Origin of the sequence: Hydrocarboniphaga effusa AP103 (assembly GCF_000271305.1) — a bacterium.
Lineage (GTDB): Bacteria > Pseudomonadota > Gammaproteobacteria > Nevskiales > Nevskiaceae > Hydrocarboniphaga > Hydrocarboniphaga effusa.
The window spans coordinates 112,848-169,851 of the sequence record NZ_AKGD01000002.1; the positions used below are offsets into that span (position 1 = coordinate 112,848).

47 protein-coding genes (2 of these 47 only partly in view) are annotated in these 57,004 nt (G+C 66.7%); 25 read left to right on the forward strand and 22 right to left on the reverse strand.

All coding sequences use genetic code 11. From position 1 onward, the window contains the following. The 7 genes from WQQ_RS11985 to WQQ_RS12015 all read left to right on the forward strand — a co-directional run. A protein-coding gene (locus WQQ_RS11985; protein WP_007185443.1) for an adenylate/guanylate cyclase domain-containing protein crosses the window boundary here: on the forward strand, positions 1–195 show its final stretch. It extends 1,089 nt beyond the left edge of the window; the window shows 195 of its 1,284 coding nt (coding positions 1,090–1,284); its start codon lies beyond the left edge, outside the window; its stop codon occupies positions 193–195. Positions 196–266: 71 nt separating this feature from the next. Continuing rightward, positions 267–2,438, forward strand: a complete 2,172-nt coding sequence (locus WQQ_RS11990; protein ID WP_007185444.1) for a RelA/SpoT family protein — start codon at positions 267–269, stop codon at positions 2,436–2,438. A gap of 61 nt (positions 2,439–2,499) precedes the next feature. Next, positions 2,500–4,296 carry an ABCB family ABC transporter ATP-binding protein/permease gene (locus tag WQQ_RS11995; RefSeq protein ID WP_040454074.1) on the forward strand — a complete coding sequence of 599 codons (1,797 nt, stop codon included), beginning with the start codon at positions 2,500–2,502 and terminating at the stop codon, positions 4,294–4,296. A 73-nt stretch (positions 4,297–4,369) separates the two neighbouring features. Continuing rightward, the gene (locus tag WQQ_RS12000) at positions 4,370–5,221 is read left to right on the forward strand and encodes a lysophospholipid acyltransferase family protein (RefSeq protein ID WP_007185446.1); all 852 of its coding nucleotides are present in this window, start codon (positions 4,370–4,372) and stop codon (positions 5,219–5,221) included. Positions 5,222–5,223: 2 nt separating this feature from the next. Next, positions 5,224–6,270 (forward strand): SDR family oxidoreductase, encoded by a 1,047-nt coding sequence (locus tag WQQ_RS12005; RefSeq protein ID WP_007185447.1) that lies wholly within the window; start codon positions 5,224–5,226, stop codon positions 6,268–6,270. A 125-nt stretch (positions 6,271–6,395) separates the two neighbouring features. Then, positions 6,396–6,917 carry a Dps family protein gene (locus WQQ_RS12010; RefSeq protein WP_007185448.1) on the forward strand — a complete coding sequence of 174 codons (522 nt, stop codon included), beginning with the start codon at positions 6,396–6,398 and terminating at the stop codon, positions 6,915–6,917. A gap of 154 nt (positions 6,918–7,071) precedes the next feature. Further along, positions 7,072–8,085 carry an ABC transporter ATP-binding protein gene (locus WQQ_RS12015; protein WP_007185450.1) on the forward strand — a complete coding sequence of 338 codons (1,014 nt, stop codon included), beginning with the start codon at positions 7,072–7,074 and terminating at the stop codon, positions 8,083–8,085. Positions 8,086–8,113: 28 nt separating this feature from the next. Here WQQ_RS12015 and WQQ_RS12020 read toward each other — a convergent pair whose 3' ends face one another. Both WQQ_RS12020 and pdxH read right to left on the reverse strand, forming a co-directional pair. Continuing rightward, a complete protein-coding gene (locus WQQ_RS12020; protein ID WP_007185451.1) occupies positions 8,114–8,902 on the reverse strand; it encodes a M48 family metallopeptidase in 789 nt (262 codons plus the stop codon). Positions 8,903–8,956: 54 nt separating this feature from the next. Then, complete coding sequence (gene pdxH, locus WQQ_RS12025) at positions 8,957–9,595, reverse strand: pyridoxamine 5'-phosphate oxidase (RefSeq protein ID WP_007185452.1); 639 nt, start codon at positions 9,593–9,595, stop codon at positions 8,957–8,959. 284 nt (positions 9,596–9,879) lie between these two features. Between pdxH and WQQ_RS12030 the strand changes: the two genes are divergently transcribed. Further along, positions 9,880–12,093 (forward strand): TonB-dependent receptor, encoded by a 2,214-nt coding sequence (locus tag WQQ_RS12030; protein ID WP_007185453.1) that lies wholly within the window; start codon positions 9,880–9,882, stop codon positions 12,091–12,093. A gap of 4 nt (positions 12,094–12,097) precedes the next feature. Here the strand turns inward: WQQ_RS12030 and WQQ_RS12035 are convergent, their stop codons facing one another. Together WQQ_RS12035 and WQQ_RS12040 are read right to left on the reverse strand one after the other, a co-directional pair. After that, positions 12,098–12,787 (reverse strand): response regulator, encoded by a 690-nt coding sequence (locus WQQ_RS12035; RefSeq protein WP_007185454.1) that lies wholly within the window; start codon positions 12,785–12,787, stop codon positions 12,098–12,100. Next, the gene (locus tag WQQ_RS12040; protein WP_007185455.1) at positions 12,780–15,470 is read right to left on the reverse strand and encodes a DUF4118 domain-containing protein; all 2,691 of its coding nucleotides are present in this window, start codon (positions 15,468–15,470) and stop codon (positions 12,780–12,782) included. Before WQQ_RS12040 ends, WQQ_RS12035 begins: the two co-directional genes overlap by 8 nt. A 295-nt stretch (positions 15,471–15,765) precedes the next feature. Between WQQ_RS12040 and WQQ_RS12045 the strand changes: the two genes are divergently transcribed. Beyond that, positions 15,766–17,241 (forward strand): alpha-amylase, encoded by a 1,476-nt coding sequence (locus WQQ_RS12045; RefSeq protein WP_007185456.1) that lies wholly within the window; start codon positions 15,766–15,768, stop codon positions 17,239–17,241. Between the two features lie 7 nt (positions 17,242–17,248). On the opposite strand, the gene kdpC is transcribed toward WQQ_RS12045, so the two are convergent. The 4 genes from kdpC to kdpF all read right to left on the reverse strand — a co-directional run bounded on the left by kdpC (position 17,249) and on the right by kdpF (position 21,930). After that, positions 17,249–17,809, reverse strand: coding sequence for a potassium-transporting ATPase subunit KdpC (gene kdpC, locus WQQ_RS12050; RefSeq protein WP_007185458.1), 561 nt, complete (start codon positions 17,807–17,809; stop codon positions 17,249–17,251). Positions 17,810–17,983: 174 nt separating this feature from the next. Then, positions 17,984–20,008, reverse strand: a complete 2,025-nt coding sequence (gene kdpB, locus WQQ_RS12055) for a potassium-transporting ATPase subunit KdpB (protein ID WP_007185459.1) — start codon at positions 20,006–20,008, stop codon at positions 17,984–17,986. 129 nt (positions 20,009–20,137) lie between these two features. Next, positions 20,138–21,841 carry a potassium-transporting ATPase subunit KdpA gene (gene kdpA / locus WQQ_RS12060; RefSeq protein WP_007185461.1) on the reverse strand — a complete coding sequence of 568 codons (1,704 nt, stop codon included), beginning with the start codon at positions 21,839–21,841 and terminating at the stop codon, positions 20,138–20,140. Further along, a complete protein-coding gene (gene kdpF / locus WQQ_RS23735; RefSeq protein WP_083844530.1) occupies positions 21,841–21,930 on the reverse strand; it encodes a K(+)-transporting ATPase subunit F in 90 nt (29 codons plus the stop codon). The genes kdpA and kdpF overlap by 1 nt, the downstream gene beginning before the upstream one ends. Positions 21,931–22,121: 191 nt before the next feature. On the opposite strand from kdpF, the gene WQQ_RS12065 reads away from it, so the two are divergent. The 3 genes from WQQ_RS12065 to WQQ_RS12075 all read left to right on the forward strand — a co-directional run bounded on the left by WQQ_RS12065 (position 22,122) and on the right by WQQ_RS12075 (position 24,033). Continuing rightward, positions 22,122–22,439 (forward strand): EF-hand domain-containing protein, encoded by a 318-nt coding sequence (locus WQQ_RS12065; protein WP_007185462.1) that lies wholly within the window; start codon positions 22,122–22,124, stop codon positions 22,437–22,439. 72 nt (positions 22,440–22,511) lie between these two features. After that, the gene (locus WQQ_RS12070; RefSeq protein ID WP_007185463.1) at positions 22,512–23,579 is read left to right on the forward strand and encodes a hypothetical protein; all 1,068 of its coding nucleotides are present in this window, start codon (positions 22,512–22,514) and stop codon (positions 23,577–23,579) included. Between the two features lie 130 nt (positions 23,580–23,709). Next, the gene (locus tag WQQ_RS12075) at positions 23,710–24,033 is read left to right on the forward strand and encodes a YajG family lipoprotein (protein WP_007185464.1); all 324 of its coding nucleotides are present in this window, start codon (positions 23,710–23,712) and stop codon (positions 24,031–24,033) included. A gap of 37 nt (positions 24,034–24,070) precedes the next feature. Here the strand turns inward: WQQ_RS12075 and WQQ_RS12080 are convergent, their stop codons facing one another. Both WQQ_RS12080 and pip read right to left on the reverse strand, forming a co-directional pair. Beyond that, positions 24,071–25,483: an FAD/NAD(P)-binding protein gene (locus WQQ_RS12080; RefSeq protein WP_007185465.1), complete on the reverse strand. Its 1,413-nt coding sequence runs from the start codon at positions 25,481–25,483 to the stop codon at positions 24,071–24,073. Positions 25,484–25,722: 239 nt separating this feature from the next. Continuing rightward, positions 25,723–26,670, reverse strand: coding sequence for a prolyl aminopeptidase (pip, locus tag WQQ_RS12085; RefSeq protein WP_007185466.1), 948 nt, complete (start codon positions 26,668–26,670; stop codon positions 25,723–25,725). Positions 26,671–26,943: 273 nt separating this feature from the next. Between pip and WQQ_RS12090 the strand changes: the two genes are divergently transcribed. Further along, on the forward strand, positions 26,944–28,830 hold the full coding sequence (locus tag WQQ_RS12090) for a lytic transglycosylase domain-containing protein (protein ID WP_007185467.1): 1,887 nt from the start codon (positions 26,944–26,946) through the stop codon (positions 28,828–28,830). Positions 28,831–29,128: 298 nt separating this feature from the next. After that, positions 29,129–29,824, forward strand: coding sequence for a hemerythrin domain-containing protein (locus WQQ_RS12095; RefSeq protein ID WP_007185468.1), 696 nt, complete (start codon positions 29,129–29,131; stop codon positions 29,822–29,824). 36 nt (positions 29,825–29,860) lie between these two features. On the opposite strand, the gene WQQ_RS12100 is transcribed toward WQQ_RS12095, so the two are convergent. Then, entirely contained in the window at positions 29,861–32,152 is a 2,292-nt protein-coding gene (locus WQQ_RS12100; protein WP_007185469.1) for a S41 family peptidase, read from the reverse strand. 170 nt (positions 32,153–32,322) lie between these two features. On the opposite strand from WQQ_RS12100, the gene WQQ_RS12105 reads away from it, so the two are divergent. Then, a complete protein-coding gene (locus WQQ_RS12105; RefSeq protein ID WP_007185470.1) occupies positions 32,323–33,942 on the forward strand; it encodes an alkaline phosphatase D family protein in 1,620 nt (539 codons plus the stop codon). 76 nt (positions 33,943–34,018) lie between these two features. Here WQQ_RS12105 and WQQ_RS12110 read toward each other — a convergent pair whose 3' ends face one another. The 3 genes from WQQ_RS12110 to WQQ_RS12120 form a co-directional block, all read right to left on the reverse strand. Further along, complete coding sequence (locus WQQ_RS12110) at positions 34,019–34,558, reverse strand: DNA-deoxyinosine glycosylase (RefSeq protein ID WP_007185472.1); 540 nt, start codon at positions 34,556–34,558, stop codon at positions 34,019–34,021. Positions 34,559–34,654: 96 nt separating this feature from the next. After that, positions 34,655–36,106: a TolC family outer membrane protein gene (locus WQQ_RS12115; protein ID WP_007185473.1), complete on the reverse strand. Its 1,452-nt coding sequence runs from the start codon at positions 36,104–36,106 to the stop codon at positions 34,655–34,657. 59 nt (positions 36,107–36,165) lie between these two features. Continuing rightward, positions 36,166–36,483 (reverse strand): rhodanese-like domain-containing protein, encoded by a 318-nt coding sequence (locus WQQ_RS12120; protein ID WP_007185474.1) that lies wholly within the window; start codon positions 36,481–36,483, stop codon positions 36,166–36,168. Between the two features lie 175 nt (positions 36,484–36,658). Here WQQ_RS12120 and WQQ_RS12125 point away from each other — a divergent pair, with 175 nt between their 5' ends. From WQQ_RS12125 to WQQ_RS23035, 4 genes are all read left to right on the forward strand, one after another. After that, positions 36,659–37,312 (forward strand): Maf family protein, encoded by a 654-nt coding sequence (locus WQQ_RS12125; protein ID WP_007185475.1) that lies wholly within the window; start codon positions 36,659–36,661, stop codon positions 37,310–37,312. Next, positions 37,309–38,775 carry a ribonuclease G gene (gene rng / locus WQQ_RS12130; protein ID WP_007185476.1) on the forward strand — a complete coding sequence of 489 codons (1,467 nt, stop codon included), beginning with the start codon at positions 37,309–37,311 and terminating at the stop codon, positions 38,773–38,775. The genes WQQ_RS12125 and rng overlap by 4 nt, the downstream gene beginning before the upstream one ends. 99 nt (positions 38,776–38,874) lie before the next feature. After that, the gene (locus tag WQQ_RS12135) at positions 38,875–42,756 is read left to right on the forward strand and encodes a YhdP family protein (protein ID WP_007185477.1); all 3,882 of its coding nucleotides are present in this window, start codon (positions 38,875–38,877) and stop codon (positions 42,754–42,756) included. Between the two features lie 85 nt (positions 42,757–42,841). Further along, complete coding sequence (locus WQQ_RS23035) at positions 42,842–43,447, forward strand: phosphatase PAP2 family protein (protein ID WP_007185478.1); 606 nt, start codon at positions 42,842–42,844, stop codon at positions 43,445–43,447. 5 nt (positions 43,448–43,452) lie between these two features. Here WQQ_RS23035 and WQQ_RS12145 read toward each other — a convergent pair whose 3' ends face one another. Beyond that, positions 43,453–45,561: a site-specific recombinase gene (locus tag WQQ_RS12145; RefSeq protein ID WP_007185479.1), complete on the reverse strand. Its 2,109-nt coding sequence runs from the start codon at positions 45,559–45,561 to the stop codon at positions 43,453–43,455. A gap of 90 nt (positions 45,562–45,651) precedes the next feature. Between WQQ_RS12145 and WQQ_RS12150 the strand changes: the two genes are divergently transcribed. The 4 genes from WQQ_RS12150 to WQQ_RS12165 all read left to right on the forward strand — a co-directional run bounded on the left by WQQ_RS12150 (position 45,652) and on the right by WQQ_RS12165 (position 49,007). After that, positions 45,652–46,476, forward strand: coding sequence for a carbon-nitrogen hydrolase family protein (locus WQQ_RS12150; protein WP_007185480.1), 825 nt, complete (start codon positions 45,652–45,654; stop codon positions 46,474–46,476). Then, positions 46,476–46,904: a hypothetical protein gene (locus WQQ_RS12155; protein ID WP_007185481.1), complete on the forward strand. Its 429-nt coding sequence runs from the start codon at positions 46,476–46,478 to the stop codon at positions 46,902–46,904. The genes WQQ_RS12150 and WQQ_RS12155 overlap by 1 nt, the downstream gene beginning before the upstream one ends. A 33-nt stretch (positions 46,905–46,937) precedes the next feature. Further along, a complete protein-coding gene (tldD, locus tag WQQ_RS12160; protein ID WP_007185482.1) occupies positions 46,938–48,380 on the forward strand; it encodes a metalloprotease TldD in 1,443 nt (480 codons plus the stop codon). Positions 48,381–48,647: 267 nt separating this feature from the next. After that, positions 48,648–49,007, forward strand: coding sequence for a Spx/MgsR family RNA polymerase-binding regulatory protein (locus tag WQQ_RS12165; RefSeq protein ID WP_007185484.1), 360 nt, complete (start codon positions 48,648–48,650; stop codon positions 49,005–49,007). An 87-nt stretch (positions 49,008–49,094) separates the two neighbouring features. Here the strand turns inward: WQQ_RS12165 and WQQ_RS12170 are convergent, their stop codons facing one another. After that, complete coding sequence (locus WQQ_RS12170) at positions 49,095–50,612, reverse strand: CoA-acylating methylmalonate-semialdehyde dehydrogenase (RefSeq protein WP_007185485.1); 1,518 nt, start codon at positions 50,610–50,612, stop codon at positions 49,095–49,097. A 136-nt stretch (positions 50,613–50,748) separates the two neighbouring features. On the opposite strand from WQQ_RS12170, the gene WQQ_RS12175 reads away from it, so the two are divergent. After that, positions 50,749–51,681 (forward strand): LysR family transcriptional regulator, encoded by a 933-nt coding sequence (locus tag WQQ_RS12175; RefSeq protein ID WP_007185486.1) that lies wholly within the window; start codon positions 50,749–50,751, stop codon positions 51,679–51,681. A gap of 24 nt (positions 51,682–51,705) precedes the next feature. On the opposite strand, the gene WQQ_RS12180 is transcribed toward WQQ_RS12175, so the two are convergent. Together WQQ_RS12180 and WQQ_RS24330 are read right to left on the reverse strand one after the other, a co-directional pair. After that, positions 51,706–52,668, reverse strand: coding sequence for a flavin reductase family protein (locus WQQ_RS12180; RefSeq protein WP_007185487.1), 963 nt, complete (start codon positions 52,666–52,668; stop codon positions 51,706–51,708). Positions 52,669–52,721: 53 nt separating this feature from the next. Continuing rightward, positions 52,722–53,066 (reverse strand): hypothetical protein, encoded by a 345-nt coding sequence (locus WQQ_RS24330; RefSeq protein WP_157534669.1) that lies wholly within the window; start codon positions 53,064–53,066, stop codon positions 52,722–52,724. Between the two features lie 41 nt (positions 53,067–53,107). Here WQQ_RS24330 and WQQ_RS24335 point away from each other — a divergent pair, with 41 nt between their 5' ends. Next, on the forward strand, positions 53,108–53,275 hold the full coding sequence (locus WQQ_RS24335) for a hypothetical protein (protein ID WP_007185489.1): 168 nt from the start codon (positions 53,108–53,110) through the stop codon (positions 53,273–53,275). 37 nt (positions 53,276–53,312) lie between these two features. Here the strand turns inward: WQQ_RS24335 and WQQ_RS12190 are convergent, their stop codons facing one another. The 4 genes in view from WQQ_RS12190 to WQQ_RS12205 are tightly spaced (at most 18 nt apart) and all read right to left on the reverse strand, a layout consistent with a single transcriptional unit that may run on beyond the window. After that, positions 53,313–54,083, reverse strand: coding sequence for an enoyl-CoA hydratase/isomerase family protein (locus WQQ_RS12190; RefSeq protein WP_007185490.1), 771 nt, complete (start codon positions 54,081–54,083; stop codon positions 53,313–53,315). Positions 54,084–54,101: 18 nt separating this feature from the next. Beyond that, on the reverse strand, positions 54,102–54,881 hold the full coding sequence (locus WQQ_RS12195) for an enoyl-CoA hydratase-related protein (RefSeq protein ID WP_007185491.1): 780 nt from the start codon (positions 54,879–54,881) through the stop codon (positions 54,102–54,104). Next, positions 54,882–56,153, reverse strand: coding sequence for an acetyl-CoA hydrolase/transferase family protein (locus WQQ_RS12200; RefSeq protein WP_007185492.1), 1,272 nt, complete (start codon positions 56,151–56,153; stop codon positions 54,882–54,884). Next, positions 56,150–57,004, reverse strand: the 3' portion of a protein-coding gene (locus tag WQQ_RS12205) for an HpcH/HpaI aldolase/citrate lyase family protein (RefSeq protein ID WP_007185493.1). 39 nt of this gene lie beyond the right edge of the window; only the last 855 of its 894 coding nucleotides appear in the window; its start codon lies beyond the right edge, outside the window; its stop codon occupies positions 56,150–56,152. The genes WQQ_RS12200 and WQQ_RS12205 overlap by 4 nt, the downstream gene beginning before the upstream one ends.

Genomic DNA, 57,004 nt, shown 5'->3' on the forward strand with positions numbered 1-57,004 from the left:
GGCGGCAGCGCGCGGCTCGAATACACCGCGGTCGGCGCGGCCGTGAACCTCGCGAGCCGGCTTTGCGAGCAAGCCGGAGACGGCGAAATCCTGATCGACCGGCAGACCATCCAGCTCGCCGGAGCCGAGGCGCAGGAGCGCGCGCCGATCCGCTTCAAGGGCTTCGACGAGCCGGTGGCGCACTTTGGCGTCTGAGGCCGGTTCGGCGATATCGTCGATTGTTGCGAAGCGGTCGTGACGGCGGCTTGCGCTGCTAGACTCGGAGCATGGAACTGCCCGTCATCCATCGTCTGACCACCGCGCTGCACAAGCGCCAGGTGGCGCGCGAATTCGGTATCGATTCGCTGGTCAAGGTGCTCGAGGACTACATGCCCGAGGACCAGATCGCCGACGTGCGTCGGGCCTACGAATTCGGCGCCAAGCACCACGCCGGCCAGAGCCGCAAGTCCGGCGAGGCCTACATCTTCCACCCGCTCGCGGTCGCCCGGATTCTCGCCGACCTGCGCATGGACGCGACCACGCTGATCGGCGCGATCCTGCACGACGTCATCGAGGACACCGAGGTCTCCAAGGAGCGCGTCGCCACCGTGTTCGGCCAGGACGTGGCCGATCTGGTCGAAGGCGTGACCAAGATCGGCAAGGTCGAAGGGCTGTCGCGCGCCGAGTTGCAGGCCGAGAGCTTCCGCAAGCTGCTGCTGGCGATGACGCAGGATCTGCGCGTGATCCTGGTCAAGCTCGCCGACCGCCTGCACAACATGCGCACGCTCGAAGCCAAGGAGCCCGCCAAGCGCCGGCGCATCGCCGAGGAGACGCTGTCGATCTACGCGCCGATCGCGCAGCGCCTGGGCATCCACACGATCCGCACCGAACTCGAAGACCTGTCGTTCGCCAACATGCATCCCGAGCGCGCCCGCGTGCTCGAGAAGGCGATCGACGAGCAGATCGGCGATTCGAAGAACCTGATCCGCGACGTCGAGAGCAAGATCGCCAAGGCGCTGCGCGAGGAAGGCATCGGCGCGACCGTGGTCGGGCGCGAGAAGAACGTCTACAGCATCTACCAGAAGATGCGGCGCAAGAAGATGCGCCTGCTGCAGGTGATGGACCTGCTCGGCTTTCGCGTGATCGTCGCCAAGCTCGACGACTGCTACCGCGCGCTCGGCGTGGTGCACCACGTCTACCGCCCGGTGCCGGGCGGTTTCGACGACTACATCGCCAATTCCAAGTCCAACGGCTACCAGAGCCTGCACACCACCTGCATCGGGCCGGGCGGGCACAAGATCGAGGTGCAGATCCGCACGCGCGAGATGCACCACATCGCCGAGAGCGGCATCGCCGCGCACTGGCAGTACAAGCTCGGCGGCAAGGACGGCGGCTCGGCGCCGCAGGCGCGCGCCACCGAATGGCTGCGCAGCCTGTTCGACACCGTCGGCACCGCCGGCTCGCTCGATTTCATCGAAGGCGTGAAGGTGGACCTGTTCCCCGACGAGGTCTACGTGTTCACGCCCAAGGGCCTGATCCGCCGGCTGCCGAAGGGCGCGACCTCGGTGGACTTCGCCTATTCGGTGCATTCCGAGCTCGGCGACCGCTGCGTCGCCGCGCGCATCGACGGCAGCCTCGAGCCGCTCAATACGCCGCTGCGCAGCGGCCAGACCGTCGAGATCATCACCGCGCGGCATGCGCGGCCCAACGCGGCCTGGCTCAACTTCGTCAAGACCGCCAAGGCGCGCAGCCACATCCGCAATTTCCTGCGCAACCAGCGCGAGGACGAGGCCGTGCGCCTCGGTCGCCGGCTGCTCGAGATCGCCATGCGCGATCTCGGCGTGCCGCTCGCCAAGCTGCGCGAGGAGGCCGCCGAGCCGGTGCTCAAGGCCTACAACCTCAAGGACATGGAAGAGCTCTACGCCACCATCGGCACCGGCGAGCGGCTCGCCCCGCTGGTGGCGCGGCACTTCCTGCCCGAGCACAAGGGCGGCGTGGCGACCGGCGACGGCGAGGCCTCGAGCGCCGCGCCGCTGGCGATCGAAGGCACCGAAGGCCTGGTCATCGACTACGCGCGCTGCTGCCGCCCGATTCCGGGCGATGACATCCGCGGCAACGTCTCGGTGGGCCGCGGCATCGTGATCCACCGCATCGACTGCAAGCACGCCAAGGCGCGTCCGCAGGACTGGGTGCCGCTGATCTGGTCGGAGAAGGTGCAGGGCGATTTTTTGTCCGAGATCCACGTGCTCGCGCAGAACCAGCGCGGCCTGCTCGCCAAGGTCACCGCCGAGATCACGCGTGCCGAGGCCAGCATCGAGAACGTGCAGATGCCGGACCGTGCCGGTAGCGACACCATCGAGATGCGCTTCATCATCGCGGTGAAGTCGCGCGTGCACCTGGCTCAGGTCGTGCGCCGCCTGCACCGGCTCAATGGCGTGACCAAGGTGGCACGCGCCTGAGGGCTCTATCTCCGATCAGCCGCGCCGGCGGAAATCGGGCGCGCGCTGTCACAATGGCCCGATGCCACGCCCGAACCGATTGCCCGAGTCGCCTGCCGGCGACGACCCCCACGCCGACTGGCGGCTGATCTACCAGCTGCTGCCGCACCTGAAGGATTTTCCGGGGCGCATCCTGCTCGCGCTCGGTTGCCTGATCGTCGCCAAGCTGTCGGGCGTGGCCCTGCCGATGCTGCTCAAGCACATCGTCGACGGGCTCGATCAGAGCAAGCACACGATCGTGATCGTGCCGCTGTCGCTGCTGCTGGCCTACGGCTTCGCGCGCTTCGTCAACGTGCTCATGAGCGAGCTACGCGACGTGGTGTTCGGGCGCGTGGCCGAGCGCGCGATGCGGCGCGGGGCCCTGCAGGTGTTCCGCCACCTGCATGCGCTCGATCTCGACTTTCACCTCTCGCGGCGCACCGGCGGGCTGTCGCGCGACATCGAGCGCGGCGTTGCCGGCATCAGCTTCCTGCTGCGCTTTTCGCTGTTCAACATCATTCCGACCGTGCTCGAACTGGCGCTGGTGGCCGCGATCCTGCTCGTCGAATACGGCTGGGTGTTCGCCGTCATCACCGCGGTGGCGGTGCTGCTCTACGTGGCGTTCTCGATCACCGTGACCGAGTGGCGCACGCAGTTCGTGCGCAAGGCCAACCAGCTCGATTCCAAGGCCAATACGCGCGCGATCGACTCGCTGCTCAACTACGAGACCGTGAAGTATTTCGGCAACGAAGCCCACGAGGCCGCCGAATACGATCGCTTCCTGTCCGATTGGGAGCAGGCCCAGCAGCAGAACCGCCTGTCGCTCGGGGCGCTCAACGTCGGCCAGTCGCTGATCGTCGCGGGTAGTCTGACCGCGATGATGGTGATCGCCGCGCAGGGCGTGGCGCGCGGCGGCATGACGCTCGGCGATTTCGTCGCGATCAACGCCTATGTCGTACAGCTGTTCATTCCGCTCAATTTTCTCGGCTTCGTCTATCGCGAAATTCGCCGTGCGCTGACCGACATGGGGCGCATGTTCGGCCTGCTCGACGTGCAGCCGAAGGTGCGCGATCAGGCGCAGGCGAAAACCTTGCGCCCGGGTTCCGCCCAGGTGCGCTTCGAGCACGTGGGCTTCGGCTATTCGCCGCAGCGGCCGATCCTGAAGGACGTCAGTTTCGAGATCCCGGCCGGCCAGACCGTGGCCGTGGTCGGGGCGAGCGGAGCCGGCAAGAGCACGCTCGCCAGGCTGCTGTTCCGCTTCTACGATCCGGGCCAGGGCCGCGTGACGATCGATGGCCAGGACTTGCGCGAAGTGACCCAGCAGAGCCTGCGGTCGGCGATCGCGGTGGTGCCGCAGGACACCGTGCTGTTCAACGACACGCTGCTCTACAACCTGCAGTACGGCCGTCCCGAGGCGACGCGCGAAGAGGTCGAGCAGGCGGTCCGGCTCGCGCATCTCGATGGCTTCATCCGCCAGCTGCCCGACGGCTACGCGACCCTGGTCGGCGAACGCGGGCTCAAGCTTTCGGGCGGCGAGAAGCAGCGCGTCGCCATCGCGCGGGCCCTGCTCAAGAACCCGGCGATCCTGATCTTCGACGAGGCGACGTCCTCGCTCGATTCGGCGTCCGAGCGCGCGATTCTCGCGGCGATCGAGGAAGTGGCGGCCCAGCGCACCACGCTGGTGATCGCGCATCGGCTGTCGACCATCGTGCATGCCGACCAGATCGTCGTGCTCGAACAGGGCCGCGTGATCGAGCGTGGCCGGCACGACGATCTGCTCGCCGCCAACGGGGCCTACGCGGCGCTCTGGCGTTTGCAGCAGCGCCAGCAGCTTGCTTGAGCGCGGCCTTCACGCGCTCCCGCTTTTGGCATAACGTCGAGCCGCGTCGCACAGAAGCGCCAATAAAAACCTCATGAACCTGCTCGACTCGATCAAGAATCTCGCTGCAGAAGGCCCCAAGTCCGCACTGCTGGGCGCGCTCGTGACGCCCGAAATCGAACACTGGATGGAGCGCATGCCCAAGCCGGTCGGCAGCTTCGGCTACGACCCCTGGGGCTATCACGAGAACCAGGCCAAGGTCGGCCTGGCGATCGCCAAGCTGCTGTACGACCATTATTTCCGCGTCACCGCGACCGGGCTCGAGAACGTGCCGGCGCGCGGGCGGGCGCTGCTGATCGCCAACCATTCGGGCCAGCTGCCGATGGACGGTATGATGATCTCGGTGGCGGTGGCGACCAATCCGCATGGGCCGCGCGCGCCGCGCTCGATGATCGAGCGCTTCTTTCCGACCGTTCCGTTCGTCGGCAATACGCTGCAGGCCTGGGGCTCGGTGATCGGCGATCCGGTCAACGCGGCCAAGATGCTCGAATCCGACGAGCTGCTGATCGTGTTTCCCGAAGGCGTGCGCGGCTCGGGCAAGCCGTATTCGAAGCGCTACCAGCTGCAGCGCTTCGGCAATGGCTTCCTGCACCTGGCGATCGCGCACAAGGTGCCGATCATTCCGGTGGGCGTGGTGGGCTGCGAAGAAACCATGCCCTCGCTGTTCAACCTGTCTCCGGTCGCCAAGATGCTCGGCATTCCGTACTTCCCGGTGGGGCCGCTGATGCCGCTGCCGGCCCGCGTCTACCTGAACTTCGGCGAGCCCTTGCGCTTCAGTGGGCTCGTCACCCGCGAGGACGAGGTACAGGCCAAGGTCGAGCAGGTGAAGGACGCCATTCGAGGGCTGATCGACCGCGGGCTGCAACAACGCCGGAGCGTGTTCTGATCATGGCCACCAGGACCAAAGCCAAAACCAAGTCCGGAACCGATGCCGGCTCCGCCGGTGCGCCGCAGGCAGAAGCTACGCAGCCCACGCGCCGCAAGTCGCAGGCGCGCAAGACCGTGCTCGTGACCGGCGCCGCCGGCTCGCTGGCCAAGCGCGTGATCCATCGGCTCAGTTCGAGCTGCAAGGTCATCGCGGTGGATTTCCGCCACAAGGTCGAGCTCGAAGCCGGCGTGCGCTCGTACAAGGTGCAGATCCACAAGCGCGATTTCGAGGATGTGTTCCGCCAGCACAAGATCGACGCGATCATCCATATCGGCCGCATCTTTCCGCACGAATCCGACCGCCACCGGCGCTACAACGCCAACGTGCTCGGCATGAAGAAGCTGCTCGAGCTCGCCAAGCGCTACGGCGTGGGCCAGGTCATCGTGCATTCGACGTATTTCGTCTACGGCGCCTCGGCCTACAACCCGGCCTTGCTCGACGAGGACCATCCGCTCAAGGCGGCCGAGGTGACGCAGGAGCTGGTCGATTCGGTGGAGCTCGAATCGCTCGCCCACATCTACCTGTGGAAGCATCCCGAGCTCAACATCACCATCCTGCGGCCCTGCAACGTGCTCGGCCCGGGCGTGCGCAACACCATGAGCCTGCTGTTCTCACGCAAGATCGTGCCGGTGCTCATGGGCTTTTCGCCGCTCATGCAGTTCCTGCACGTCGACGACATGGCCGACGCCATCGTGCTCGCGTTCCAGAAGAACAAACCCGGCATCTACAACGTCGCGCCGGATGATTGGGTCGCGTACCAGGAGGCGGCCGAGCAGTGCGGCTGCCAGCGTCTGCCGCTGCCTTCGGTGCCGCCCGCGGTGCCCAGGCTGTTGAGCAACCTGCTCAACTGGAACGCGTTCTTCCCGGCTTATCTGATCAGCTACTTCAAGTATCCGGTGGTGCTCGACGGGCGTCTGTTCCGCGAGACCTTCGGCTGGAAGCCCAAGCGCACACCCAACGACATCTTCAGCTATTACCGCAAGCAGAAGGCGATACTGTCGCTTTGACACCAATCAACATTTCTTCAACGTCCCTCCGATAGAGTGACGCAATCGAGACATCAAGCAAGTTCAATTTCATCCATCGGGGCCGGCGGCGTAAGCTGGCTCGACTTCAAACAAGGAGATGTGAGATGAGCAAGAAGGGCAAGGTGGCCAAGGCGGAACTGAAGATCGACTCCAAGGCCCCGAAGATCGAGATCGGCATCAGCAAGGATCATCGCGCCGAGATCGCCGCCGGCCTGTCGCGCCTGCTCGCCGACGAATACACGCTGTACCTGAAGACCCACAACTTCCACTGGAACGTGACGGGTCCGATGTTCAACACGCTGCACCTGATGTTCGAAACCCATTACACCGAAGCCGCGCTGGCCGTCGACCTCGTCGCCGAGCGCATCCGCGCGCTGGGCTTCCATGCGCCGGGTTCGTACAGCCAGTACGCCGCGCTGGCCTCGGTCAAGGAAGCGACCAACGTGCCGGAGGCGATGGAGATGGTGCGCCAGCTCGTCGCCGATCACGAGACGGTGTCGCGTACCGCGCGCAGCCTGTTCCCGGCCGCCGACGAGGCGCACGATGAACCGACCGCCGATCTGCTGACCCAGCGCATGCAGCTGCACGAGAAGACCGCGTGGATGCTGCGCAGTCTGCTCGAGTGATCGGGTCGGAGGGCATCGAAGATTGAATGTTTCGGCCGGCGATCGCCGGCCGAAGCGTTTTGGCAGGCGCGCTCCGTTCGACGATGCAATAAATCTTCTGCGATGTATCGACGACAGCGAGAGCGGCCTCGCTCGACGCTAAAATACGCGCCGAATGAACGCTCCCGCTCCGCTGTTGGCCGTCCGCCGCCTCAAGGTCCATTACCCGTTGCGGAGCTGGATTCCCTGGCGCAGCGGGGGTGTCGTCCGCGCGGTCGACGGGGTCGACCTGAACCTTTATCCGGGCGAGACGCTGGCCGTCGTCGGCGAATCGGGTAGCGGCAAATCGAGCCTCGCCAGGGTACTCGCCGGCCTGCAGCCGGTTACCTCGGGCGCGATCGAATACCGTAGCGCCGACGGCACGCTGCACGACCTCGCCAGGCTCGACAGGAAGGCCTGGCGCCCGCATCGGCGCGAGATCCAGCTGATCTTCCAGGACCCGCAGGCGAGCCTGAATCCGCGCATGAAAGTGGGCAAGGCGGTGGCCGAGCCGCTCAAGGCCTTGTATCCGGAGCTGTCGAAGGCCGAGCGCGAAAGCCGCGCGTTGGCGATGCTCGAACGCGTCGGCATTTCGGCTGACTTAGCCCAGCGCCTGCCGCATGAGCTGTCGGGCGGGCAGTGCCAGCGCGTCGGCATCGCGCGGGCGCTGGTGGTTCGGCCGCGCGTGCTGATCTGCGACGAGCCGGTGTCGGCGCTCGACGTCTCGGTGCAGGCGCAGATCATCAACCTGCTGATGGAGCTGCAGGCCGAATACGGCCTGGCGATGATCTTCATCGCGCACGATCTGGCGGTGGTCCGGCACCTGTCGCAGCGCCTGCTCGTGATGTACCTCGGGCGGATCATGGAGCAGGCCGAGACGCCGATGCTGTTCCGCCACGCCGTGCATCCGTACACGCGCGCCCTGCTCGCGGCGATGCCGGCCGACGATCTGGCGCAGGAGATCGATCGCAGCGCCACGCTGCTCGACGGCGAAGTGCCGAGCCCGCAAAGCCCGCCGCCGGGCTGCGTGTTCGTGACGCGTTGCCCGATGGCCGATCAGGCCTGCAACCGCTCGGTGCCGACCTTGCGCCGGGTTTCACATGGCGGCCACGCGGCCTGCCATTTCGTCGGGCTCGCGACTCCGGTCTAGCCCGGCTGAAACCCGCGATGCACCCGGACTACCGGCAGTTGGGGCGCACGCCCGAAGCGCGCGCCTGCTGGTAAACCGGCTCGTCCTGCGGCAGGCGCTTGCTGAGGTCGTGGATGCGGGTTTCGTTCGACGGGTGAGTCGACATGATCTGCGCGGGCTTCTGGCCGCCGAGCTTGGACATGTTCTGCCAGAGCGCGATCGAAGCCGACGGATCGAAGCCGGCCTTGGCCATCAGATCCATGCCGAGCAGGTCGGCTTCGGATTCGTGCGAGCGCGAGTAGGGCAGCAGGAACAAGGTCTGGGTCACGCCGCTGAGCGTCTTCGCGTCGATGCCCGAGTAGGCCGAAGCCACCGCGGTGCCGAGCGAGCCGACCGCATTCGACGATACGCGTTCGGCCGAGTGGCCGGCGAGCACGTGGCTGACTTCGTGGCCGATGACGGCCGCGAGCTGATCCTGCGTGGTCGCCACCTTGAGCAGGCCGGTGTAGACGCCGATCTTGCCGCCCGGCAGCGCGAAGGCGTTGACGTCGTCGCTCTGGAAGGTCACCACCTCCCAGCTCGCGGGTACCGGCACCTGCCAGTTCATCGACGGAATCACCCGCGTGATCGCGTTCGAAACGCATTGCACGTAGGCGGAAGTCGCGGTGTCCTTGGTCGCCGGCGTCTTCTGCTTGAGCTCCGCGAACGACTGGATGCCCATTTTCGAGACTTCCGAATCGGACACCAGCTTGAGCTGGTGCCGGCCCAGCGGTGAAGTCGCGCAGGCGACCAGGGAGGCGGCGACAGCGAGCGAAATGGCGAGTTGGGTGCGGGTCATGGGTGCTTTGATCGGGTGCGGCGGGGACGGATTCGAGTGTGCCAGGGCCCGGGGTCAGGGCTCCAGCCGTTCGATCTTCCAGCGGTCGCCGATGGCGAGGTAGCGCAGGCGATCGTGCAGCCGGCCGCCGCGGCCTTGCCAGAATTCGACCGATTCGGGCTGCAGCCGGTAGCCGCCCCAGCAATCGGGCATCGGCACTTCCTTGCCTTCGAGCGCCTTTGCGTTGGCTTCGAAGCGGGCATCGAGTTCCGCGCGCGTGGCGACCACTTCGGACTGGCGCGAGGTGACCGCCCCGATCTGCGAATCGCGGAAGCGGCTCTGGAAGTAGCGCTGCGCGTCCTCGCGCGCGAGCTTCTCGACGCGGCCTTCGATGCGCACCTGGCGTTCGAGCTTGTCCCACCAGAACACCAGCGCGGCCTGCGGGTTTTCGGCGAGCTCGCGGCCCTTGTGGCTTTCGTAGTTCGTGTAGAAGCAGACGCCGCCCTCCTTGTAGCCCTTGAACAGCACGATGCGCGCCGACGGCCGGCCCTGCGCATCGGCGGTCGCCAGCGTCATCGCGCCGGGTTCGATCATGCCGGCGGCGCGCGCGGCCTCGATCCAGCTGTCGAGCTGGGCGAGCGGATCGGCCAGCAGGTCGGCCTCCTCGAGTGGCGGATTGCGCGTGTACTGCGGGGGAGTCGAGGGCTGGGACATGAGTCGGAGCAACTGGAGGCGGGCTCGGGGCGCCAAGCCTAGCGAAAAACGTCGGCGAGCAAGATGAATATGCAAACGGCGACGACGCTGCACCGTCGCTGCCCGCAGATTCGCCGAGTCCGCCACTGCGCCGTGCGCCTTTTTTTAGCGCTCTGGGCCGGCCAGCGGCCGGCGTCGGCTTGCCGGGCAATGCCAATGATTTGATAATCATTATCAACAAGGCGGCGGCCATGACCCCCGGCCCAGTCGATCGCCAGACCTTCCAACCCTAGAGATTCTCCTTCATGCGCAAGACTTTATTGGCCGCCGCAGCCGCTCGCCTTGGTTTTCCGCTGCTGTTGGGCACCCTGGTGAGCACGGCGGCTTCGGCTCAGCAGGTGGCGCAAAAAGCCGCCGAGCCGACCGCATCGGCCAGCGAGCCCGCCGCGGACCCGGCCGAAGTCATCGTCATCGCGAGCGGCTCGCAGGTCGACCTGACCAAGCCCTATGCGGGCGGCCAGGTGGCGCAGGGCGGCCGCGTGGGCCTGTTCGGCAACGTCGACCTGATGGATTCGCCGTTCAACAGCACCGCCTACACGGCCGACCTGATCCGCAACCAGCAGGCGCGCAGTGTCGCCGACGTGGTCCAGAACGATCCGTCCGTGCGCCTCGCGCGCGGCTTCGGCAACTTCCAGGAGGTCTACATCATCCGTGGCTTCGAAGTCAGCTCGGACGACATCGGCTACAACGGCGTCTACGGCCTGCTGCCGCGCCAGTACGTGGCGGCCGAACTGCTCGAGCGCACCGAAGTCTTCCGCGGCGCCAACAGTTTCCTGAACGGCGCCGCGCCCGGTGGAAGCGGCATCGGCGGCACCATCAACCTGGTGCCCAAGCGCGCGCCGGACGATGACCTCACGCGCCTCAGCGTCGGCTATGAAAGCGATGCGATGGGCTACGCGGCGGCCGACGTCGCGCGTCGATTCGGTGACGACAAGCGTTGGGGTGTTCGCGGCAACCTGGTCGGCCGCAAGGGCGACACCTCGATCGACGACGAAGCGCGCGAACTCGGCGTGCTCGCGCTGGGCCTGGACTATCGCGGCGACAAGCTGCGCCTGTCGGCCGACCTCGGCTATCAGGACCATCGCATCGACGCGCCGCGTCCGAGCGTGACGCCGACGACGGGCATTCCCGATGCGCCGAAGTCCGATTCCAATTTCGCGCAGGACTGGAGCTTCTCGGAGGAGAAGGACTTGTTCGGCGTGGCGCGTGGCGAATACGACTTCACCCAGCACATCACGGCCTGGGCCGCGGTCGGCGTGCGCGACAGCGAGGAGCACAACGTGCTGGCCAACCCGTCGGCCGACGCGGACGGCAATTACACGGTGGGCCGCTTCGACAACTATCGCGAAGACAGCGTGCTCACGGGCGATGCCGGCGTGCGCTTCGAATTCAAGACGGGCTCGGTGGGCCATCGCGCAGTGCTGTCGGCCTCGGCTTTCGAGCTCGATTCGAAGAACGCCTATGCGATGTCGATGTCGAGCATCAGCGGCAACCTCTACGACTTCTCGTCGTCGCCGCAGCCGGCGGCCGACTGGTTCACGGGCGGCGACATGAACGACCCGCTGACCACGTTCAAGACCAAGACCAGCAGCTACGCGATCGCGGACACGCTCGCGCTGCTCGACAAGCGCGTGCTGCTGACGTTCGGTGCGCGCTACCAGGTTCTTCAGCAGTACAGCTACGACTACAACACCGGCGACGGCGGCAAGACCTACGACGACAACACCTGGTCGCCGATGGCGGGCCTGGTGTTCAAGACCAGCGACAAGGTTTCGCTGTACGCGAACTACATCGAAGGCCTGATCCCGGGTGATGCGGTGCCGCAGCAGATCAACAACGTTCCGGTCGAGAACGGTGGCGACGCGCTGTCGCCGTTCAAGTCCAGGCAGACCGAAGTCGGTGCCAAGTACGACGGCGGCAACCTGGGCCTGGGCTTCGCGCTGTTCGAGATCAACAAGCCGAGCAGCTTCTTCGACGGCACGCGCGTGACGCAGGACGGCGAGCAGCGCAACCGCGGTGCGGAACTGACCTGGTTCGGCGAGCCGATCGACGGTTATCGCGTGCTCGGCGGCATCACGGTGCTCGATGCCAAGTTCACCAAGTCCGATGGTGCGGACGATGGCCAGGAGCCGATCGGCGTCGCCGACCTGCAGGCGAACCTGACGGTCGAATACGACCTGCGCGCAGTGCCGGGCCTGAGCTTCGAAGCGCGCGGCAACTACACCGCCTCGCAGAAGGCCAGCACGACCAACGACCTGAGCATTCCGTCGTGGACGCGCCTGGATCTCGGCACGCGCTACGCGTTCGAAGTGGCCGGGCGCGCGGTCACCTTGCGTGCGCGCGTCGACAACGTCACGGGCCGCGATTACTGGGCGTCGACGGGCGGTACCTTCGGGGCCAACTATCTCGTGCTCGGCAACCCGCGCACCTTCACGCTGTCGGCCTCGGTGGACTTGTGAAGCCTCACGGCATCTTCAAGCGATAGCCCACGCCCGGCTCGGTGACGACGTAGCGCGGAGCCGCGGCGTCGTCACCGAGCTTGTGTCTCAGCTGGCCGATGTAGACGCGCAGGTATTGCGTGTCGTCCTCGTGCACCTTGCCCCAGACTTCGCGCAGCAGCTGCGGCTGCGTGATCACGCGGCCCGCATGCCGGGCGAGCACGGCGAGAATCGCGTACTCCTTGCGCGACAGGCGCAGCTCGATGCCATCGAGCGTCACGCGGCGCAGTGTCAGGTCGATGCGCAGCGCGCCGGTTTCGATCACCGGTTGCGAGCCGCTGGCCTGCAGCCGATGGCGCAGCGCTGCGCGAATGCGCGCGAGCAGTTCGGCGATGCCGAAGGGCTTGGTCAGGTAGTCGTCCGCGCCCGCATCGAGTGCGCGCACCTTGCCGCCTTCGTCGTCGCGCACCGACAGCACGATGATCGGCACGCTCGAAATTTCGCGGATGCGCGGAATCAGATCGAGCCCGTCGGCGTCGGGCAAACCGAGATCGAGGATCATCACGTCGGGCTTGTCCTGCTTGAGCGCGGCGAGGCCGGCTTCGGCGTTGGCGGCTTCGATCACCTGCAGCGATTCGGCGCCGAGGCTCACGCGCAGCAGCTTGCGGATCTGTGGCTCGTCGTCGACGACCAGGACACGGATCGTTTCAGTCATCGCGCACCTGGGGCGGCGTCTTGCGCGGCAGGCGCATCTCGATCACTGCGCCGCGGCCTTCTGCAGGTGCGAGCGCGCGCACCTGTCCGTCCTGCGCCGCAAGCAGGCCACGGCAGATCGCCAGCCCCAGGCCGGTGCCCGGCGCGGTGTGATCCTGCGATTGCACGCGATGGAACATGTCGAAGATCTTCTCGCGATCGGCCGCCGGCACGCCAGGGCCGTGATCGCGCACGCGCAATAGCAACCACTGCGACTGCGTGCCCAGCGCGATCTCGATCGGTGAGCCGGCCGGCGAATACTTGGCCGCGTTGTCGATCACGTTGACGAGCGCCTGCTCGAGCAGCAGTGGATCGCACCAGGCCAGCGGCAGATCACCGGCGCTGTCGATCGGCACGTCCCGCCCCGAAAGTTCGCGACGCAGCCGGTTGCGCGCGCGTCCCGCGATCTCGCGCAGATCGCACCATTCGCGGCGCGCTTCGATGCGGCCATAGCCGAGCCTGGTCATGTCGAGCAGGTTCTGCACGAAGCGATTGAGGCGCTCGGATTCCTCGACGATGGTGTCGAGCAGGGCACTGCGATCGTCGGCGGAGAGCCGCTCGTTCTGCGTCTGCAGGCTCGTCGCCGCGCCGAGGATCGAGGCGAGCGGCGTGCGCAGATCGTGCGAGACCGAAGACAGCAAGGCGGCGCGCAGTTCCTCGCCCTGGCTGTTCACGCGCTGGTCTCCGATCTCGGCGGAGAGCATCACGCGTTCGAGCGCGACCGCGGCCTGGTCGGCGAGCGCATCGAGCAGGCGCCGCTGTCCGGCAGAAGGAGGCCGCCTGCGCTCGTGCAGATGCAGGCCGAGCAGGCCGACCACGCGCTGCGCGGTCGCCATCGGCACGAACAGCCATTGCGAAGTCGGCAAGGTCTGTGTCGAATAGCCGGCCGGCTGTCGGTGATCCCAGCACCAGTGCGCGGCCGCGCGATCGGTTTCGCGAAACTGGTAGTCGGGGCCGATGCCGCGCCGCGCCGCCGGACGCAGCGCTTCGGCGGGACGCTCGATGACGGCCACGCAAGGCAGGTCGAGCGTCGCCTGCACGTGCTCGGCGATGATGCGCGCGACTTCGTCCCGACCGAGCGCACCGGCGACGCGTCGCGCGAAATCGCTCAGGTTGGCGTTGCGCCGCGCGGTCTTGCGCAAGGCTTGCATCTGGCTGCGCAACTGCCCGCCGAGCCGGCCCATGAGCACGGCCACGATCAGGAACACCGCGAGCGTGAGCACGTCTTCGTGACGCTGCAGATTGAGCGTGTAGCGCGGTTCGGTGAAGAAGAAATCGAGGCTGCAGGCCGCGACGACGCTGGTGACGATGGCCGGCAGCGGGCCGGCGCGCACCGCGCTCACGAGCACCGCGACGAGGTAGAGCAGGGCCAGGTTTTCGAGCCCGATCCAGCGATCGACGAACAGGCCGACGAGGGTTGCGAGGGTGACGAGCGCCAGGCCGGTGATGTGGTCCTGCCAGCGCCAGCGCTCGGCCGCGATCGGATCACGCGTGTTCGACGCATCGCACGCGTCGTTCCGCGTCGGCACCACGGTGATGTCGAACGGCGCGCCCGATCGCAGCAACGCGTGTGCGAGCGAGCGTCGCCGTCGCCAGCCGGCGCGCACCGGGTTCGATTGCCCGACCACGATCTGGGTGACGTTGCGCGAGCGCGCATAGCCGAGCACTTCGGCGGCGACGTTCTCGCCCGGAATCGTCACCGCCTCGCCACCGAGCGCCTCGGCCATGCGCAGGGTTTCGGCGATGCGGTCCTTGGCCTCGTTCGGCAGGCGATGGGCACGCGAATCGATCACGTGCACCGCGATCCAGGCGATGCCGCGCGTGTCCGCGAGCCGGGCCGCGTTGCGGATCAGGCTGCGATCGATCGCCTTGCCGCCGACGCAGACGAGCAGGCGCTCGCGCGCCGGCCAGGGTTCGCTGACCGCGTGGCGCTGTCGATACGCGAGCATCTGCTGATCGATGCGCTCGGCCGCCGCGCGCATCGCCAGTTCGCGTAGTGCAGTGAGGTTGCCGCGCGAGAAGAAGCCTTCGCGCGCCCGCTGCGCCTGCTCGCCGAGATAGACCTTGCCTTCGTCGAGCCGGCGCAGCAGCTCTTCGGGCGGCAGGTCCACCAGCTCGATCTCGTCGGCGCGTTCGAGCACGGTATCGGGCAGGGTTTCACGAACGCGCACGCCGGTGATGCGCAGCACCACGTCGTTGAGGCTTTCGAGATGCTGCACATTGAGCGTGGCGAGCACGTCGATGCCCGCCGCGAGCACGTCCTCGACATCCTGCCAGCGTTTCACGTGCCGGCTGCCCGGCACGTTGGAATGCGCGAGTTCGTCGATCAGCGCGAGCTTCGGCTTGCGCGCGATCAGCGCATCGGTATCGAGTTCGCCGAGCGTGCGACCGCGATAGTCGAGCGTGCGCCGGGGCAGCACTTCGAGCCCGTCGAGCAGGGCTTGGGTCTCGCGCCGACCATGCGTCTCGACGATGCCGACGACGACGTCGACGCCGCTGGCCTTGGCCGCCTGCGCGGCGCGCAGCATGTCGTAGGTCTTGCCGACGCCCGGCGAAGCACCCAGAAAAACCTTGAGCCGGCCACGGCCTTCGCGCTGCGCTTCGAGCAGCAGCGTGTCGGGCGAGGGGCGGGCGGGGTCGGTCATGCGGAATTCTAGGGCCCGGTCGATGTCATGGGATGAGCTTGTCCCCTCTCCCACTTGTGGGAGAGGGTGATCCGAAGGACCGGGAGAGGGTCGGCTTGGAAAGTGAGCGCAGCTTTCGGGCGCACCCTCTCTCCCCTGCTGCGCAGGGACTCTCTCCCGCGAGCGGGAGAGAGGACAGGCAAGGCGATCTTCGATGTTGCTCTCTCAGTCCGTTCAGCCGCGCTTGCGCCAGTGCTTCGCAGATTAGCGTCCTGCGCGCCAGGACAAGCGCGAAGCAGACTGGAAAGGGAGCGGCATGAGTCAGATCAACGGCGTGATGATGCAGTACTTCCACTGGTATCTCGACGCCAAGGACGAGCTCTGGCAGCGTGCCGCCGCCGATGCGCCCAAGCTCAAGGAACTCGGCGTGACCTCGGTCTGGCTGCCGCCGGCCTACAAGGCCACGCGCGGTGCCGAGGATGTCGGCTACGGCGTGTACGATCTGTTCGACCTCGGCGAATTCGATCAGAAGGGCAGCGTGCGCACCAAGTACGGCACGCGCGACGAGTATCAGAAAGCCATCTGGGCGCTCAAGGAAAACGGCATCCGCGTCTACGCCGACGTGGTGTTCAACCACCGCATGGGTGCCGACGAAACCGAGACCGTGCGCGCCTATCGCGTGGAGATGGGTGACCGTACGAAGGTGTCCGCCGAAGCCGAAGCAGTCGAGGCCTGGACGCGCTTCACGTTCCCGGGGCGCGGTGGCGCGCATTCGGACATGCGCTGGTCGGCCGAGCACTTCACCGCCTTCGATCTGAATACCGACCAGGGGCCGGCGATCTTCCTCGTCGAAAACAAAGCGTTCTCGCAGGACGTCGACCAGGAGAACGGCAACTACGATTTTCTGATGGGTGCCGACGTCGACACCGACCATCCGCAGGTGCGCGAGGAGCTCAAGCGTTGGGGCCTGTGGTATCTCGACGCCACGGGCGTGGATGGCTTTCGCTTCGACGCGGTCAAGCATGTCGACGCCGAATTCTTCCTGTCCTGGCTGCACGAGCTGCGCGTGGAGACTTCGCGTGATCTGTTCGCGGTCGGCGAATACTGGTCCTACGACGTCGAGGCCCTGCATCACTTCATCGAGAAAACCAACGGGCAGATTTCGCTGTTCGACGCGCCGCTGCATTACAACTTCCACCTCGCTTCCAAGGCCGGCCAGGACTACGACCTGCGCACGATCTTCGACAACTCGCTCGTGGCCCAGCAGCCCGCGCTCGCGGTGACGCTCGTCGATAATCACGATTCGCAGCCGCTGCAATCGCTCGAATCGGTCGTGGAGCCCTGGTTCAAGCCGCTCGCCTACGCGCTGATCCTGCTGCGCCGCGACGGCTATCCCTGCCTGTTCTTCCCGGACTACTACGGCGCGCATTACCAGGACACCGGCCCCGACGGCAACGAGCACGAGGTCTGGATGGACAGCCATCAGTTCCTGATCGATCGCTATCTTCAGGCGCGTCATGCTTACGCTTACGGCGATCAGTACGACTATTTCGACGAAGCCGGCTGCATCGGCTGGACGCGCCTGGGTGACGCCGAACATCCGGGCGGCATGGCCGTGGTGCTCAGCAATGGCGACGGCGGCGTGCGGCGCATGGAGATCGGCCAGGCCCATCGTCGCTATGTCGACATCACCGGACACATCGAAACACCCGTCGAAACCGGCGAGGACGGATGGGGCGAGTTTGCCTGCCCGGCCGGATCGGTTTCGGTCTGGGTTCCGGCCGAGCAATAGCCACTCATCACGGCAGTGCGTCGAGCGCCAGATTCAGCGCGAGCACGTTGACGCGCGGTTCTCCGAGAAAGCCCAGCTGCCGCCCTTCGGTGTGCTGTTTCACGAGTGCTTCGACGCGTTCACGCGGCAGCTTGCGTGCATTCGCAACGCGGTCGATTTGATACGCGGCAGCGCTCGGCGACAGATGCGGATCGAGCCCGCTGCCGGATGCCATCGCGAGATCGGCCGGAACCGGCCGATCATCGTGACGCAGCGCTGCCACGCGTTGCGCGATGGCCTCGTTGAGCGACTTCGTCGCCACGCCGAGATTCGATCCGCTCGACGCCGCCGCGTCGTAGCCGTCCTTGCCGGCCGATGATGGACGCGGGTGGAAATAGCCTTCGCCGCTGAAGTTCTGGCCGATCAGCGCGGAGCCAACGACCTTGCCTTCGCGTTCGATCAGGCTGCCGTTGGCAGTGTGCTTGAACAGCAGCTGCGCGGTGCCCGTGACGACGGCAGGGTAAAGCACGCCGGTGATGAGCGTCATGAGCAGAAGGAAGCCGCCGACTTGGCGCAATGAATTGAGCATGGAATGACTCCGTTGGATGCAGGGCTCTGAGGCCTGTAGTGGTGAGGGCGCGCCAGTCCCGTATGGCGTGTCATTTTCCAAGCGGCGTTCCCTCACCCACCGCTGTCACGGCACCCTCTCCCGCACGCGGGAGAGGGAAGACGAACACCGCGTTGTCGACATCCGAAATCAGGTTCAAACCAGACCCAGCGCATTGATCGCCAGATCCACGAGCTTGATGCCGATGAACGGCGCGACGAGGCCGCCGAGGCCGTAGATGCCGAGGTTGCGTGCGAGCAGTTGCGAGGCGCTCGCGGGCTTGTACGGCGTGCCGCGCAGCGCGAGCGGAATCAGCGCGACGATGATCAGCGCGTTGAAGATCACCGCCGACAGCACCGCGCTCGCAGGCGATCGCAGCTGCATCACGTTGAGCGCCTGCAGGGCCGGATAAACGCCCGTGAACAACGCGGGAACGATCGCGAAATACTTGGCGACGTCGTTGGCGATCGAGAACGTGGTCAGCGAGCCGCGCGAGATCAGCATCTGCTTGCCGACCAGCACGACGTCGAGGAGCTTGGTCGGATCGCTGTCGAGATCGATCAGGTTGGCGGCTTCGCGTGCGGCCGGCGTTCCGCTGTTCATCGCCACGCCGACGTCGGCCTGCGCGAGCGCGGGCGCATCGTTGCTGCCGTCGCCGCACATCGCCACGAGCCGGCCTTCGGCCTGCGCGCTGCGGATCAGTTCGAGCTTCTTCTCGGGCGTGGCTTCGGCGAGATAGTCGTCGACGCCGGCTTCGGCCGCGATCGCGGCGGCGGTCAGCGGATTGTCCCCCGTGATCATCACCGTGCGAATGCCCATGCGGCGCAACTCGTCGAAGCGAGCCTTGATGCCGGGCTTGACGACGTCGCTCAGCGCGATGATGCCGAGCAGCTTGTGGTTGCGCGACACTGCGAGTGGTGTTGCGCCGCCGCGCGCGATCTTCTCGACGATCCTGAGCATCTCGGCATCGGCGCCGACATTGGATTGCTTGAGCACGGCCTGCACCGCGCCCTTGCGCAACTGCGTTCCATCGCGCAGATCGGCGCCGGACAAGCGTGTCGAGGCCGAGAACTCGATGCTGTTCGCGATGGCGCTCGCATCGGCTTCGGCGAGCTTCTGCTCGCGGATGAGCTCGACGATGGATTTGCCTTCGGGCGTGGTATCGGCGAGTGAGGCGTAGAGCGAGGCTTCGGCCAGCTGCTCGCGCGAAGCATCGCCGACCGGAACCAGGTGCGTCGCGCGCCGATTGCCGAAGGTGATCGTGCCGGTCTTGTCGATCAGCAGCGTATCGACGTCACCGGCCGCTTCGACCGCCCGGCCCGACTTGGCGACGAGATTGCGGGCCGACAGGCGATCCATGCCGGCGATGCCGATCGCCGACAGCAGGCCGCCGATGGTGGTGGGAATCAGCGTGACGAGCAGCGCGGCGAGCAGCGGCACCGACAGCGAGATGCCCGCATACGAGGCCCAGGCCGGCAGCGTCATGACCACGAGCAAGAAGATCAGCGACAGCCCGATCAGCAGCACGGTCAGCGCGATCTCGTTGGGCGTCTTCTGGCGCGAAGCGCCTTCGACGAGCGCGATCATGCGATCGAGAAAGCTCTCGCCCGGATCGGCGCCGATGCGCACCACGATCGTGTCCGACACCACGCGCGTGCCGCCGGTGACCGCGCAGCGGTCCGAGCCCGATTCGCGAATCACCGACGCCGATTCGCCGGTGATCGCCGATTCGTCCACCGAGGCGATGCCGTCGATCACTTCGCCGTCGCCCGGAATCAATTGACCGGCCTCGACGAGCACCAGATCGCCGCGGCGCAGCGAGCGATTGCTGACGAGCTCGATGCGCCGGTCGTCGAGACTGGCGAGCCTCGCTGCCTGCGTTTCGGTTTGTGCGGATCGCAGCGCGTCGGCGCGTGCCTTGCCGCGGCCTTCGGCGAGCGCTTCGGCGAAGTTGGCGAAGATCACCGTGAACCAGAGCCACAGCGCGATCTGCAGGTTCAGGCCGAGCGCTTGGCCGCCGCTCGTGAAGCTCGCGAGCGTCGACACCGCGGCGACGACGGCGGTCATGAACATGACGGGGTTGCGGAACTGCTTGCGCGGATCGAGCTTGGTCAACGATTCGATCAACGCGGGTTTGAGGAGCGCAGCGGATAGCAATGGCTGCGTTTGCGTCGTGCTCATAAAAGCTCCTTCGTTATGACCTCTCTCTCTGGGGAGAGGGCAGGGTTGAGGACTCGCAGCGCTGGACCTGCTTGCGACGAACAGGCCCTTCCCCTCGGTCCCTCTCCCGGAGGGAGGGGAAGAAGGGCATCAGAACTGCTGGCCGGCCAGCGTCGAGAAATGTTCGGCGACCGGCCCGAGCGCGAGCGTCGGGAAATAGGTCAGCGCGCCGACGATGAGGATCACGCCGATCAGCAGCGCGACGAAGATCGCGCCATGCGTGGGGAACGTGCCGGCCGAAGGCGGAATGCGCTTCTTGGCCGCGAGCGAACCCGCGATCGCGAGGATAGGCACGATCGGCCCGAAGCGGCCGATCAGCATCGCGATGCCGAGCAGCGTGTCGTGAAAGGCCGTGTTCGCGGTGAGCCCCGCGAAGGCCGAGCCGTTGTTGCCGGTCGCCGAGGTGTAGGCGTAGAGCATTTCGGACAAGCCATGCGGCCCCGGATTCGCGAGCCCCGCGACGCCGACCGGCAGCGCGATCGCGAACGCGCCAAGCACGAGGATACCGAGCGGCATCGGCATCAGCGCTGCGAACACCGCGAGCTTCATCTCGCGCGCTTCGATTTTCTTGCCGAGATATTCGGGCGTGCGGCCGACCATCAGGCCGGCGATGAACACCGTCAGCAGCGCGAACACGAGCATGCCGTAGAGGCCCGAGCCGACGCCGCCGAAGATCACTTCGCCGAGCTGGATCATCACCATCGGCACCAGCCCGCCGAGCGCGGTGAAGCTGTCGTGCATGGCGTTGACCGCGCCGCAGGAAGCCGCCGTCGTGAACACCGCGTAGATCACTGAAGACAGCGTGCCGAAGCGCACTTCCTTGCCTTCCATGTTGGCGAGCGCCGGATCGACGCCGGAGGCGACCGCGAATGGATTGCCCTGGCTTTCGGCCCAGTAGCCAGCGCCGATCGCGAGCATCAGCGGGATGAGCATGGCCGCGAACAAGGCCCAGGCCTGGCGCCTGTCGGAGGCCATGCGGCCGAACAGAAACACCAGGCCGCCCGCGAGCCCGAGAATGCCGAGCATCTGCAACGCATTGCTGAGCGGCGTCGGGTTCTCGTACGGGTGCGCGGAGTTGACGTTGTAGTAGCCGCCGCCGTTGGTGCCGAGAATCTTGATCGCTTCCTGCGAGGCGACCGGACCTTGCACGAGCGTCTGCTGCGCGCCTTCGAGCGTGCTTGCGGACACGCTGGCTACCAGATTCTGCGGCACGCCCTGCCAGACCAGCAGCAGCGCGAACACGATCGAAAGCGGCAGCAGCACGTAGAGCACGGCGCGCGTCATGTCGACGTAGAAGTTGCCGACGCTCGAAGTTTCGCGACGCACCAGGCCGCGCACGAGCGCGAGCACCACGGCGATGCCGGTCGCGGGCGACAGGAAGTTCTGCACGGTGAGCCCGAAGGCCTGCGAGAACATCGACATCGTCGATTCGCCGCCGTAGGACTGCCAGTTGGTGTTGGTGACGAAGCTGATCGCGGTATTGAGCGCGAGATGCCAGGACAGTCCCGGCAGGCCGCCCGGATTGAGTGGCAGAAGATTTTGGAACTTGAGGATCGCGAACAGCAGCGCGATGCCGGCGCCGTTCACGGCGAGCAGGGCGCGTGCGTATTCGCTCCAGTTCTGCTCGCGCTGCGCATCGACTCCGCAGGCGCCGTAGACGAGGCGCTCGGGCAGGGCCAGCGCGCCGCCGCGATCGGGCGAGAGCATGGCATGCAGGTAGCGGCCCGCGAGCGGACAGAGCACGAGCAACGCGGCGGCGTAGAACAGCAGCTGCAGCAGATCGGGCGCGTTCATCAGAACCGCTCCGCATGCAGCAGCGCGTAGAGCAGATAGGCCAGCAAGCCCATCGCGATCGTCCCGCCCCACCAGAATGCCAATGTCATGTGCCGTCCCTTTTTCGTTGAAGGTTGGGAGGGCGGCAGTATCGAAACCAGCGGCGCTAAGGCTCCATTCCGATCGGTGGCGCAGGATGTAAAGAATGCATAAAGACACGACACGGGCCAGAGCCCCGAAATGCGGGCGCAACGGTCTTACACTGCGTACCCGTCCCGGATGCCGTTGCCGAATTCGCCGAATGTCCAAGCCCCCACTTTCCATCGCCCGACCGCTGGCTGTGCTCGGCGGTGCCTGCCTGCTGCTGGCTGCCTGCGGAGGGCGCGATGTGCGCGACGAAGGGCCGATCACCTTCCAGCAATTCGAAGCCGCGGATGTCGATCACGACGGCAAACTGAGCAAGGCCGAACTCGAAGCCATCCCGGAGCTCGCACCCTATTTCGACAGGATGGATACCGATCACAGCGGTTTCCTGTCGTGGACCGAAGTCAGGGCGGGGCGCTTTCCGGTGTTTCGCATGCCGCGGCCCGGCGATAAGTCGGATGGAGAGTACCGATAGCGATCGACGTGCTATTTACGTTCCAAGCGAAACAATTTTAAATAAATGAGAACAGGCTAGGCCGGGACGCGAATGAAATCGCTGCTGCTGGTTTTCTGTGTACTGATTGCGGTGACGCTGCTGGCCCTGGGGCTGGCGGGCAAGAGACCGCGTCCCTCCGACGGCCGCTGGGTGCCGGTGAACGCCTCCGGCCGCGCCGGCCTCATCGTGCTCGCGATGACCGTCGCGCTGGCCGCGATCGCCTACCAGGCCGGCTGGATCTTCGCCCCGCGCGGAGCGACCAAGGTCTGGACTTCGGAGGCCGCGCCGCCCATCGGCGGCGGCAACACGTCGCCGATGGTTCCGAAATCGCTCTGGAACGAAGCCGCGGTGGCCCAACAGGCCGCCGATGCGCGCCGGGCCGCGGGTATCGGCGACGAGCCAGGCTCGCCGGCCCAGGCGCCCACGCCCGAGGCCGCAGCCCAGCCGGCATCCGCAGGGCCGGCGGAATCGGAGCCGAGCCTGGCCCAGGTGAAAGCGCGATTGCAGGCCCAGGTGCCCCCATCGAATTCCACCACCCCGCTCGCCGCCGCCGGACCCGAGCCGCCGCCCTGCGATTGTGCGAATCGATCCGCGACGTCCGCCGCCCCGAAGACCAGGCCCGCCGCGGGTGGCGCTGCGTCCAGGCGCTCGACGCGGTCGACGGCGAGCCGATCGGTCGCCGCCGCGCGCGACGGACGCGTCGATGTCTGCGACCTGCAGCGCCGCTACGGTACCGACCAGCTGTCGTATTACGGGCTGGCCGAATCCGGGCCGGGAGCGGTTTCGTCGGGCGCGTACGCGCGGCCCTCCGACAGCGCCGGCTCGGTGCTCGTGCGCAACCGACTGGGCCCTGCGCAGCGCGCCGAAGTGGTGCGTATCAGCATCGACGGCGGCGCTGCGGGCGAACTGCGGCTCGGCCCCGGCAAGACTTCCGGGTCGGTGCGCCTGCGCGTTGCGGCCGGCAGAGCGCGCTATCGCTTGAGCGGCTACACCGACTTCGCCGACGGCCGTCGCGTTCCGATCGCCGGCGAAGGCTGGATCGTCGAAGGCGACGTTTCGCTGCAGGTTCGCACCGCCGATGCGAGTGGCGGTGGAGCGCTGTATCTGGAGCCGGGCTGAGCAACTCCGCTTAAGCTGCTGCGCTCCGCGTCTCGCACGAGGGCGATGCTCGCAATCCACATTCGATCTGCATTCGCTCACGACGCCTGAACGAAGTTTCCCAGTGAACTTTCATCCCAAGGGAATACCCATGTCCGACCTGCTCAAGCTCATGCTCGCCACGATCATCGCGTTGTCGATGGCGGGCTGCTCCCACCGGAAAACACAGGTGGCTGCCTCGCCCGAGGTGGTCATCGAGGCCATCGACGTCGGTGACGATGTTTCGATCACGAGCAAGAACGGCAAGCTGCACCGCTTCATCGTGACGCGCATGACCAACAAGGCGCTCTACGGCGACGGCTACAAGGTCACCTATGGCGAGATGAGCAGCTTCGAGATCAAGAAGAAGGCCAAGAAGCGAAAGGACGGGCCTGAGCCTGTCGATCTCGACGCGGAGCCCGCGACGGCTCCGTAAGCGCTCCGCAGGGGGCGCCGACGAGCCGGGCGCGCGCTCAGCCGGCGGTCGCCAGCGGCCGGGCCAGCTCGCGAAGCGAGCGCTGCAATACCGCCGACAGCGCGGCCACGTGCCGGCGCAGTTCGGGTACCGCGGTGGCCTCCCAATGCTGGGCGCGCAGGAACGGGCCGACGTAGTGCAGCACCGGCGACGGGCGCCCGTCCTGGCCGACGAGCCGGTAGTCGCCGTCGACGATCAGGCCGAGTCCGAGCTCGTCGGGCGTCAGCAGGCCGTCGTCGCGCAGCTGGGCGATCAGCGCTTCGCCGGTCGTGCGCGTATCGCTTTCCGGCCCCGTGCAATTGATCACGCAGCCGACGCCCAGGCGCTCGATGCGGTCGCCGCCGCGCGGCTTCCAGAGCACCTCGACGCCGTCGGCGTGATCCTCGTAGCCGGTCACGCGCCCGGCGAGCACCTGCAGGTCGCCGTCGGCGCGTTCGGCGTCGAGCAGCCGGCCGAGCGCCGGGGCGCAGCGATGGCGATGCGTATCCCAGAAGGTGCGCAGATGACGGATGAAACGGCGCCGTTCCTGGGTCGACAGCGCCTGCCAGAGCGTCGGCGTCGCCGCGCGCAGGCTGCCGATGATGTCGCGCCAGTCGACGTCCGCGCTGCGTGCGAGCTCGAGTTCCTGGCGCAGCCCGCGCAGGTAGTCGGCCGCGTTCGGCGTGGCGGGCAGGCGCTTGGGCAGGCCGCTGGTGTAGACCGGGTGGATTTCGAGTTCGCGATGCGGCTGCGGCAGCAGGCCGCGACGCGACAGCGCGTAGATCGGCGCGTGATGGCCGCGCGCGCGCAGGCTCAGCAGGGTGTCGAGCATGGTCAGGCCGGTGCCGATCAGAAATGCCGGCTCGTCAGGCTTGACCACGTAGAGCGCATCGGCACGCCAGGGGTCGCGCACGTAGCGCGGGTGGCTGTAGAAGCCCTCGTATTCGGGCGCCACGCGCGGATCGGCCGGGGCGAAGTTGCCGAGCGCGAGCACCACGCGATCGGCTTCGATCACCCGGCGCGGCTTGAAGTGCACGCGGGCCCCTTCGCCGACCACTTCGATGCGCTCGACGTCGCCGACCATGGGCCGGTATTCGCTGCCCGCGGGTGCGGCGCGCGCGGCTTCGCGCGTGATCCATTCGAGGTAATCGCCGAACAGCCGGCGCGAGACGAAGCTGTTGGCCGACAGCTCCGGGTCTTCGCGCCGGGCGTAGCGCAGGAAGCTGTCGTCGTCGTCCGGAAACGCGCTCATGCGCCCGGCCGGCACGTTGAGCACGTGCTCGTCGGTGCGCGTGCCGTAGGCCAGGCCGCGGGCCATCAGGCCCGAGCGGTTGATCAGCACCACGCGCAGCGGTTCGCTGGCCTGGCGCAGCAACTGGGCGGCTGTGACGGCGCCGCAAAAGCCGGCTCCGATGATGACGACGGTCTTCATGTGGGTTCCATTCGAGGTCGGGCCCGATGCCTGGCAACCAAGCCAGTCAGATTAGGCGTGGACTGTTGCAGCGTATCGATCGCAACGATGAGTGCACCAATATCGAAACCGTCTAAAAACGCCGCTCCAGGTGAATTTGCGCCGCATTTCCGTCATAAGGCCTTGCGAATGCGCGGGGCAGATCGGGCCGTCGTAGGGCCTGGCTCGACCGTCCCGCGAGGGCTTCGGCCACGCGTGCCCTACAGCGAGGCAAAGCGCTCGGTTGCCGCGACCAGCCTCGACAGCACGCCCGGCTCGCTCGCCGCGTGGCCGGCGTCGCCGACGATCTGCAGGTCGGCCTCGGGCCAGGCACGGTGCAGATCCCAGGCCGACTTGATCGGGCAGACCACGTCGTAGCGGCCCTGCACGATCACGCCCGGAATGTGGCGGATGCGGTAGGCATCTTCGAGCAGCTGGTTCGGCGAGCGGAAGAAGCCGTTGTTGACGAAGTAATGGCACTCGATGCGCGCGAAGGCCTCGGCGAAGTGGTCCTCGCCGAAGCGGGCGACCATGTCGCGGCTCGGCAGCAGCTTGCTGGTCGCGCCTTCCCAGATGCTCCAGGCGCGCGCGGCCTCGCGACGCACCTGGACATCGTCGCTGGTCAGCCGGCGGTGATAGGCGTGCAGCAGGTCGTCGCGCTCCTCGCGCGGAATCGGCTTGAGGTAATGCTCCCAGGCATCCGGGAACAGCCAGTTGGCGCCCTCCTGGTAGAACCAGCGGATCTCCTCCGGGCGCAGCAGGAAGATGCCGCGCAGCACCAGCGCGCGCACCGCGTCCGGGTGCGTCTGCGCGTAGGCCAGCGCGAGGGTCGAGCCCCACGATCCGCCGAACACCACCCAGCGCTCGATGCCGAGCAGCCCGCGGATGCGCTCGATGTCGGCGACCAGGTCCCAGGTGGTGTTGTCGCGCAGCTCGGCATGCGGCTTCGAGCGGCCGCAGCCGCGCTGGTCGAACAGCACGATGCGGTAGAGCTGCGGGTTGAAGAACTGACGATGCCAGGGCTCGGTGCCGCCGCCCGGACCGCCGTGGACGAACACCACCGGCTTGCCGCGCGGGTTGCCGCATTCCTCGATGTAGATCTCGTGCAGCTCCGAGACCTTGAGACGGTGCGTGCGGTACGGCTCGACGGCAGGATAAGGCTGGCCCATGGCAGGTCTTGGAGGCTTGCTGAAGATGCGGGTGGCCGGCCGGATGCGGGTGACAGGCCGCTCGTGATTTTCGATATCGACGTGTCGGTAGCTTATCCCAGGCGCTCGCCCGTTCCGACCGCGAAACCGTCCTGATCGCGGCCACGGTCTATAGGCTGAGGCGCTTGCACGTGCTTGTTGCGGAACAGCATTTGTTCATCCGGGAGGCCTGGGCTAGCATCGTTCGGTGAGCTTCCCGCCGGCCTTCGGCCGGCCTCGCACCCGGGGTTTTCAGTGCAAAGGATTCATTGGTTTTCCACGCTGCTGCTGGGTTTCGCGGCGGCATCGAGCGCCCAGCAGGCGGCGCAGCCGGCACCCGCGGAAGCCGCGCCGCTGAGCGCGCCGGTCGGCACCGATCCGGTCGTAACGCAGCCTGCCGCCGCTGTCGAAGCCGTGACGAATGTTGTCGATCGGGCCGCCGATGCGGCCGAACCTGCGGCGCCGGCCGAGGCCGCCGAAGCGCCCGGCCAGGCGCCCGTGCAGGCGGTGGTGCCGGGCACGCCGGCGGCTGCCACTGCGGCGGTCGCCGGCAGCACCGCCCCGCGCGAAGGCAAGATACCGGCGCTCGATTCCAGGCTGTTTCCGCGCTACGACTCGCTCCAGCCCAAGGTCGCGTTCTGGACCAAGGTGTTCGGTCAGTATTCCGAGAACCAGAGCGCCATCCACTCGTCGACCTACCCGAACAAGGTATTCGAGGTGCTCGATTTCCGCGCCGACGCGATGCGCCTCGACAAGCTCGCGCTCGCCAGGCTCAAGAACGACGAGGAGACCCGGGCCAAGGCGCGCTACAACCGCCTGCTCGAAGAAGTCGACAGGCTGCGCGACAGCCCGCAGCAACTCAACGAAGAACAGCGCCGCGTCTGGCAGCTCTATGCCGATGTCCCGGGCGAGCGCCGCTTCCGCGATGCGGTCGGCACCCTGCGCGCCCAGCGAGGGCTCAAGGAGCGCACCGCGCTCGCGCTCGAGACTTCGGGCAAGTACATGCCGGCGATGGAAAGCATCTTCCGCAGCTACGGCCTGCCGGTGCAGCTCACCCGGCTGCCGTTGGTGGAGTCGAGCTTCAACGTCGAGGCCTATTCCAAGGTCGGCGCGGCCGGCCTGTGGCAGTTCATGCCTTCGTCCGCGAAGATCTATATGCGCTTGAACGAGGTCGTCGACGATCGTCGCGACCCATGGACCAGCACCGACGCCGCCGCCCGCCATCTGCGCGACGACTACAACGCGTTGGGCGCCTGGCCGCTCGCGCTGACCGCGTACAACCACGGCCGCGGCGGCATCGCGCGCGGCCTGCAGAAGGTCAACGGCAACACGCTGCCCGACCTGATCGCGCGCTACGACGCCAAGAGCTTCGGCTTCGCCTCGCAGAACTTCTATGCGGAATTCCTCGCCGCCTCCGACGTCGAGCGCGAATGGAAGACGCATTTCGGCGAGCAACTGCAACGCAATGCGCCGCTGCGCTACGACACCGTCGAGACCAAGCACTACGTGCCGTACGAAACCCTGCGCCGGCTCTGCGACGCCGACGATGAGGTGTTCCGCAAGCTCAATCCGGCGTACCGGCCCGAGGTCATCGAAGGCAAGCTCTACGTGCCGCCGGGCCATGTGATCCGCATTCCGGCCGGACATGCGAGCGCGTTCAACGTCGGCTACGCCAAGCTCGGCAGCAGTGAGCGCTTCGACAGCCAGCGCAGTTTCTTTCTGTTGCACAAGGTCGCCAAGGGCGAATCGCTCGGCAAGATCGCCAAGCAGTACGGCACCAGCGTCGCCTCCATCAAGAGCGCGAGCGGGCTCAAGAACGACAGCGTGCGGATCGGCCAGCTACTCAAGGTGCCGCCGCGCGAGGAGCGCCGGCCGGGGCCGGTGATCGTGGCGGTGGGCGAATCCAAGCCCAGTCTCACGCGCGCCGAAACCGCAGCCGTCGAGGCCGAGCGCCGCGAGCAGGCCAGGCCGGCCGCCAGGAGCAAGCCCAAGGCACCGCGCACGCACAAGGTGCGCTCGGGACAGACGCTCAGCAGCATCGCCAAGCAGTACAAGGTCAGCGTGAATTCGCTGCGCGATGCCAACGGCATCGACGGCAGTCATCTGGCCGTTGGGCAAAAGCTGCGCATTCCGGCGAGCTGAGAACACCCCGACTCAGCTGCTGTGCTCGGCAGCCCGCATGCGGGCGGTGCTCGAAATCCTTGCGTGTATCGATCACGCTTCGTCGCCGGCTTGCCGATGCGTGACATTGAATCCCTCATCGGCCGGGCCATCGACCCGCGCTCCGTCCGCATGCGGACTGTCTTCGCTCACGACGCTGATTCGGGGTTTTCTGCGCGGTGTAAGAAGTTTTTAAGATTCGCTGACGAAACATTTAGCAACGCGGCCAAGGCCGCGTTCCTAGACTGCGCTCCTCGAAAATTTCTTTCAGGAGCTTCCGATGACCTTCCCGACCGCGCCGCGCTACGATCTCTACGCCGGCATCCATAAAGCCCTGCGCGCCTTCATGGCGGACACGCTCGTCGCCATCGGCCGCATGGATGAGGGCGATGCCGCCGACACCGGTCCCGCGCTGGCGCAGCTGCGCGCCCTGCTCGGCTGCATGAGGGCGCATCTGGGCCACGAGAACGAGTTCATCCATCCGCTGCTCGAAAGTGTCGCCGTCGGCGCGGCAGCGCGCATTTCGATCGAGCATGTCGAGCATCAGCGCGAGATCGCCACGCTCGAAGCACAGGTCGACGCCTTCGAAGCGGCCGACGCCTCGGCGCGCCCGGCGCTCGCGCTGAAGCTGTATCGGGAGCTCGCGTTGTTCGTGGGCGAGAACTTCTCGCACATGCAGTACGAGGAAGTGGTGCATGGGGCGCAGCTGTGGGCGCACTGCAGCGACGCGCAGCTGCTCGATCTCGAACATCGCATCGTCGCCTCGCAGACGCCCGACGAAGCCATGCTCGTGCTGCGCTGGATGCTGCCGTACATGACGCACGCCGAACGCTGCGCTTTGCTGTTCGGCATGCGCGCGATGGTGCCGGCGCCGGTGTTCGCGGCGGTGCTCGAGCTCGCGCGTGCGCATCTGCGCGAAGGCGACTGGATCAAGCTCGACGCGGCACTGTCGGCACCGAGCTTGCGCGCGGCTTGAAATGCCGGTGGGTTACGGGCGGCGCGCCGAGCCGGCCTACCGAGGCGCAGCTGGCACCAGGCCTCGCAATGCCACTTCGAGTACCTCGTCGCGGCCTTCGCGAATGCCGACGATCGTCGGCATGACCGCAACGGTCGGCAGCACGCCGATGCCGTGCAGCTGCGTGCCGTCGTGCTTGAGCACGCGCATGCCGGTGAACGCCAGGCCCAGGCCGCCCGGCAGTCCGAACTGGCGAATGTTGCCGTTGGTGCCGGCGGTTGGCGAGCCCACGATTTCGCCGAGCTTCAAGCCTTCGACGTAGCCCATGACCGACTCGGCGTAGCTGATCGCGCGCTCGTCGGTCAGAAAGGCCACGCGTCCGCCGATGTGCGGCTGCGCAGGTTGCAGGTTCCAACCCATGCCGTCGAAGCCGGCGGGCCAGTCGCGATCCGGCCGCGTGATCTTCGGCACGAACATCCATTGCGTCTGCTCGGGTTCGCGCAGCAGGTGGCGCAGGATTTCGTGGTTGTCCTTGGGATAGCCGCGCAGATCGAAAATCACGCCCTTGGCCGCAGCAAGCGTATCGAGGTGAGCGCGAATCTCGTCCATCGGCGTGGTGCGCAGGTCCACGTACCAGATGTCGGGACGCAGCTGTTCGACGTGGGCGCGCGGCTGATCGGGCATCGGTGTGCGCCGCTCGGGCTTGAGTTCCACTTGCAGATGCCGACTGCCGCGCTCGATGTCGAGACGCTTGGCCACGGCCGGATCGCCTCCGCCCAGGCGGCCCGCCCACAAGCGCCGCCACTGCGGAGAGCCGGAAAGCAGGGCGTCTTCGTCGCGTGCGAGCGCTTCGGTGGCCACGCCGTCGATCTTCACGATCACGTCGCCGACCTGTACGTTTTGTGGCACCAGCGTTTGCGTGACGACGGCGCGGCCTTCGATCCAGCCGATGGCCAGCGGCAGTTCGCCGTACGGCTGCTTCGGGGCTCCGCCGAGCGTCACCCTGCCGTGGCCGTCGTGCGCCGCGTGCACCAGGCGTTGCAGCACGCGCTGCATCGCCTCGGCATCCGCTGCCTGCCTTGCGGCTGCGAGCAGCTTCGGCAGCTCGGCGTTCCAGTCGGTCTGCACCACGTCGAAGTAGGGATAGAAGTGCTGGAAGGCGTTCCAGGCCACGACCGCCGCTGCGATGCGCACGCGCTCGTCGCCGTAGCTCTGGAAATTCGCAGGCAATGCCGGCGGCTGATAAGGCGCCGTCGCTAGGCGCGGCAGCGTGCTGCGCGCATCGCTGTACAGCGCCAGCGGCATGAAGGCGTGCAAAGTGTCCGCAAGGCGCAGGTCCAGCACGTCGCCCGGCATGGCGTGTTCGGCGAACAGCGGGCCTTGCGGCAGGGCGAGCGGCGTGATTGCCAGCGACTGCTTGCCCGCATGCGGCTCCTGCGTGTCGAGCCAGAAGCGATGCGCGCGCGAGCCCTGCGTCCAGCCCGCAATCGTGCGCGCGTCCTGCTCGAAGCCTGCGTTGGGGATGGTCACGCGACGCCACTGATCGCTTCCAGCCGGCGCGACCCGCAGTTCGAGATCGTCGGCCCCTAGCGAGCCCGCGCCGCGCATGAACACGCCGAAGACGATGCGCTCCGCTTCATCGGCCACCGTTGCCTCGATTTCGTAAACCTGCCAGTCGGGCCTGCGCACCGGGTGTTCTTCCATTTTGAGCAGCTGGATCGAACGCCTGTTCGCCATGACGTTGAGATACAGATGCCCGCGCGTGTCGTCGGCCTGCTTCTGCTGCACGCGCAGCGCGCCGCGCAACTGGATGCGCATGCCGCGATAGGGCTTGGCATCGACGAACTGCGTGATCATGCCCGCGCCGGGATCCTTGACCGCTGCTTCACGATTCAGGCGCAGGCTTTTGTACAGCCGATCGATTTCTCCCAATCCAGCGCCGTAGTGCTGCCAGGCCACCACTTGCAGCCCGCCGGTGTCGCTTGGCAGCGGCGTGAACGGATGCGGCTCACCGTCGGCGTAGAACTTGAGGTTGTGGGCAAGCGGCGCGAATGCCGCTTCGAGCGCCGGACGCAGTTGCTGCGTGTCGTGGACCTGCAACATGCGGCCCGCGCCTTCGACGGCGAAGCGTGTCCACCAGTCGGCTTCGAAGGCTTCATCGCCCGGATAGAACCAGCGCACGTAGCCGTAGACCTTGGCGAACGCGACGAGCGCCTGGTCTTCGGGCGACAGCGCGGAAGCGGCTTCCGGTTGCGGTGGTGACGTGGCTTGCGGCGTGCTGCTGCAAGCGCCTAGCGACAACGACAGCAACACCCAGCACGACGACAACAGCTGCGATCCCCAGCGCATAACGGTCTCCCTATCCGATGCGTCTTAGTCTGCCGAAGCCATGCAGGTAAAAACGAGAACCGTGGCACATCAAGACGAAGCGCTACAAACCGCAACAAAGCCTTCATCTGCGCCGCTTACGCTCGGCTGGCTTCTCATCACGTACCTCACTACGAGCCAGGAGACAGGGAATGTCCAAGCGAGTCGAGTCGTCGCGTCGCGGGTTCTTGAAATCGTCGGCTGGAGCTGCGGGTGGCCTGTTGCTCGGCGGCTGTCTGCCGGGTGTGCTGGCCGCGCGGCAGGCGCCGGTGGTGGTGGCTGCGGATGCGTCGCGGCCGCGGGCCGACTGGGGTTTGCAGATCGGCGATGTGCTCGCCGACCGGGCCATCGTCTGGAGCCGGGCCGATCGCGAATCGCGGCTCGTCGTGGAGTGGTCGCTCGATGCGCAGTTCGACCAGAAGCAGAGCATCGTCGGACCTTATGCGCTCGAAGCCTCGGACTACACCGCGCGCGTCGACCTGAGCGGCTTGCCGCAGGGGCGCGAGATCTACGTGCGCACGATGTTCCAGAACCTCGACGACGAAGCGGCCGAGAGCGAGCCCGTGAACGGCGTGTTCCGCACGCGTCCGCGGCGTCGCGAAGGTCTGCGCTTCGTCTGGGGTGGAGACACCGCGGGGCAGGGCTGGGGCATCAATCCGGACGATGGCGGCATGCGCTGCTACGAGGCGATGCGCGCAGTCGATCCGGATTTCTTCCTGCATTCGGGCGACACCATCTACGCCGACGGGCCGATGAAGCCCGAAGTGGCGCTCGCCGATGGAAGCTGGTGGTACAACGCGTTTCTCGACGCGGTGCCCGAGAAGACCAAGGTCGCCGAGACGCTGCGCGAATATCACCGCGCGTATCTGTACAACCTGCACGATCACCATGTCCGCGCGTTCAACGCGCAGGTGCCGCAGATCTGGCAGTGGGACGATCACGAGGTCACCAACAACTGGTCGGCCGCCAAGGATCTGTCGGCCAACGCGGCGTACACCGAGAAGCGCGTGCAGACGCTCGTCGCACGTGCGACCAAGGCCTTTCTCGATTACGCGCCGATGCGCTCGCACACGCAGGACGAAGCACAGCGTGTCTATCGGCGCATTCCGTATGGCGACGATCTCGATGTCTTCGTGCTCGACATGCGCAGCTATCGCGGGCCGAACAGCTACAACCGCCAGGGCTCGCGGAGTGAGGCGACCGCCTTTCTGGGCGCCGAACAGATCGCCTGGCTCAAGCGCGGCCTGCGTGATTCGACCGCCACCTGGAAAGTCATCGCGGCCGACATGCCGATCGGCCTGCTCGTCGGCGATGGGGTCGATGCGCAGCAACGTCCACAGTTCGAAGCGATCGCCAACGGCAACGGCCCGGTGCTCGGACGCGAATTCGAGATCGCCGAAATCCTGCGCTTCATCAAGCGCAGCCGTATCGGCAACACCGTGTGGCTGACGGCCGACGTGCATTACTGCGCCGCGCATCGCTACGAGCCGAAGCAGGCGCGCTTCGATGACTTCGAGCCGTTCTGGGAATTCGTCGCCGGACCACTGCACGCGGGCACCTTCGGCCCGGGCGAACTCGATGACACCTTCGGCCCGCAACTGGTGTTCGCCAAGGCGCCGCCGAAGGGGCAGAGCAATCTGCCGCCGAGCGCCAACTACCAGTTCTTCGGCCAGGTCGACATCGATGCGCGTACGCGCGCGATGACGGTGGCGCTCAAGGACAGCACGGGCGCGACCTTGTTTGCCCAGACGCTCGAGGCGCAGCGGCGGTAGGCCCGGCGTGCGTTCTCGGGAGCAGGTGGCGCGTAGCGCCGGACGAGGGATTTTTTTCGGGATGGGCGACGCCCCGCTATGACGGCGAAGCCTCACACGGCCCTTTGCGGGCGGCAGGGGGAGACAACAGCAGACGCCAGGCTTCGAGCTTGGCCGCGTAGTTCAGCGTCGCATGCGCCGGGCTCGTCGACGGCAGGCGTGCGAAGCGCGGCGGCGAGGCGAGCGCGGGCAGGCGCACGTAGCGCTTGAAGCTCTGCTCGGCCTTGCTGCCGTTGAAGAACACGCGCTCGATGCGCGGATGATCGCGCAGCAGCGTGGCGAGATCGTTCGGCTCGATGCTGTCTTCGAAGATGCTCGAATCGAGGCTGCCTTGACGGATGCAGCACTTGAGCACGTCCCAGAGCGCGAGGCCGTGGTGTTGCAGCAGACGCAGGCGGTCGGGATAAGCCAGCTCGCGATGGGCGCCGAACAGATCGCCCATGATCCTCCAGAAGGCGTTCTGCGGATGCGCGTAATACTGGTTCGCCTGTAGCGAAAGCGCGCCGGGCATCGAGCCGAGCACCAGCGTATGCGCACGCGCGTCCACCACCGCCGGAAAGCTGTAGATCAAGGTCATGCGCGCATTAAAGCAGGCCTGCAAGCAAAAGGCCGGTCGTCCGACCCGGCCTTTGCGTTCGACGCGTGTTCTACGCGGAAACGATGCGGGAATCGATCAGCCGCTGACGAGCAGCTGATCGATCTCGGCCAGATCGCTTTCGGTGAGCCGTCCCGCCGCCGATTTCAGCGTGAGGATCGACACCAGATAGTCGTAGCGCGCGCGTGCATAGTCGCGCTGCGCGCTGAACAGCAGGCTTTGCGCGTTGAGCACGTCGACGGTCGTGCGCGTGCCGACTTCGAGGCCGGTCTCGCTGGCCTGCAGCGCGGTCTGATTCGAGATCACGGCTTGCTTGAGCGCCTTCACGCGGGCTGAGCCCGAAAGCACTTTGAGGTAGGCATCGCGCGTCTGCCTTGCGACGCTGCGCTGGCTGCCGAGCAGTTCGGCCTTGCGCTGATCTTCGACATTCGCCGCCTGGCGCGTCTGCGAGTTGACTAGAAAACCGCTGAAGATCGGGACGTTCACCTGCACGGCGACGCTCGGTCCTCTGTTTTCTTGATAGAAGTCACCGATTTCCGATTTGCGTTCTTTGCTGTCCTGGCTGATGTCCGTGTACTGGCCGACGAGGTTGAGCGTCGGATAATGCCCCGCTCTTGCGATATCCACGTCACGCCCTGCGAGTTCGGCGTTGATGCGCGCGATCGCGAGGTCGAAATTATTGTCCTTGGCCGAGGAGAGCCAGGCGTTCATGTCTTCGGGTTGCGGGCCCGGCAACGGAATCTCTTCCTGCAACGCAACCAGCCGCGCGTCCTGCTGGCCGGTAACTTCAAGCAGGGCTTCGCGCGCGGAGGCGAGCGCCTGTTCGGCTGCGATGACGTCGGCCGTGGTGACGTCATAGCTGGCCTGGGCTTCCTGCACGTCCGTGATCGCCGAAAGACCGACGTCGAAGCGCTTCTTGGCCTGCTCGAGCTGGCGTTCCAGCGAAGCTTTGCGAGCCCCCGTATAGCGCAGGTCGTCGTTGGCCGCGAGATAGTTGAAGTAGGCCTGGGCCGAACGCAGCAGCAGGTTTTGCTCGGCTGCGCGGAACGAGGCCTGAGCGAGCGCGAGCTGATCGGCCGACTTCGAGAGCCTAAGGAACGAGGCCCAATCGAACAGCGGTTGGGTCAGGCTGATGTTGAGGTTCTTGTTGGTGTCGTTGGTGTTGAAGCGCCTGCCGATCGGCGTCGGACGCAACTCGGTGTCCTGACGGCCATCGCCGTCGGCATCCACCGGATTTCCGCTGGAATCAGTGATTGGCACGCCGATTTCGGAGATTTGCTCCTGTGATCCGATGGAGTGCCCTTTGCCATAGGAGTAGCTGCCTGAAATCAACGGCAGCAACGCCGCCCGCGCCTGGGGCCTGGCTTCGAGCGCTGCGTCGCGCTGATGCGCGGCGGCCGCGATCTGCGCATCGTTGTCCGCCGCCAGGCGATAGACGTTGACGAGCTCGTTGGCCCAGGCCGACGAAGTCGACAGCGCGAGCACGGGAAAGAGCGCGGCAGCAGCCGCTTTGAATGCCGACAGGCGCATCGCGAAAATCCCCCAATGAAAGCTTTTTAGTAGACGCAGTGGTTACCGATCAGACGGCTTCAGTACCGCGGCACCCTCGCATCGATTTGCTCGGACCAGGCATCGATTCCACCTTCCAGGTGCGAGACCTGGGTGAAACCGTTGTGCTCCAGGAAGCGGCTTGCGTGTTCGCTGCGAACGCCGTGGTGGCATAAGACGGCGATCGGAGCCTGCGGGTTTAATTCGCCGATGCGATCGGGCAAGTCCATCAGCGGAATGTTGACCGCGCCGGGCAGCGAGGCGATGGCGACCTCCTCGGGCATGCGGACGTCGAGCACGGTGGCGCCCGAGGCGATGAGGGCTTGGAACTGGGAGGGGCTCAGGGTCTGCATGGTCATGGTTCGAAATGTTCTTGAACGCCGGAGTATCTCACTCCGTACAGATGGCGGGCCAAGCCTTTCGGCCCGATACCGGTGCAGGGGCAAGATCGATGCCGCCGCCATGCCCGGTCGATCGCGCGCAAGCCGCGAAAGGCTTTTGCGAGCGCTTTGGGGCCCATGCGATAGTGTCGCGATGACTGCTGCTTCCACCGTGATTTCCGCTCCCCAATTCGTGCTCGCCTCGCGCTCGCCGAGGCGCGTGGCGATGCTGCGCGGCGTCGGTTACGTGTTCGATTGCAAGCCTGCCGACGTGCCCGAGAAAGCCGCCGCCGGCGAGTCTCCCGAAGCCTTCGCGCGCCGGCTGGCGCTGTCCAAGGCGCGTACGGCGGACACTGGCGGACACGTGCATGGCGGACACTCCGCGGGCGGCGGATTGTTCGTGCTCGGTGCGGATACCGACGTGTCGATCGATGGCGAGATTCTCGGCAAGCCGAACGATCGGGAGGATGCGCTGGCCATGCTCGCCCGGCTGTCGGGTCGCACGCACCGGGTCTGCTCGGCCGTCGCCCTCGTGCGCGGCGAGGTGGTCTACGAGGCGCTCAGCGTCACCGAAGTGAGCTTCGGCCCGATCACGCCCGAAGACGCCGCCGCCTACTGGGCCAGCGGCGAGCCGGCCGACAAAGCCGGTGCCTATGCGATCCAGGGCGGAGCCGCGCGCTGGATACGCGAAATTCGCGGCAGTTACACCGGCGTGGTCGGCCTGCCGCTTTTCGAAACCTGCGAGCTGTTGGCCAAGGCTGGCATCAAACCGTCTCCCGTTCCCCGTCTCTCGTCTCCCGGCGCATGAGCACCGAAATCCTCGTCAACATCGGTCCGCAGGAAACCCGCGTGGCCCTCGTCGAGAACGGAGCCGCGCAGGAGATCCATATCCAGCGCGCCTCGCGCCACGGCCTCGTCGGCAACATCTACAAGGGCCGCGTCCAGCGGGTCTTGCCGGGCATGCAGGCCGCTTTCGTCGAGATCGGGCTCGAGCGCACCGCGTTCCTGCACGTGGCCGACATGGTGCCGACGCAGAACGCCAACGGCGAGCCGCTGCCGCAGCCGCCGATCGGCAAGCTGCTCAGCGAAGGCCAGGACGTGCTCGTGCAGATCCTCAAGGATCCGCTCGGTACCAAGGGCGCGCGGCTCACGACCCTGCTGTCGGTGCCGTCGCGCTATCTCGTGCTGCTGCCGTTCGAGCCGCACGCGGGCGTTTCGGCGCGCATCGAAGACGAGGCCGAGCGCCACCGGCTCAAGGACATCGTCGCCGGCCTGCATCAGCGCCTGTGCCCGCAGTTCGGCGTGATCGCGCGCACCGCGGCCGAAGGCGCGAGCGAGGATGCGCTCGCGCACGATCTGGAGTTTCTGCTGCGCCTGTGGACTTCGGTGAGCCAGGGCAGCCGCATGGCCCAGCACGGCACGCTCGTGCACGGCGACCTGCCGCTGTCGATGCGTATCCTGCGCGACCTGCTCGGCACCGACGTCGAGCGCGTGCGCATCGACAGCGCCAGCGAGTTCGCCAAGCTCAAGCAGTTCGCGCTCGATTTCGTGCCGGGCGGAGCGCATCTGGTCGGGCTCTACGAGGGCCATGCGCCGATCTTCGATCTCTACGGTGTCGAGGACGACATCGGCCGGGCGCTCACGCGCAAGGTCGATCTCAAGTCCGGCGGCCATCTGGTGATCGACCAGACCGAGGCGATGACGACGATCGACGTCAATACCGGCGCCTTCACCGGCCATCGCAATCTCGAGGAAACCATCCTCAAGACCAATCTCGAAGCCACGCAGGCGATCGCGCGGCAGCTGCGCCTGAGAAACCTCGGCGGCATCATCATTCTCGACTTCATCGACATGAAGAACGAGGACCATCGCGCGCAGGTGCTGCGCGCCCTGGAGAAGGAGCTCAAGCGCGATCCGGCGCGCACCCAGGTGCACGATTTCTCGCCACTGGGCCTGGTCGAGATGACGCGCAAGCGCACGCGCGAATCGCTGGGGCATATCCTTTGCGAGCCCTGCACCGTATGCGAAGGACGCGGCAGCGTGAAGACGGTCGAAACGGTCTGCCACGAGATCACCCGCGAAGTGCAGCGCGCCGCGCGCCAGTTCGAGGCCAAGGCGTTTCTGGTGCTCGCCGCACCGCAGGTGGTGCAGCGGCTCACCGAAGACCAGCCGATGGGCCTGGCCGAACTCGAAGCCCAGCTCAACCGACCGATCCGGACCAAGCCCGAGGCCACCTACCATCAGGAGAACTTCGACGTCGTGCCGCTATGAGCGATCGGGCGGCGCGCTGCGCCCCTTGTCCGCCCATTCAGCGCTCGGACGCCACGGCCTGACGATGCTCGCGTTTTCCGCTTCGAATCCTGCCCCTGCATGGACCGGGTAAAACGCCGCTGGTGGACCGCGACGACGACCGTGCTCGCCCTGGTGGTGGTGATCGCGGCCGTCATCAGCGGGCTGTTCCAGCTCGCGGTGATGGCGTTGCCGGGGTATCGCGAGCAGCTTTCGGGCTACGTCAGCCGCGTCGCCAACCGGCCGATCGACATCGGCGGCGTCGCCCTGGTCTGGCACCGCTTCCGCCCACTGCTCGAGCTCGACGACATCGTCATCTACGGCGAAGACGGCCAGACCCCGGCGCTGTCCGCCGAACGCCTGCGCATCGGTTTCGGCCTGCTGCGGCTCGTGCGCGGCGATACGTTTCCGGACCAGATCGAGCTCGCCGGGCTCGATGTCGTCGTGCAGATCGACCGCGACAACCAGGTCACCCTGCGCGGCTTCGACACCGCCGGGCCGGCCAAGTCCACGCACGACTGGCAACACGACATCGCCCGCTTCGACGAGATCCGCCTGGCCGATTGCCGCGTGCTCGTCGAAGACGCGCGGCTCTCGGGTGGCAATCCGCAGTTTCGTCTGGTCGAGGCGCTCGCGCGCCGGCGCTTCGGCGGCGCCTCGCTCGAAGCCCAGGTCGAGCTGCCGAGCTTCATGGGGAAGAGCGCGGAGTTCGAAGCCGATCTCGACGGCGATCCGGCCGATTTCGAATCGATCGAAGGTAGCTGGTCTTTCAGCTTCGAGGGCCTGTCGCGCCTGCCCTGGCTCGAAGCCCGGCTGCAGGGCCATCCGGCGATCCAGATGCACGACGCCGATCTGACCGTCTCGGGGGTGATGAACCGGGGGCGTGTCGACACCGCCGAGCTCGACTTCGAGGCCAAGGGCGTCGCTGCACGGCGCGGCGAGCATCTGGCCAAGATGCACGACATCGGTCTGCGCGCCAAGGGCCGGCGCGACGGCAACAGCTGGACGCTCGACGTGCCCCACGTGCAGGTCACCGGCGAATCCGGCCCGTGGCCGGACACCCGTCTGCGGTTGCAATGGACGCCGATCGAGGCCGGGGGCAGCGAAGTCGAGGCCGATGCGGATTACCTGCGCCTGCAGGATCTCACGCCATGGATGATGCTGGCCGGCAAGACCGTGGACCCGCGCCTGCTCGGCGTGTCCGGCGAACTGCGCAACCTCGTCGCGCGCGGCCGCCTGGGCGACGAGGCGCCGACGTACTCGATCAGTACCCGGCTCGACAAGCTCGGTCTGGCCCCGACACCGACCGAGCGCGGCCCCGGACCGGGCTTCCAGGGCTTGAGCGGCCAGCTGTCGGCCACCGAGGCCGGCGGCCGGCTGTCGGTCGAAACGGGCTCTTTCGTCCTCGATTACGGCCGTGTCTTCGATCGGCCGGTCGGTTTCGATCGGGTCGCCGGCCAGCTCGACTGGACCCATGACGAGCAGGGCTGGCGCATCCAGATGCCCAAGTTCAACTGGTCGCTCGAAGGCAGCCTCGGCGAGGCCGATCTCGATCTGCTGCTGCCGGCCGCCGGCGCGGCGCAAGCCTCGCCCGAGATCAAGCTCGACGCGCGCTTCTCGGCCGAGGATGTCACGCGCCTGAAACCGTACAAGCCGGTCTACTGGACAGAGAACCTGCGCAACTGGCTCGATCGCGGCATCGTCGCCGGGCGCGTGCCGAGCGCCCGGCTGCGCATCGAAGGCAAGCTCGCCGATTTCCCCTTCCGCGATCGCGGCGTGTTTCGGCTGGACCTCGATGTCGCCAACGGCAAGCTCGCCTACGCGCCGGGCTGGCCGGAGGCGGACCAGGTGGCGGCGCGGCTGTCGTTCGACGGCGCGGGCATGAGCGTGACGGCCGACAGCGGGCGCCTGTCGGGCAACCGCATCGAGCGCGTGGTCGCCCAGATTCCGCAGTTCAAGGACACGGTGATCGACATCCAGGGCGAGGTCGATGGCGACGCCGCCCGTTACTACGACTTTTTGCGCGCTTCGCCACTGGCCCCGCGCCTGTCGGGCCTGCTCGAACGCACCCAGGGCAGCGGCCCGGCCAGCGTCAGCGTGCACTTGTCGATCCCGCTCAAGAACGCGCAGCGGACGCAGGTCGACGGCCTGGTGAAGCTCAAGGGCGTCGAGATGACGCAAAAGGGCCTCGACGAGCCGTTCAAGGCGCTCGAGGGCGATATCCGGTTCACCGAAGACGGCGCGCAGTCGGACAGAGTCGGCGGCACTTTCTACGGCGTTCCGGTCATCGCCCGGCTCACGCCCGAAGGCAAGGGCGCAACGCGGCTGACGGCCGACATGGACACCACCCTGCAGGCCGATGGCTCGGGCCTGTCGCGCTACGTGCCCGGGCTGTTGCGCCCGCATGTGTCGGGCAGCGCACGTCTGCATGCGGACGTGCTGCTCGGGGCGAACTCCAACGGGATCGAAATCAGCAGCGACCTCGTCGGCGTGACGGTCGACCTGCCGCCGCCGGTCGGCAAGATCGCCGAAGAATCGGCGCCGCTGTCGGTGCGCATCGGCGGCAGCGAGGCGGTGGTGATCGCGGCCGCCCCGGTCGCGGCCGATCCGGCGCAGTTGCAGGACCAGCCGCTGCGCATCGGCGTGTCGTATCGCAAACGGCTCGGCGCCGACGTGTACATGGCCAAGGGTGCCGGCGGCGAACTGCAGGCCCGGCGCGTGCTCGTGAACCTGGGTTCCGACGCGGTGCCGCAGGCCAGCGAAGCGGGCGTGCGCGTGACCGGCGAGGTGACCGATCTCGATATCTCCACCTGGCTCGCCGCGCTGCGCCGCAACACCGAAAGCGAGGGCCGGACACCGGCCGACGCGGCCGCCGCCGAGCCTGCCGGCGGCTTGCGGCTCGAAGCGATCGACCTGTCCGCCGAGCGCCTGCACCTGTCGGGCTACAGCGTCGGCAGCGTGCGGCTTCATTACACGCCCGAGATCGGCGGCAGCTGGAACGCGCACCTGAGCGGTCAGGGGGCGGTGGGCGACGTGCACTGGATCGCGGGCGCTTCGCCGCAGGTGGTCGCTCGGTTCGAAAAGCTCAAGGTCGCCGGGGCCAGAAAGGCCGGCGATTCCGGCGTGCAGGCGGCGTCCAAGGGCGAGCCGATCGACCCGAACAAGCTGCCGACGATCGACGCCGATTGCCGCCAATGCGAGCTCGGCGAGGCCAGGCTCGGCCATCTGCGCGTGCAGACCGCCCGCATCGACGGCGGCCAGAAGCTCAGTGTGCTCGAAGCCGGCGGGGCCGATCTGGATCTCAAGGGCAGCGGCGAGTGGATACGCCGGGCCGGGGCTTCGACCGCGTACACCCGGTTCACGCTCGACAGCCGCAGCATCGGGCCGATGCTCGAAGGCCTGGGTTACGCACGCAGTGTCGATGCCGACCGCAGCCACTTCGACGCCGAGCTGACCTGGCCTCCGACGCTCGCCGGGGTCGACTGGACGCAGGCGCAGGGCAAGGTTGATCTGGAGCTCGAAAAAGGCTCGCTGCGCTCGCTCGAGCCGGGCGCCGGCCGCGTGCTCGGCCTGCTCAATTTCTACGCGCTGCCGCGCCGGCTGACGCTCGACTTCCGCGACGTGACCTCGAAGGGGCTGGGTTTCGACAAGGTCAAGGGCAGTTTTCTGCTCGACGACGGCAATGCCACCAGCGACGGCGTGAGCATCAATTCGCCCTCGCTGAAAATCGAGATGAAGGGCCGCGTCGGCCTGGCGGCGCGCGACTACGACCAGAAAGTCTCGGTTTACCCGGACGTTTCGGGTGGCGTGACGCTCGGCGCGCTGCTGCTCGGCGGCCCGGCGATCGGTGTGCTCGCCCTGTTGGCCCAGGAAGTGCTCGACAAACCGCTCGATCAGGTGACGCAGCTGAGTTATGCCGTCACCGGAAGCTGGGACAATCCGCAGGTGAAGCGTGCCGAGTAGCGGCGGCTGATCTCGACTACCAAGCCCCGCCGAACACCCGCTCCAGGCGGGTTTGTTCCGCCCTAGCCTCAAGGACTCGCAACGCTTGCCCGCCCTGCCCGAATTCTTTCCACTCGTCAGCCATTTCGCTGCGACCCTGCTGCTCGGTCCGTTCTGCCTGCTGATCGCCCTCTGGCTCGCCTCGCGCGTCGGTCGCGGCGAAGCCCTGCTCTGGTGCGCCTGCGTGCTCGGCGTCGGCCTCGGCGTGGCCTTGTTCAAGATCGGTTTCGGCGCCTGCCGCTCGCATTGGGGCGACATTCGCAGCCCGAGCGGGCATACGGCGTTCGCGGCGATCGCCTACGGCGGTTTCACGGTGATCGCGATGGGCCGCAGTCTGAGCCTGCGCGCGGTGCTGTTCCGCATCGCGATCCTGGCCTGGGTACTGCTGATCGGTCTATCGCGCGTGCAGTTGCGGGCGCACAGCTGGGGCGAGGTCTGGTGCGGGCTCGCGATCGGCCTGCTCGGCGTGGCGGTGTTCGCGGGCGGCTATCGATCGGAGCTGCGTCCGCCGTACCGGCTTGCGGGCGGGCTGCTGATTGCGATGCTGATCGCGGCGATCCTGCTGCCGTCGATCCAGGGCTTCGTACTCGAACCCTATCTGCGCCAGTTCGCCCGCTTCCTGCGTCCGCACGTGGGCTGGCTGTGCGGCTGAGCCGCTCAGTGCTGCTTGGGTTCGGCCGCCTTCGGTGGCCAGAAGAATTCGCCGGGCCGCTCGATGAAGCGACGGCCGATGCGCCGCAGGAGCCCGCGGCGATCCTCGAAGCGTACGCGCTGCGCTCGCAGGGCGACGCGCAGCGCCAGGCCGAAGCTCACCGAGAGGTTGATGAGCCCGATGCCGAGCACGCCGATTCCCACCAGCAGCAGCGTCTGCAGCGAAATCTGCCAATCGAGCGCAACCAGCGCGTAGCCGACGTAGGCGGTCGAAAACGTGATGTGGCGAATGTCGATCGGCAGGCCGAAGATGAAGCCCAGCGTGCCCATCGAGCCGAGCATGCAGCCGAAGAAGAAGTTGCCGGCCAGGGCCCCTAGATTGTTTTCGATGTAATCGGCGAAGCGCTGCAGCCGCGCTGCGCCGAGCAGTCGCCGCAGCGAACGCAGCTGGGCGATGCGTTGCGGAATCCGGTTGTAGACGGCCTTGTTGTCGAAGTAGCCCGAAATCAGCCCCGACAGGAACAGGCAGACACCGGCGACGGCCGCATGCAGCCAGGCCAGGCTCGCGATCGGATTCTGGTCGTGCAGCAGATGCTCGGCTTTCTCGGCGCTCATGAAGAACGGCAGACCGTTGGCCTTGATCGCGAGCGCGACGATGATGGGAATCGCCAGCGCGAACGTGACGTTGCCGACGATGGCGATGAACTGCGAGCGCAGCGTGCGCACGATCTGGTCGACCAGCGGATCGAGCCGGTCGCGCCCGCTCTCGCGCGTCGCCAGGCTCGCGGCCAGGTACGAAGCCGTCATCGCCGGCTGCTTGGTCGCGATGGTGAAATGCAGCAGATAGATCAGTACGAAGCCCAGGCCGTAGTTGAGGCTGTAGAGCAGCGCGGTCATCAGCGGAGAATGCGCGCTGCTGCCGAGCACCACCTTGAGCATCGCCATGAAGGCGACGATGAAGCCGGCGCCGAGCGCCGATCGCAGCATCGAAAAATATTCGCTGCGCGTCGCGGTGACGTAATGCTCGCCGGTCTTGCTCGCGTTGTCGGTGATGCGCGTGGCGAGCAGCTGGATGATCTGCCGCCACATTTCGCGGACGCTGTCGCGCAGGTTTTCGGCGCGGACGAGATCCTTGAAGAAGGCCACGCGCAACACGTTGAGCGCGTGCGCGGGCGCAGCGTGCTCGATCAGTCGCAGCAGCAGGCGCAGGCGTTCCAGATGCTGCGTGAGACGCACGAGCAGCACCGTCAGGCTCACGCTGGCGCCGCCGCGAGCGGCCTGGCGACGCACCTTGTCGGCGATCTCCTCGCACTGGTCGAGCAGCACCAGCAGATGACGGTCGTCGATGCCGGGTTCGCGCGCCTCGGCGAGTGCGCGCTTGCGCTCTTCGAGAAATTCGCGCAGCTCGACGTTCTGCATCAGGAACGGCGATTCGTACTGCTGGATCGCCGGATGATTGCGCACCAGTTCGGGCTCGAGCCCGATGGCGGCGATGCGATACGACAGCACCTGCAGGGCTTCGAGCAACTGGATCGACATCGGCAAGCGCTGCATCGATGGCGGCGCAGCGGCCTCGTCGAAACGCAATGCGTCGAGCAGCGCGATCCAGGCGGTGTCGGGCGCCTGCGCGATCCACAGGTGATCGTGCTCGTAAGGGAACAACTGGCGCAGGCAATCGCGCAGGTCGCCGGTGTCGACTTCTTCGGGCAGCCAGCGGTTGGTCGCACGCCGCCAGAAGCCCGAGAACAAGCCTTCCTGCACGAGCACCCCCGATTCGGCGAGCAGGTGCAACGGCCGGCGCGTGACCAGCAGCCAGAGCAGCGCCTCGCGCAGGCTTTCGCGCGCGGTGGCGTCTTCGGCGACGAGCAGGCGCAGGCGTTCGAGCGCGAGCGTGCTGTGATCGACCTGACGTTTGCGGCGCGGGCGCAAGACATCGACGAGTCGCCAGAGCGCCGCCAGGCGGGTGTGCTCGTCGGATTCGATCAGGCGAATCAGGGCCTGGTCGAGCGCCGCATCGATCGCGGCGATGCGACGCTGCTGCGGATCGCTGCGGCGCAGCCAGCGGCGCCAGCCGGCGGATTCGGGCGTGACAGGCGAGTCGGAGTTCGAAGTCATCGGTTGCGCATCAGCATAACGCCCCGATTATCCCGCAAGGATCCTGAATTGCCGGACCGCCGCCCGGAAGGCCTGAGGTAGACTGCCGCCATGACACTCGTTGCCGCGATCCAGCTCAACACGGGCGCCGATCTGGACGCCAATCTGCAAGCCAGCCGGACGCTCGTCGCCGAGGCCGCGCAGGCCGGCGCCAAGCTCGCCGCGCTGCCCGAGAACTTCGCCTTCATGGGCCGCAAGGATCCCGACAAGCTCGCGCTCGCCGAGCCCGAAGGCAGCGGGCCGATCCAGCAGTTCCTGTCCGATCTCGCGCGCGAATACGCGATCGACCTGATCGCGGGTACCGTGCCGGTGGCGGTGCCGGGCGATCCGGGGCGCGTCTATCCGGCCTGCCTGGTTTACGGAGCCAGTGGTGCGCGCCTCGCGCGCTACGACAAGATCCATCTGTTCGATGTCGACGTGGATCGCGGCGATCACATCGAGCGCTATCGCGAATCGGCGACGATCGCCTACGGCGAGCCGGCCTACGTGGTCGCGCCGACGCAGGCCGGCGCCGTGGGATTGTCGGTCTGCTACGACATCCGCTTTCCGGAGCTCTACCGCGGCCTGGTGCAGCGCGGAGCCGAACTGCTGTGCATTCCGGCCGCCTTCACCGATCGCACCGGCGAAGCGCATTGGGAAATCCTGCTGCGTGCGCGTGCGGTCGAGAACCAGTGCTTCGTCATCGCGCCGGGGCAGTGCGGCACACACGCGAGCGGGCGCAAGACCTGGGGCCACACGATGATCGTCGACGCCTGGGGCCAGGTACTCGCCGAGCGCGCCGAAGACACGCCCGGCGTGGTGCTCGCCGATCTCGATTTCGAGCGCCTGCGCTCGGTGCGCGAATCGCTGCCTTCGCTGAAGCATCGGCGGCTCTGATGGGCGGGCGATTGGCTCACGCCACGCTGCGAATCGCAGTGACGGCCGCGCTGCTGTCGCTGACCGCCTGTGTGGCCTACGAGCCGCTGGCGGGCGTGCCCAAGCCCTTCGTCGAATCGTATCCGTCGGGTTCGCAGAAACGCTCGATCCTCGACCTTCAGGCCACGTTCGCCAAGCGCGCACCGGACTATCACGAGCTTTACGAACAAGCCCTGCGCGAAGACCAGAACATCGGCGGCGAAATCGTGCTCGCGCTCGCGTTGACGCCCGATGGCCGCGTCGCCGATTGCCAGGTCATTCGCAGCGCCATGCCGAGCACGCAGCTCGAAGCCTGGGTGCTCGCGCTCACCGGGCAGCTCGAATTCGGCGCAGTGCCCGGCGAGGGCTACTATGTCTTTCATTATCCATTGCAGTTTTCCAAGACCTAGCCGCATGTACGCAAGCATCGGCATGGAGATTCGATGAGCAACGCACTCGCAGTCGCCCGTTCCACCTTGCTGGACCCCGCCGAGCTCGATGAGCGCCGCCTCACGCGCGTGCTCGACGGCTTGATGAAGCCCGGCGTCGACGCGGCCGATCTGTACTTCCAGTTCTCCAAGTCCGAGCACTGGTCGCTCGAAGAAGGCATCGTCAAGAGCGGCAGCCACAGCGTCGAGCAGGGCGTCGGCGTGCGCGCGGTCGCGGGCGATAAGCAGGGCCTCGCGTACACCGAAGAGCTGCGCCTCGATGCGCTCGAAGACGCCGCCACCGCGGCGCGTGCGATCGTCGATGGCGGCGACCAGCGCGTGGTCGGATCGCTCACCGAGAGCAAGGGCCTGACGCTGTATCCGCCGATCAATCCGCTCGACACGCTGCCGACGCCCGAGAAGCTCGCGCTGCTGCGTCGCGCCGATGCGGCCGCGCGCGCGGCCGACCCGCGCGTGCAGCAGGTGATGGCCTCGCTCGCGATGAACTACGAAGTGGTGGTGATGGCCTCCACCGACGGCCGTCTCGCCGCCGACGTGCGTCCGCTGATCCGCATGGACGTGACCGTGATCGTCGAAGACAAGGGCCGTCGCGAGCAGGCGCACGTCGGCGGCGGCGGACGTCAGGCGCTCGATTACTTCGCGGCTTCGCAATTGCCCGAGGAATACGCGCGCGAAGCGGTGCGCCAGGCGATCGTGCTGCTCGATTCGGTTCCGGCTCCGGCCGGCAGCATGCCCGTCGTGCTCGGTCCGGGCTGGCCCGGCGTGCTGCTGCACGAGGCCGTCGGTCATGGCCTGGAAGGCGATTTCAACCGCAAGGGCAGCTCGGCGTATTCGGGCCGCATCGGCGAGAAAGTGGCGAGCGATCTGTGCACGATCGTCGACGACGGCACGCTCGCGGGCCGTCGCGGCTCGCTCAACCTCGACGACGAAGGCACGCCGACGCGCTGCACCACGCTGATCGAGAACGGCATCCTCAAGGGCTATCTGCAGGACACGCTCAACGCGCGCCTGATGGGCATGCAGCCGACCGGCAACGGTCGACGCGAATCGTTCGCGAGCCTCGTCATGCCGCGCATGACCAATACCTACATGCTCGCCGGTCCGCACGATCCCGAGGAGATCATCCGCTCGGTTCCGCGCGGCCTCTACGCGGTGAATTTCGGTGGCGGACAGGTGGACATCACCTCGGGCAACTTCGTGTTCTCCGCGAGCGAGGCCTACCTGATCGAGAACGGCAGGATCACGCGGCCGGTGAAGGGCGCGACCCTGATCGGCAACGGACCGGAAGCGATGGGTGCGGTGTCGATGGTCGGCAACGACCTGAAGCTCGACGGCGGCGTCGGCATCTGCGGCAAGGAAGGCCAGAGCGTGCCGGTCGGCGTCGGCCAGCCGACGCTCAAGATCGACGGCATCACAGTGGGCGGCACGCAGGCCTGAGCTGCTGGTGCCGGGGCTCGCGTCCAGCGATTCGGCGCAAGACCTGACCGACACCCGCCGGATCGAGCGATCGACCGGCGAGTGGATCGCGGCGAAGGCTCGCGCCCGCCGTGTCAATCGGTGCAACCCGGAGTTGCCGCGGGACTGGAAGCGCACGTAGATCGCAGTGCTACGGACCGACAGTTTCCGGGCCGACTGCTGCCGTCAATTGCCACCGCTGCCTTCCGTTAAAATCCGCTCACCCCGCCGGCCGCCAAATCACCCCGCATGATCACTGTCTATGGCATCAAGAACTGCGATACCGTGCAGCGCGCATTGGCACGCCTGAAGGACGAAGGCATCGACTTTCGGTTTCACGATTTCAAGTCCGACGGGCTGTCGAGCGAGCATGCTGCGCAATGGATCGCCGAACTCGGCGTCGACGCCGTGGTGAATCGCAAGGGCACCACCTGGCGCAAGCTCGATGCGCAGACCCAGGCCAAGGTCGCGAAAAGCGAGGGCGAGGCGGCCAAGGTGCTCGCAAGCCATCCGTCGCTGGTCAAGCGGCCCGTCATCGAATCATCCCAGGGCGTGACCGTGGGCTTCGCCAAGGGCGACGAAGACACGGTGCTCTCCAGGCTCCGTTAAGGCGATCCGCGCGGCGCATGCTTGCGCCTTCCGAGCGTACCGGGCGAGTGCTTGGGGGCTTCTACCGCACCAGCGAATGCGGTTGGCTCACTGCGCGGTCGGCATCACGAACTCCGGTCCTTTCGAGGCGCTGTCGGGCCAGCGCTGCATGATGCTCTTGTAGCGTGTGTAGAAGCGCACGCCTTCTTCGCCGTAGGCATGCGTGTCGCCGAACAGCGAGCGCTTCCAGCCGCCGAAGGAATGCCAGGCCATCGGCACCGGAATCGGCACATTGATCCCGACCATGCCGGCCTGCACGCGGCGCGAGAATTCGCGCGCAGTGGCTCCGTCGCGCGTAAAGCAGGCGGCGCCGTTGCCGAACTCGTGCGCGTTGACGAGTTCGAGCGCGGTGGCCAAGTCCGGAACGCGCACGATGCTCAGAACCGGCCCGAAAATTTCTTCCTCGTAGATCGTCATTCCGGGCCTGACCTTGTCGAACAAGGTGCCGCCCGTGAAGAATCCGTTCTCGTGTCCGGGCACTTTGAGGCCGCGGCCATCGACGACGAGCTCGGCACCTTCGGCGATGCCCTTTTCGATGTAGCGCTCGACCTTGGCCTTGTGCGCGGCGGTAATCAAAGGCCCCATTTCGGCGCGCGATTCCATGCCGTTGCCGATCACGAGTCGCCTGGCCTTTTCGGCCAGCCCGGCGACGAGCGTGTCGGCGACATCACCGACCGCGACGGCCACCGAGATCGCCATGCAACGCTCGCCGGCCGAGCCGTAGGCCGCGCCGACCAGCGCATCGACAGCCTGATCGAGATCGGCGTCGGGCATCACCACCATGTGGTTCTTCGCTCCGCCGAGCGCCTGCACGCGCTTGCCGCGGCGGCTGGCCTCGGCATAGAGGTATTCGGCGATCGGTGTGGAGCCGACGAACGAGAGCGCCTGCACGTCGGGATGCGCGAGCAGGCCGTCGACAGCAAACTTGTCGCCCTGCAGCACGTTGAACACGCCGTCGGGCAGGCCGGCTCTCTTGAGCAACTCGGCGACGAGCAGCGAAGCCGACGGATCACGCTCCGACGGCTTCAGCACGAAGGTGTTGCCGCAAGCCAGCGCGACCGGAAACATCCACATCGGCACCATCACCGGGAAGTTGAACGGTGTGATGCCGGCGACCACGCCGAGCGGCTGACGCAGGTTCCAGTTGTCGATGCCGCCGCCGATGTTGTCGCTGTGCGAGCCGGTGAGCAGATGCGGCGCGTTCATCGCGAACTCGACCACTTCGATGCCGCGTGTGACTTCGCCCGAGGCATCCGAGAACACCTTGCCGTGTTCGCTCGTGATAATGGCGGCGAGTTCATCGCGATGCGCTTCGAGCAGTTCGCGGAACTTCATGAGGATGCGCGCGCGGCGCAGCGGCGCGGTGCACGACCAGGCCGGGAATGCGGCCTTTGCGGCGGCGACGGCGGCGTCGACGTCGGCCTGCGTGGCGAGCGCCACCTTTCCGGTCACGGCACCGGTAGCCGGGTTGAACACATCACCGGTGTTCGCCTCGGCGGAGGGCTTGCGAACGGCGCCACCGATGTAATGGCCGAGAGTGGTGACGGTTGCGGCGCTGGAGCTCATGTCCGATCTGCTTCGCTGTGGGAGCACGCTATTAAGCTGCAAAGCGGGCGAGGGTAGCCAATGAGTTAAACTGGCTTCGTTATAAGAAATTCCAATATCGCATCTCCATCGCCTGCTCGAATATCCGCCGTCACGCATGGATCTCAAGCAACTGCGCATTTTCGATATGGTGGCCCGTCACGGCGGGATCACGCGTGCTGCCGAGGTCGTGCATCTCACGCAGTCGGCCCTGAGCCTGCAGCTCAAGTCGCTGCAGGAATCGATCGGCACTCCGCTGTTTCGCCGCACGCCGCGCGGCATGGAGCTGCTGCCGGCCGGACAGGCCTTGCTGCCCTATGCGCAGGCGGTGCTTGCGGCCTCGGCCGAATTCCAGTCCGCAGTCGAGCGCCTGTCCGAACGGGTCGCCGGCAAGCTTCGGATCGGCACGATCCTGGACCCCGATTTCCTGCGCCTCGGTGCCTTGCTCGGGCTCATGCTCGAACGGCATCCAGCCTTGCACACCGACGTCTCGCACGGCATTTCGGGCTGGGTACTCGCTCAGGTGCAGTCCGGCGAACTCGACGTCGGGTTTTATCTCGGTGTACCGGAAGACAAGCGTCTGCATGCCGTGGTGTTGACGAGTTTCGACTATCGCGTTTCGGCTCCGCGCGCCTGGAAGCCGCGGGTCGCGCAGGCGGGCTGGCCCGAACTCGTGCAACTGCCCTGGGTCTGGACGCCGCCGGAATCGGTGCACAACCGGCTGTTGAGCAAGCGCTTCGAGGCCGCTCGTGCGACGCCGAAGATCGCGGCGCAGGTCGATGTCGAGCCGTCGATGCTCGATCTCGTACGGGCCGGCGTCGGGCTTTCGCTCGTGCGCGAGTCGATCGCCCGTTCCGAGAGCCGGGCCGGACGCATTGCGCTGTCTCCGGTTTCGCTGAGTACCGAGCTCACGCTCGTCTGCCTCAAGCGTCGCAGCCAGGAGCCGGCGGTGGTCGCGATGTTCGCGCTCGCCGAAGAACTCTGGGGCGACGCCCCCAAATCGGCCGCCAGCGAGGTCGTCGAGACCGCGTTCCCGCGCTTCGGTCTCTAACGCCTCGGCGGGAGCCCGAAGCGTTCAGGCCGACCAGGGCGAGGGCAGGCCCGGATCGGTGGCCGTGATCACGCGATTCAGGAACTGCCGCAGCAGGCGCGATTCGCTCGGATCGAAACCGTTCTCGGCATCGTCGTTGGCCGCTTGCGCCGCAGCGAGCAATTCGACGACCACATGCTGGCCTTGGCTCGTCAGCGTCAGCCGTGCGTCGGCCTGGCTGCCGATGTCGACGAAGCCGAGATCCGACAGGCGTCGCGCACAGCCGATGTCGACGTGATTGCCCGAATAGGAAACGAGTCGATCGAGCTCGGAGACCGTGCGTCCATCGCGCACACCGAGCATGCTGAGCGCGAAATAGTCCGCGATGCCAAGCTGGTGACGATCGAGTTCCGGACGCAGGCGAGCGAACAGCTGGTGATACGCGCGTCCGAGCTGATAGATCAGGAAATCCGGAGCGAAGGCGCCGGGCGCCGACGAGGTGTCCACCGCCGGAATCGGACCGCTCGCCTTCGGCAGGGCGAAAGCATAGCGCCCGCCCTTGAATACCAGCGGCTCGCGATCGTGGTGATCGAACTCGAGCACCTCGCCGACCAGGATCAGGTGATCGCCGCCTTCGTACTGGAACGCCATGCGGCACTGGAAGCGCGCTGTACAGCCATCGAGCAGCGGAACGCCGCCGGGCCCGCGGCTCGGGCTCAGGCCCGCGAAGCGATCGACTCCGCGCTTGGAGAAGTGGCTGGCCAGCACGTCCTGGTCGCTCGCCAGGATGTGTACCGCGAAGTGGCTCGCCGAAGTGAAGGTGGCGATGTTGCTCGAGGTACGGGCAATGCTCCACAGCACCATCGGCGGGTCGAGCGACACCGAGTTGAAGCTGTTCGCGGTGACGCCGACGTTGTTGCCGTCCTGGTCGACCGTGGTGACGATGGTGACGCCCGTCGTGAAGCTGCCGAGTGCCTGGCGGAAGGATTTTGCGTCGATGCTGTCCATGCCTGGCTCCGCTGCGTCCAACGCCGATTTCGGTCTGGTCCGCCTTGTGTTGATCAACGGTAGGTTCGTGCGAGAAACGAATTCTCGCGTGCTTGTTCTCGGCCTGCGAGCGTCAGTCCAGCCTTGCGGGAGAGCGCGAGGCTTTCCTGCCACAGCCGAACCGCGGCGGCGCTGACGTCGATCGGTTTTCGCTTGTGATGATAAGCGCCGCTGCAGCGTCCGGGCTCGTCGCCGGGCACCATGAAAGCGATCGTGCGCGCGGCCCCTCCGAGCTGAAGGCCACAGGCTGCTGGGTTGCCATGTAGCGCTGCGTGCTGTCCGCATGGCTGGCGGTCAAGTGCAAGATAGGCATCTTCGGCACCGCCAAACTGGTTGGCGAGCGGGCGACCGAGTAGCATCGGGCGTATCGCCGCTTGGCGACAGTTTTGCCGAGGTTCACATGAAACACTTGCTGATCGCGATACCGGTTTTGCTGCTGGCGCTGGCCCTTTACGTCGTCGGATTCGGCAGCGGCGCGATCGCCCTTATCGGAATCGGTGCCGTGCTCGAAGCGGGCGTTTGGCTCGGCCTGTTCCATGCCGGGCGGAATCGCACCGGAACCGCTTAGGCCAAGCGGTTTCATCCATCGTGGGCACTGCTTTTTCTCAGTGCCCTTTGAAGTTGCCAGGGCGGCGTTCCGTCATCGCGCGGACGCCTTCGGCGAAATCCTCGGTCTTCTGTAGCTCGATCTGAACGCCATGCTCGTGCACGAGCGTGGCGCGGACTTTCTCGAGCAGATCGCCGCGCAGCGTCGCGCGCGTCGTCCGTAGCGACAGCGGGGCGTTCTCGGCGATCTCTGCTGCGAACTGCAGCGTCGCCGCATTCAAGGATTCGGCGCTCGCCGCGCGATCGACCAGACCCCAGCCCGCGACTTCCTCGGTCTTGTAGCGCGCGCCGCTCAGGAACATCAGCGCGGCTCGCTGCTGACCGATCACGCGCGGCAAGGTGTGCGTGAGCGCGAAGCCCGGGTGAAAGCCGAGCTTGACGAAGTTGGCCGAGAAGCGCGCCTCGGGCGAGGCCACGCGAAAATCGGCCGCGATCGCGAGTCCCAGGCCCGCGCCGATCGCAGCGCCCTGCACCGACGCGATGATCGGCTTGCGGCTCGCGAAGATGCGCAAGGCCTGATCGTAGAACTCGCGCAGCGGATCGGAGCCGCTCGCGCCGAAGCCGTTCGCAGACACCAGGTCCGCGCCCGCGCAGAACGACTTGCCTTCGGACGCGAGCACGATGGCGCGCACCGCGTCGTCCGCATCGCTGCGATCGAGCGCATCGGCGATCAGCCGCAGCAGCCCCACGGTCGCGAAATTCAGTGGCGGATTGCGGAACCTCAGCAGCGCGACATGGCCGTGCCGCTGCAGGTCGACATGCTCGCTCATCGTTCGATCATCGTTCGCTCAGCGGCCTTGCCACTGCGGCTTGCGCTTCTCGGCGAAAGCGCGCGGACCTTCCTGCGCATCGCTGCTGCAGTAGGTGTATTCGTGCGCGGCGCGGGCGGCCTGCAGTGCCGCGCCTCGGCCCATTTCGGTCGCCAGCATCACGGTTTCGCGGCCGGCCTTCACCGACAGCGGAGCGCCTTCGAGAATCTCCTGGGCGAGCTCGATCGCCGCAGCCAGCAGCGCGGCCGGCTCGGCGAGGCGATTGACCAGGCCGATCTCGTAGGCGCGCTGCGCGGTGATCGGCTTACCGGTCAGGATGATCTCCATCATGATGCGCTGCGGAATCATGTGGATCAGCGGCGCGGCCCACGGCGAGCCGCGGCCGACCTTGACCTCGGTGATCGCGAACCGGGCCGCCGTGCTCGCGACGCAGAGATCGCAGGCCTGCGCGATCATCCAGCCGCCGGCGAACGCCACGCCGTTGACCGCTGCGATGGTCGGCTTCGACAGCTGGATGTTGTCGTAGGGCATCGGGAACATGTCGCGCGGAGGCACGCGCAGCCCGCGATCGACCATCTCCTTGAGATCGCCGCCCGCGCAGAAGGCTTTCTCGCCCGAGCCGGTCAGAATCGCCACGCGCAGGCTGTCGTCTTGCTCGAAGCGTTGCCAGGCCGCGAACAGGCCTTCGCGAACGTCGCGGCTCAGCGCGTTGCGCGTATCCGGACGGTTGATCGTGATGATGGCGATGCCGTCTTCGCGCGCATCGAACAGCACCGCGTCGTTTTGAGAACCGCTCATTTAGAACCCTCTCTTCTGAATTTCGTAAGCAGCGCGATCGAGTTCCTCGCGGAAGTCCGGATGCGCGATCGCGATGAGCCGGCGCGTGCGCTCGGCCAGTGTCTGTCCCTTGAGTTCGGCGGCGCCGAATTCGGTCACGATCACATCGACATCGCTGCGTGCGGTCGTCACCGGTCCCGACAGCGTCGGCACGATCTTGCTGATGCTGCCGCCCTTGGCGGTCGCCGACAGCGCGATGATCGAGCGCCCGCCCTTGCTGCGCGAACCCGCGCGCACGAAGTCGACTTGTCCGCCGGTTCCGCCGAGATACGCGCTGCCGCTCTGCTCGGCGTTGACCTGGCCGGTCAGATCCACTTCGAGCGCCGAGTTGATCGTGACGAGACGATCGAGCTTCGCGAGCACCGCGGCATCGTGCGTATAGCTTGTCGCGCACATGCGCATGCTCTTGTTGTGGTGCGCCCACTGGTAGAGCTTGCGCGTGCCGATCAGCGCGCCGTTGATCGAAACGCCGGTGTCGATGGCCTTGCGCGCATTGGTGATGACGCCGGCTTCGACGAGCTCGACGAGCCCGTCGCCGAGCATGCCCGAGTGCACGCCGAGATCCTTGCGATCGCGCAGCAGGCGCAGGATCGCGTCGGGCACCGCGCCGACGCCGGTCTGCAGCACCGAGCCGTCTTCGATGTAGGCCGCGGCGAATTTGGCGATGGCCTCGTCGGTCTCGCCGATCCTGGCGGCGGCGACTTCCACCGGCATGCGCGAGACCTGCACCGCGCAGTCGATGCGCGAGGCCGGCAGCCGTTCGCCATGCGTGTACGGAACCTGGTCGTTGACTTCGGCGATGACGACGCGGGCTTTCTTCACCGCGGACTGCACGTAGTCGGCGATCAGGCCGAAGCTGTGCTCGCCGTTTTCATCGGCCGGACTCACCTGCACGAAGGCGACGTCGCAGCCGATGATGCCTTGCTCGATCATCGGGCCGATCTGGCTCACGTGGCAGGGCACCACGCCGAGCGTGTGCGCGGCCGTCAGCGTTCGCAGGGTGCCGATCGCGCCCATGCTCGACAGCGAAAACTGGCCCGCGGCTTCGGGCGTCAGCAGTTTCGAGAAACTCGTCCCCGCGAACGCCGACAGCTCGCCGATGCCGCTCGCCTGCATGATCAGCGCTTCGATGAGCGACTGCGGCTCGCCGCAGGCCTGGCCCCAGACGATGCGATCGCCGCGCTTGAGGAACTTGCCGAGGTCGAGCCCTGCGGCGTCGGTCCGCACGCTCACGTGCGGCCTGCGAGCTTGAGCAGCTGCTGCGCGCGCGCCAGATGCGGGCGATCGAGCATCGCGCCCTTGTAGCCGATGGTGCCGAGCCCCGGATTGGCCGCGAACAGATCGACGATCTCGCGCGCCGCGACGAGCTCGTCTTCGGACGGCGAGAACGCCTCGTTGATGACGTCGACCTGCGCCGGATGAATCGCGAACATGCCGCGCCAGCCGGCGCGGCGCATCTGCACCGCACGCTTGCGCAGGCCGTCGAGATCGCGGAAATCGCCATGAATGGTTTCGATCGCGGCGACGCCGGCCGCCGCTGCGCCGAGCAGGCAGAGGCTGCGCGCGAGATCGTAGGTGTAGCCGTAGCTGCCGTCGGCGTTCTTGTTTTCGCTCGCGCCGAGCGAATCGGCGAGATCTTCGGCGCCCCAGGACATCGCCACGAGTCGCGGCGCGCCCTTGTAGGTGCCGGTGTTGAACACGCCTTCGGCGGTCTCGGTGACGAGCGCGAACACCGGCGTCGAACCGGGCGCGATGCCGTACGCCACTTCGAGTGCGGACAGGTAGTGATCGAGCTCGACCACGTCGTTTCCGCTGCGCGATTTCGGCAGGATGATGCCGCCCGGCTTGCTCGGCATCACCGCCGCGAGATCGATCAACGCATGCGGGCCATCGAGCGGGTTGATGCGCACCCACAGCCGTGAGCGCGCTTGCTCCGCCTGAGCCTGGAGAAACGCCGAAACCAGCTTGCGGGCCTTGGGCTTTTCGTCGACGGTGACGGCGTCCTCGAGATCGAGAATGACGACATCGGCCGTTCCGGCGGTGGCCTTCTCCATCTTCTTCTCGCTGTCGCCCGGAGCGAACAG

Excerpts from the sequence above, each read along its gene's own strand:
- WQQ_RS11990 (WP_007185444.1), top strand. The coding sequence starts at position 267 with ATGGAACTGCCCGTCATCCATCGTCTGACCACCGCGCTGCACAAGCGC.
- WQQ_RS11995 (WP_040454074.1), top strand. The coding sequence starts at position 2,500 with ATGCCACGCCCGAACCGATTGCCCGAGTCGCCTGCCGGCGACGACCCC.
- WQQ_RS12000 (WP_007185446.1), top strand. The coding sequence starts at position 4,370 with ATGAACCTGCTCGACTCGATCAAGAATCTCGCTGCAGAAGGCCCCAAG.
- WQQ_RS12005 (WP_007185447.1), top strand. The coding sequence starts at position 5,224 with ATGGCCACCAGGACCAAAGCCAAAACCAAGTCCGGAACCGATGCCGGC.
- WQQ_RS12010 (WP_007185448.1), top strand. The coding sequence starts at position 6,396 with ATGAGCAAGAAGGGCAAGGTGGCCAAGGCGGAACTGAAGATCGACTCC.
- WQQ_RS12015 (WP_007185450.1), top strand. The coding sequence starts at position 7,072 with ATGAACGCTCCCGCTCCGCTGTTGGCCGTCCGCCGCCTCAAGGTCCAT.
- WQQ_RS12020 (WP_007185451.1), bottom strand. The coding sequence starts at position 8,902 with ATGACCCGCACCCAACTCGCCATTTCGCTCGCTGTCGCCGCCTCCCTG.
- pdxH (WP_007185452.1), bottom strand. The coding sequence starts at position 9,595 with ATGTCCCAGCCCTCGACTCCCCCGCAGTACACGCGCAATCCGCCACTC.
- WQQ_RS12030 (WP_007185453.1), top strand. The coding sequence starts at position 9,880 with ATGCGCAAGACTTTATTGGCCGCCGCAGCCGCTCGCCTTGGTTTTCCG.
- WQQ_RS12035 (WP_007185454.1), bottom strand. The coding sequence starts at position 12,787 with ATGACTGAAACGATCCGTGTCCTGGTCGTCGACGACGAGCCACAGATC.
- WQQ_RS12040 (WP_007185455.1), bottom strand. The coding sequence starts at position 15,470 with ATGACCGACCCCGCCCGCCCCTCGCCCGACACGCTGCTGCTCGAAGCG.
- WQQ_RS12045 (WP_007185456.1), top strand. The coding sequence starts at position 15,766 with ATGAGTCAGATCAACGGCGTGATGATGCAGTACTTCCACTGGTATCTC.
- kdpC (WP_007185458.1), bottom strand. The coding sequence starts at position 17,809 with ATGCTCAATTCATTGCGCCAAGTCGGCGGCTTCCTTCTGCTCATGACG.
- kdpB (WP_007185459.1), bottom strand. The coding sequence starts at position 20,008 with ATGAGCACGACGCAAACGCAGCCATTGCTATCCGCTGCGCTCCTCAAA.
- kdpA (WP_007185461.1), bottom strand. The coding sequence starts at position 21,841 with ATGAACGCGCCCGATCTGCTGCAGCTGCTGTTCTACGCCGCCGCGTTG.
- kdpF (WP_083844530.1), bottom strand. The coding sequence starts at position 21,930 with ATGACATTGGCATTCTGGTGGGGCGGGACGATCGCGATGGGCTTGCTG.
- WQQ_RS12065 (WP_007185462.1), top strand. The coding sequence starts at position 22,122 with ATGTCCAAGCCCCCACTTTCCATCGCCCGACCGCTGGCTGTGCTCGGC.
- WQQ_RS12070 (WP_007185463.1), top strand. The coding sequence starts at position 22,512 with ATGAAATCGCTGCTGCTGGTTTTCTGTGTACTGATTGCGGTGACGCTG.
- WQQ_RS12075 (WP_007185464.1), top strand. The coding sequence starts at position 23,710 with ATGTCCGACCTGCTCAAGCTCATGCTCGCCACGATCATCGCGTTGTCG.
- WQQ_RS12080 (WP_007185465.1), bottom strand. The coding sequence starts at position 25,483 with ATGAAGACCGTCGTCATCATCGGAGCCGGCTTTTGCGGCGCCGTCACA.
- pip (WP_007185466.1), bottom strand. The coding sequence starts at position 26,670 with ATGGGCCAGCCTTATCCTGCCGTCGAGCCGTACCGCACGCACCGTCTC.
- WQQ_RS12095 (WP_007185468.1), top strand. The coding sequence starts at position 29,129 with ATGACCTTCCCGACCGCGCCGCGCTACGATCTCTACGCCGGCATCCAT.
- WQQ_RS12100 (WP_007185469.1), bottom strand. The coding sequence starts at position 32,152 with ATGCGCTGGGGATCGCAGCTGTTGTCGTCGTGCTGGGTGTTGCTGTCG.
- WQQ_RS12105 (WP_007185470.1), top strand. The coding sequence starts at position 32,323 with ATGTCCAAGCGAGTCGAGTCGTCGCGTCGCGGGTTCTTGAAATCGTCG.
- WQQ_RS12110 (WP_007185472.1), bottom strand. The coding sequence starts at position 34,558 with ATGACCTTGATCTACAGCTTTCCGGCGGTGGTGGACGCGCGTGCGCAT.
- WQQ_RS12115 (WP_007185473.1), bottom strand. The coding sequence starts at position 36,106 with ATGCGCCTGTCGGCATTCAAAGCGGCTGCTGCCGCGCTCTTTCCCGTG.
- WQQ_RS12120 (WP_007185474.1), bottom strand. The coding sequence starts at position 36,483 with ATGACCATGCAGACCCTGAGCCCCTCCCAGTTCCAAGCCCTCATCGCC.
- WQQ_RS12125 (WP_007185475.1), top strand. The coding sequence starts at position 36,659 with ATGACTGCTGCTTCCACCGTGATTTCCGCTCCCCAATTCGTGCTCGCC.
- rng (WP_007185476.1), top strand. The coding sequence starts at position 37,309 with ATGAGCACCGAAATCCTCGTCAACATCGGTCCGCAGGAAACCCGCGTG.
- WQQ_RS12135 (WP_007185477.1), top strand. The coding sequence starts at position 38,875 with ATGGACCGGGTAAAACGCCGCTGGTGGACCGCGACGACGACCGTGCTC.
- WQQ_RS12145 (WP_007185479.1), bottom strand. The coding sequence starts at position 45,561 with ATGACTTCGAACTCCGACTCGCCTGTCACGCCCGAATCCGCCGGCTGG.
- WQQ_RS12150 (WP_007185480.1), top strand. The coding sequence starts at position 45,652 with ATGACACTCGTTGCCGCGATCCAGCTCAACACGGGCGCCGATCTGGAC.
- WQQ_RS12155 (WP_007185481.1), top strand. The coding sequence starts at position 46,476 with ATGGGCGGGCGATTGGCTCACGCCACGCTGCGAATCGCAGTGACGGCC.
- tldD (WP_007185482.1), top strand. The coding sequence starts at position 46,938 with ATGAGCAACGCACTCGCAGTCGCCCGTTCCACCTTGCTGGACCCCGCC.
- WQQ_RS12165 (WP_007185484.1), top strand. The coding sequence starts at position 48,648 with ATGATCACTGTCTATGGCATCAAGAACTGCGATACCGTGCAGCGCGCA.
- WQQ_RS12170 (WP_007185485.1), bottom strand. The coding sequence starts at position 50,612 with ATGAGCTCCAGCGCCGCAACCGTCACCACTCTCGGCCATTACATCGGT.
- WQQ_RS12175 (WP_007185486.1), top strand. The coding sequence starts at position 50,749 with ATGGATCTCAAGCAACTGCGCATTTTCGATATGGTGGCCCGTCACGGC.
- WQQ_RS12180 (WP_007185487.1), bottom strand. The coding sequence starts at position 52,668 with ATGGACAGCATCGACGCAAAATCCTTCCGCCAGGCACTCGGCAGCTTC.
- WQQ_RS24330 (WP_157534669.1), bottom strand. The coding sequence starts at position 53,066 with ATGCTACTCGGTCGCCCGCTCGCCAACCAGTTTGGCGGTGCCGAAGAT.
- WQQ_RS24335 (WP_007185489.1), top strand. The coding sequence starts at position 53,108 with ATGAAACACTTGCTGATCGCGATACCGGTTTTGCTGCTGGCGCTGGCC.
- WQQ_RS12190 (WP_007185490.1), bottom strand. The coding sequence starts at position 54,083 with ATGAGCGAGCATGTCGACCTGCAGCGGCACGGCCATGTCGCGCTGCTG.
- WQQ_RS12195 (WP_007185491.1), bottom strand. The coding sequence starts at position 54,881 with ATGAGCGGTTCTCAAAACGACGCGGTGCTGTTCGATGCGCGCGAAGAC.